Source organism: Companilactobacillus versmoldensis DSM 14857 = KCTC 3814 (assembly GCF_001434295.1).
Taxonomy (GTDB): Bacteria; Bacillota; Bacilli; order Lactobacillales; family Lactobacillaceae; genus Companilactobacillus; species Companilactobacillus versmoldensis.
In genome coordinates, this window is the sequence record NZ_AZFA01000006.1 from 1 (window position 1) to 57,671 (window position 57,671).

Here is a 57,671-nt window from a genome sequence, read left to right on the forward strand (position 1 = left end):
ATTTGACTTAGAGCCTTTTTTTCTTGGGTGACTGCCCTGTTTTTTTGTTTTTGAATTAAGTTAAATGATATTGGCGTGGTACTTATTTTCTATTGCAACTGAGAATTTTACTTCTTTTTTTGAAGCCTGTTATTGAAATTCGTTTGGTTCAGTTCAGTTTTAATGGTGGCTTTTGTAGTTGCGTGTGAAGAATGCGCGTCCTACTTTTATAGTGGAAACGTGCAAGAATAGGCAGTTTGCGAGCATTAACCTGAAATTAGCCCTTATTCCAAAATCGGGAATAAGTTCCGATTTCCTGTTAATGCTCGCAAACTAACCGCCTATTCTTGCAGTCTTGTTTAATTTATTTTCCGTTTTGGATTGAGGATATTCATTGGGTCGAAGAGGTCTTTGATTTGGTGCTGGATTTGTTCGACGTCTTCTCCTAATTCTGCGTTGTTCCACTGATTTTTCATCATGCCGACGGCGTGTTCTCCTGAAATTGTTCCGCCTAACTCTAATGCTTTCTTGAACATTTTTTGTAAGGCAATAATAACGTTCTCAGGTACTTCGGTATCTTCATCTGGCCAGATGATTGATGGATGAACGTTGCCATCACCAGCGTGTCCGGCTGTGAAAATTTTGAGATCTAGTTCTTGACCTAGTTTTTGGATGTAATCCATCAATGGTGCAAGTTGGGATAGTGGGACTGCCATATCTTCCATGATATGATTTTTTCCAGTAAAGATGGCTGGCAACATATCCTGACGAAGTTTCTCGAGTTGTGCTTGCTCAGACACTACAGCAGTTACCTGAACATGAGAGGCGTTGTGAACGGCCAATAATTTATTAACGATGTCCATACTTTCCTTCGTGCCATTGTCCATTTTAAAAATTAGCATGGCACCGTTATCGTTGGCATAGTTGGTACCTTCATATTTGTCTAAAGCTTCAACAGTGTTGGCGTCTAAGGCTTCAAGCATAGTGGGATAAACTCCGGATAGGCGGATTGCGGTAACTGCTTTAGATAATTCGCTCATATTTTCAAAGAAAGCTAAGCCCATGGCTGGTGTGCCCAAAGGAATCGGCATTAATTTGACTGTTATTTCGGTCACGATACCTAAGGTCCCTTCAGAGCCAACAAATAGTTGTGTTAGGTCATATCCAAAGGCTTGTTTGATGGTCCGACCACCGAGCTTGATTTCTCGACCGTCGGCTAGGACGACTTTTAAACCGAGAACGTTGTCTTTTGTTGCACCATATTTAACAGTACTCATACCACCGGCGTTAGTCGATACATTGCCACCAATACCAGAGAGAAGCTTGGAAGCAGGATCTGGAGCATAGAAAAAGCCTTGTTTTCTAGCAGCCTTATCTAGGTCACCATTGATTACACCAGGTTCAACCACGGCTACTGAATCAGCTGGGCTGATTTCTTTGATGTGATTCATCTTGGCGGTTGAGAGAATAAATCCGCCGGCAATACCGTCAGATCCAATCACGGTACTTGTTGCTTGATCTTGTGGGATGACTGCGATGTGGAACTTGCGAGCGGTTTTTAAAGTTCCTTGAATATCTTTGATCGAGGCAGCTTCAATTACTGCTAAAGCCAGACCACTATCGTCATCAGTCATGTTTTTGCTGAAAGAAAATTTATTTAAATTAGTTGGATCAGTCAAAATTTGACCATCAGTAACATTTTTTTGTAGATCATCTAAAACGTCTTGATCTGAAAAAGCTCTAAATACTGTCATTTGCGTATCCTTCTTTATTAATAAAATTGTCTACGATTATATTAAGGTTAATAAAATAATTAATAAAGAAATCTTTCTCGAAAAAAAACAATCAGTTCAAAATGAACTGATTGCGATTGATTTTTGTAGTTAATGAATGATTATCGTAACTAAGATCGAAAATATTGAAACAATTAGTAAAAATAGATTCGTTGAATAGTGCGGGTGCGGGTGACTTTTCATCTAATCTCTCCAATTTATTTATTTTCATTCTATCAGAATTATATCTGAATTTTCCTAATTATGATATCCAATATTTATAATTCATATTTAATTTTTTTGTATTAGAAATCATTCAGAAACAACGACCATTGATTTGATAACTTTTCTGTCCACCATTTCTTGGTAGGCGTCATTGATTTGATCAAGGGTGAAATTCTTTGTGAAGACTAGTCCGGGATTGATCTTGCCATCAAGAACTGACTTTAATAATAATTGTTTGTCATAAGTAGTTACTGAAGCAGGACCCCCAGCCAAAATAATGTTGCTTTGGAATGAGGCAGCAACATCCTGTTTAGCATCTTGAGGTAGACCAACTCGACCAACAACTGAACCTGGACGGCCAACTTGCAAGGCAGTTTGGACTGATAATTCCGTACCAACACACTCAAGTACTGCATCAGCACCTGTACCATTTGTTAAGGCTAACATCTTCTTAACGCCGTCTTCTCCACGATCAACTACATTGTCAGTTGCACCAAAAGCTACAGCTAATTTCTGACGATCCTCGTGACGACTAGTTGAGATGATCTTTTTAGCTCCTAATAATTTTGCTGAGATGATTCCACATAGACCAACTGCACCGTCACCCATAACGATGACAGTATCGCCAGTTTTAACGTTGGCAACGCGAGCAGCATGGAATCCGGTAGCCATAACGTCAGCTAGGGTAAATAGTGATTTAAGCATTCCCTCACTGTAATCACTAGGTTGACCTGGGATCTTAACTAGAGCCCATTGACCATGTTGGAAACGGATATATTCAGCTTGATTACCATCACTAAAGTTATCAGAGTGAGATTGGCAGTCACCGTCAAATCCAGCTAGGCAGGCAGGACAATGTCCGCATCCATGGGTGAATGGAGCAATCACAAAGTCTCCTGGCTTAACAGTCGTGATATCAGAGCCGACTTCCTCGACGATTCCAATTGCTTCATGACCATTATTGGTCGAATTTGCTTCTTTATCATTTAACCCTCGATAGGCCCACAGGTCTGAACCACAAACACAGGCGCGAACGACACGGATGATAACGTCATCTGAAACTTGAATAGTTGGTTTTTCGACGTCCTTGATCGTCATTTGGCCAGCCTTTTCAAAAATAGCTGATTTCATGTGTATTTCCTCTTTTCGTTTGATATCACTTAAATTATAACTACAAATATTGTGGCGGTGCGATAAAAATCATCGATCATGCTAATGAAAAATATTTTCGTACTAATGATAAGTAATTATTTTTACGTTTTTATATAACAATAATCTTATGAAAATTTGGGTTGAAAATCTCTTTTATTAGCGTTGTAATATATGCGTACAACGCAACAAGTCCCGTGGGAATGGATTTTACAATAAATATATTTATTACACGATACAATGATTTATTAGAATTTACTTATCAAAGTATTTCAAAATTAAGATTTGTAGGAGAGGAAAATGCGTGCAAAATGGTCAAAGCGTGAACTGTATGAAGATAAGTATTTTAATCCAGGAAATGGCTTTTTAAAATTTAAAGAATTGATGATCACTATTGCTGGATGGATTTTTGTTTTAAGCTTAATGACTTTTGTTTTGATTTCAATTGGTTCCAATAATATTCCAAGTTTGATTCCGCATTCTAAAGGCTTGTATGCGGTCAACCACCTTGCCATAATCTTGATTTCATTATCAATTATTTCATTTTTGATCTGTATATTTTTGACAATCATGAACAATTACCGCAACAACAGTTTCTTTGATACAAATAGTGTTTTAGAGGTCGATCGCCAGAAGAAACGCGAGAAGATTTACGAAAAATTCGTCACGAAGCGTTTTGGTAATCAGGAGTATCGACAAAATATCAAAATTTGTAATATTAAACCTGAACAAAATTTGCCAGTCGATTGTTACCTGAATTTATACAATCAAAATGATTTAAATGATGTGGATTAGGAGAGGGTCATGAATAATTTGTTGGATATTCAATATTGGTTGAAATTTCTGCGAGCTATATTTGATTTAGCATTATTTATTTTAAGTATTTATCCGATTCTAGGCTCATTTTTCTGGCTTTCAGGATCAATTTGCTATCGGTTCTTGAAAAAGAATTTGCATGATTACGATTGGGATATTATCCCTAAGTCTAAGCAGCCGTTCATCACCATTATGGTCCCAGTTCATAATGAACAGTTGGTTCTCGAAGGGACGATTGATTATTTATACAATAATCTAAATTATTCAAACTACGAGATCTTAGCTGTCAATGATGGTTCAACTGACGATTCTCAGAAGATCTTGAATCGCTTAGTTAAAATATATCCGAATCTTCGGGTGATCAATGTTAAGAAAAACTGTGGTAAGGCGCATGCTTTTAATGTGGGAATGAATTTTGCACGTGGGGAATATATCTTAAGTAACGATGCTGATACGATTCCTGAGCCGAATGCATTGATGAAATATATGAATTACTTCAGTCAAAACAATCCTAATATCTGTGCCGTCACTGCAAATGCAGATGTAAGAAATCGAAGTTCTCTATTAGGAAAGTCGCAGACAATCGAGTTCTCGAGTATTATCGGAATCATCAAGCGGAGTCAATCAGCTATTTATGACTCGCTTTATGCCTATAGTGGTGCCAATACGATGTATAAAAAAGGATTTCTGATTGCGGTTGGTGGATTTAGACAGAATCGAGTCACTGAAGATATCAGTATTGCCTGGGATCATAGTTCAGTTGGTGGTATTCCTACGTTTGCACCAAATATTATTTCGCATTTGATTGTTCCTAATAACTTCAGGGATCTATACAAGCAACGGAAACGTTGGGCTCAAGGTGGGACCGAAGTATGGTTCTCAAATATCAAGAAGGTTGTTTTGCATCCTTTGAAACGCTATACCTTATTACCATTATTGGCTGATGCTTCATTTTCAATTTTATGGTCTTTCTTTTTTGTGATCACGACCTTTTTCTTTTGGTTGATGGTCGTAGTTTCATTGATCACGGCTAACTACCCAGCGGTCAACATGTATTTCTTTCAAGCAATCGTCTCGATCTCGTTTGAGTTGATTGCTGGTGTCATCCAATTGAGTGCTGCCTTGGTCATTGATAGTCGAGTTCAAAAGATGCGTTATTTTGCCTTTGCTCCACTTTACATTCTATTTTATTGGATCGTTGGTCCGATAACTGTAGTTCATACATTCATCCCAGCCATCAAGTCAGTTTTGGGATCAGGTAGTGGTATTTGGGTCAGTCCCCAAAGAAAGAAAGCGGATTTGGAAGATTAATATTAGAACAGTAAAAAAGTAGTAGAAAATTAACTTTCTACTACTTTTTTGTTACTTATCTTAAAATTCAAAAAACATATTTATTTTCTCCACCTTGGAAATGTGCTATTGTTGGTACCTGCATTTGCTCAATGAAAATTTCAATTTGTTAAAGCAAGTTTAAATTTGAGTTACGGATTGTTCATAACCATTCAAATAAGACTACAATAATTTTAAGCACAAAAAAACCGATGACCTAAATCATCGGTTAAGCGTTTATCTGATGGGTGGTCAGGGGATCGAACCCTGGACCCACGGATTAAGAGTCCGTTGCTCTGCCAGCTGAGCTAACCACCCAAGTTGTGATGTGACTTCGTAATCAATCAACGAGATATATAGTACCATAGAACGCAAATCGTGAGCAAGACTTTTTTTACGCAAATTGAAATTTTTTAAGATTAAATTTAGTTGGTTTTGTTTTACTATTACAAAGCTAGTATAATTACTTAAGTCAAGGAGAGGTAAATATGGCTAAAAAGATTCTAGTAGTGGACGATGAAAAACCTATTTCAGATATTGTTAAATACAATTTAGAAAATGAGGGGTACGAAGTTGTTACAGCTTTTGATGGCCAAGAGGCCCTTGATAAAGTTGATTCTGAAGATCCCGATTTGATTTTACTTGATTTGATGTTACCAGTGATCGATGGATTGGAAGTTGCCAGAACAGTTAGAAAAACTAAAGATACGCCAATTATCATGTTGACGGCTAAAGATACTGAGATCGATAAAGTTATTGGTCTTGAATTAGGCGCTGATGATTATGTCACAAAACCTTTCTCTAATCGTGAGTTAGTTGCCCGTGTAAAGGCACGTTTAAGAACTCAACGAGAAACTCCATCCGAAGAAAGTAAAAACAGTGAGATAAAGATCGGTGATCTAACGATTTTGCCTGAGGCATACACTGTTACTAAAAATGGCAAGGGAATCGAATTGACTCACCGTGAATTCGAACTATTATATTACCTTGCTCAACATATCGGTCAAGTTATGAAACGTGAACATTTGCTGCAAACTGTTTGGGGCTATGATTACTTTGGGGATGTCAGAACTGTTGATGTTACCGTTAGACGTTTACGTGAAAAAATTGAAAATAATCCGAGTCAACCAGAATGGTTAATGACTAGACGTGGTGTTGGTTATTACCTAAGGAACCCTGACTCAGATAGTAATTTATAAACAATATACAAATAATAGGTAGTTTTAATTAATCAATCGGATCATCTCAATTTTTTGAGAGTCCGATTTTTTGTTACAATTAGGGGCGTTAAAAGTATAATAGGAATTAGTTTGTATCATTGTAAATGAAAAACATTTAATGAAAGGTTGAAAACTTGATTTTAAGGGAGTTTTCGACTTTAGGTGGAAGCAATTTGAAAAGACGATTAGCTTTTTTACATTCAATCAATTTTAAAATTGGATTGTCATTTATTTTGATCTTGATTTTTACGATCGAGATCATTGGGGCATACTTCGTTCGTCAATTGGAGCAACAAAATATTGCTCAATTCGAAGATTCAGTTAGTGTCAAAGTTTATGTGCTCAATCAAATATCAGAAAACTTAACTGATAACGATTCGCATACTCGGGCAAATATCAATAATACGATCCAAGATTTCTCGCGGAACAACTCAGATATTACTGATATTCAAGTTATCGACCGTAATGGTATCGTGGTCGGTACTAAAGATGCTGATAAGGCGTCTTTGATTGGTCGAAAAACTTTGAAAGACCAAGTTCGACGAAGTATCAATAACAATAAAAAAATCACCCAGATTTATTACGATAAATCTTTAGGGAGTTCGTATGAATCAATAACACCGGTCTCGTCACCGGATAATAGTAATGTTGTCGGGGCTATCTATGTTCGAGCCAGCATGGAGTCTGTTTATACTGGTATCAATAATATTATCGTTATCTTCCTGACGGCCTCACTTGTGGCGGGACTTCTAGGTGCTATCATTGCGATTTTTATTTCTCGAGCGATCACGCGACCGATCGGTGAAATGAAGCAGCAGGCTGTACGAATGGCTGAAGGTGACTACTCTGGACAAGTTAGAGTTTATTCTCCTGATGAGTTGGGGCAGTTAGCAATGGCTGTCAATGATCTGTCAGTCAGGGTTGAAGAGGCGACGGAGAACTCGGAGTCTGAGCGAAGGCGACTCGATAGCGTACTGACGCAAATGTCTGACGGTGTTATTGCTACCAATCGACTCGGGAATATTACTGTCATTAATGAAATGGCACGCGAATTCCTAAATAAGACTGAGGATGAAGCAAATGGTGCTCAGCTGGTCGATGTACTCGGGATTGCTGATAATGTCAGCTTTGATGAATTGTTGGAGAGCCCTGAACCGATGATCATCGAAACAACGGACTTTATGGACGATGACCTTGAAGAAGGCGACGATAACTCACTGATCTTGAATGCAGACTTTTCTTTGATCCAAAGAAATAGTGGCTTCATCAGTGGTATGGTCTGCGTTCTACACGATGTTACTGAACAACAAAAGATCGATGCTGAACGTCGCCAATTCGTTTCCAACGTTTCGCATGAATTGCGGACTCCATTGACTAGTATCAGTAGTTATATTGATGCCTTGAATAATGGTGCTTGGAAAGATCAAAAATTAGCACCACAATTTTTGAATGTCACTGCTGAAGAAACTGATCGAATGATCAGAATGATCCAAGATTTACTCAACTTATCGAGAATGGATCAAGGGCGTTCGAAGTTAGAGAAAGAATTAGTCAACTTTAACGAATTCTTTGCCTATATCCTCGATCGATTCGACATGATGTTGAAAAAGGAAAAAGCTGACGCTAAAGACACCGATGGAAAAGTTGTTAAAAACTATCGGATCAAGCGGATCTTTACTCAAAAAGATCTCTGGGTCGAGATCGATACCGATAAGATGACTCAAGTGATCGATAACATCGTCAATAATGCCATCAAGTATTCACCTGATGGTGGTGTGATAACTTGTCGCTTGTTAGAGACCAATAAACATATTATTATTAGTATCTCTGATGAAGGATTAGGTATCCCCAGAAAAGATATCAAGAAAGTCTTTGACCGATTCTACCGGGTTGATAAAGCTCGTTCCAGAAAACAAGGTGGTACAGGTCTAGGGTTATCTATTTCTAAAGAGATCGTTGAGCAACATAAAGGTAGGATCTGGGTAAACAGTGCTGAAGGTCGTGGCTCGACTTTCTACATTTCCTTACCATTTGATCCAAACGAAACAGGAGGAGAATGGGATGAAATTTAGTCGACTAGTTGTTCAAATACTCTTAGTCGTTGCAGTCGTCACGAGTTTTATTTTGTCCTTCTTCATCTGGACTAACACCGCTCGCTATCAACGTGGGCGGAACATCGACGTTTCGACTAGTGACGTTGATAAGAATAAGACGCCGATCAACCAGATCATCAGTCCTACACAAGTGATTTGGCAAGATGGCAAAGAACAGCGTTTGATCTATAACAACAAAGATAATATCTCCGTAAGTATGCAAAAAATCATCAAAAACTGGAAGGTTGGTGCTTTCAGCCAGGAGTTCTCTAAAGATGGTGCCAAGTATCAAAAAATGATCCAGCGTAAAAATATGATCCAATTAGTATATCCAACGAATATCTCGATCCGGACATTGGGATATTTGATGAATAATACTACTTTACAAAAAGCGACTGATCACCAGTTCAACCGGATATTGTTTTCTGTAAATGATAAAGATGATGACAATATCTACTTGGCCAACGACAAGACTTATACAGTCTACAAGGCATCGGTCAAGGATGCTTCATCCAAACCAATTATTAAGCTGGCGAAGAAAGCCAACATTGACCTGAAGATCAAGTTAAACTTGATGAAGCACGGTGTAGTCACTTTTTACACTGAACCAGTCACGCTGAAAAGCTACTCATATGTATTGAGCACCAAGGCTGATTCGGAATATACTACTAATTTATTTGATTCCAATACTGACGATATCAACAGCAGTACCAATGGCAATGTCTACACTTATAATGTTGGCGAGTCCAAGCGGCTAGTTTCCGACCATGAGAAAAATGAACTGACTTTCTCGGATTATACTGATACGTCGGTCCCTAAAGACATGTTGTCATTCTTCCAAAGAGGATATAAGCAGGCAACTAATATTCAGAATTCAGTTTCGAATTTGCGGTTGTATGAAGCTAGCTGGAAGAATAAATCTCTAGTTTATCGTGAGTATGTTGAAGGGTTCCCGATTTTCAAGAAGAGTGAATTTGGCTCGATCAAGATCTCCTTCAGCCGTAACGGCTCGACCGAATCCTTCTTGAGCAAGGTCTTAGAGGTTCCGGTGCCATCTGATATGAGAAATGCTACTTTGAAACCAACGACTGAGATCGTCAAGGAATTGAATAACATCGGCTATTCACCTAGTGAGATCCAAAAATTGGAAGTTGGATATCAATGGACGAATGAAGAGGATAACTCAGATGTGATCGACCTTGAACCAACTTACTATATCAAGATCGATGATCACTGGCGCTCATTTGAAAGCTGGAGCAATATGTCAGCTGAAACGAGCTCGTCGCAAAATAATTCGAGCTCTTCCAGTTCATCAACTAGCCAATCTAGTAACTACGCAACGCAAAGTTCATCTTCAGAGGGGGAATAATAAATGGATTTTAGAAGAATTGAAATTATCTTCCTAGTGGTCTTCTTGTCACTAGACGTCTTTTTATTGGTTTCCTTTCATAATAGTCAGGAAGTTATTTCTAACTCAACTTCCGGCGTAAGTTCAACTTTGTCAGATATGAAGAAACGTAATATCTCGTTTGGTAAATTGGACAAGAAGACGGGGACAGCGTATTATTTAGGCTCGTCACCGGATAATACTTTGATCAGTAATGCTTCAAAATTACGTCATCAAGAATATGAATATAACCAAACTTCATATAAGTTGATCAGTAACCTGGGCGAACCTATCAAAGTTACTTCCAGTAATCGAAAAGATAAATTGGACGATTTCCTGAAGAAGGAATCTAATATTTTATTTGGTTCTGAATATTCTTATGCTCCACAACTTTCGACAAGTACGGAAGTCGTTTATGCAGAAACTGGTCCGTTGGGACCAATGTATGATAAAACAGGTCAGATTGTTTTTACTGTTACTGATGGTAAAGTAGTCAGCTATACGCAAACTTACATGAAGCAACTTGATATCTTGCAAGAAAAGCAAGCTACTAAGAGTGAGCGTGATGTGATAACTGATCTGTATTCAAGTTCAGAGATACCAAACAATTCCAAAATCACTTATGCGAATTTGGCCTATACTAAACTCTTGGAAGCTAAAGGTAGTACAATTTATATACCAGTATGGTTTATTAGTATTCACAATAAAGACAGCAAAGTAGATACAGTTAAAAAGGTCAATGCCTTCACTGGTAATTTACTTAAAACCTCATCTAATGGAGACGAATATAGTAATGAGTGAAGATAGTTTAAAAGTCAGTGTTTTGGCAAGTAGCAGTTCAGGCAATGTTACTTATATCGAGACACCAGAGCATCATGTCCTTGTCGATGCAGGAATGTCAGGTAAAAAAATCAAAGAATCATTGGAGAGTATTGGCAAAGATATCAATACGATCGATTCATTGTTCGTAACCCATGAACATACTGACCATTGTAAAGGTGTCGGCATTTTAGCACGTCGTTACGGATTAAATGTTTATGCCAATGAAAAAACATGGGCAGCAATGGCTCATAAGATTGGTAAAGTACCAGATGATCAGATCAATATTTTCCAACATAATAAAGTCCTTTCGTTGGATGATCTAGATATTGAAAGCTTTGCCGTGTCGCACGACGCAGCGGACCCACAATTTTACAAGTTTCATCACAATGGCAAAGATTTCGTTATTTTGACCGATACAGGTTATGTTTCTGACCGAGTTGAACAAACAATCAAAAATGCCGATGGCTATCTATTTGAATGTAACCACGACACAGAAATGTTACGGAATGGTTTCTATCCTTGGCCACTCAAACAACGTATTTTGAGTGAAAAAGGTCATCTTTCCAATGAAGATGGCGCACATGCTTTGATGGATGTCTTAGGCAACCGGACTAAGCAAATTTATCTAGGGCACTTGAGTCCAGAGAACAACACTAAGACCGTCGCCCATACCGCTGTTGAAAACATTCTCGAGAATCACGATTTTGGAGTCGGTGATGATTTCTTGATTCATGACACTGATCCCCAAGTTGCGGACCCATTGATTTCGCTGTAAAGTAAAGTTAAATAGTTTTATAAAAGGTGATTTTTGCAACGCAAATTTTGCCTTTTTATTTTAAGAAAATATCGAACAAGTTTCACAGTTTTTTCAAAGTTTATTTGTAAGATGGAATTACAATACTAATGGGAAGTGAGCATTGGTTATGGATGAAAACAATAATAATCAACAAAAAAAGCGTAAGGAGAAAAAATCTCCTCGGCGCTCATTGTGGAAAACGGCAATAGTTGCCTTTGTTTCAGCTATTTTAGGTGTCGGGATCGCATATGCTGGTTTTACGCATATGGGCAGCACGGTTCCTGATACGGCTTCAAAGAGTGGCCCGGGTACGACTGAAGTAAGCAATTCAAAGGTCAATACTTCAAGTACGATGTCGAAGGCTTATAACAAGGTCGATAATTCGGTCGTGTCAGTTGTCAACTTGCAAAAACAAAAGCAAAGTTCTTCTGATGGTGATTTGTCTTCTATTTTCGGTGATTTGTTCGGCGACAGTGGTTCAAGTTCCGATGGATCTAGTTCTGACGGATCTAGCTCTGATGGTTCAAATGATTCACAAGGTACCGACGGTACTGGTGGTGCTACTGATGGTTCAGATTCCAATGGTTCTAGTTCGTCTGGTTCCTCGTCATCATCCTCAAATAACAGTAATTTGGAAGAGTACAGTGAAGGTTCTGGTGTCATCTATGCTAAACAGAATGGCAAAGGTTATATCGTAACTAATAATCACGTTGTTTCTGGTTCTGATTCACTTGAGATCATCTTAAAAGATGGTACTAAGTTGACTGGTAAATTGGTCGGTAGCGATGCTACAACTGATTTGGCTGTGATCGAGATTGATGGAAACAAAGTTCCTGCTACCGCAACATTCGGTAATTCTGATAATCTAACACCTGGTGATTCAGTGATTGCTATTGGTTCTCCACTTGGTAGTCAATATGCAACGTCAGTAACACAAGGTATTATCTCTGCTACAAATAGAACAGTTGAAACTCAAGACCAAACAACTGCCCAGACGACTGGTGAAGCTACAGTCTTACAGACTGATGCAGCTATCAACCCTGGTAATTCTGGTGGTCCACTAGTTGATTCAGCAGGCCAAGTCATCGGTATCAACTCGATGAAATTGGCATCAAATACCGATGGTACTTCAGTTGAAGGTATGGGATTCGCTATTCCAAGTAATGAAGTTGTTAGAATTATCAATGAATTAGTCAAGAATGGTAAAGTATCTCGTCCGTCCCTAGGGATCAAAGTTTTGGATCTTAATCAAGTTTCCGATGAATCACAAAAAACTTTGAAATTACCTGATAAGGTCACTCAAGGTGTAGTCGTTTATAGTGCTGAAAGTGGTTCAGTTGCTAAAAAGGCTGGATTACAAAAAAATGACGTTATCGTCAAACTTGATAACAAGAAGGTAAGTTCGGTTGCTGACTTACATAACGCTCTGTACTCGCATTCAGTAGGCGATACGGCAACGTTGCAATATTACCGTAATGGTAAATTACAAAGTACGAAAGTACATTTAACACAAAAAACAACTGAATAATTTAGCTACGTGAAACTGTTGCATAACAGTTTCATGTTTTTTTTTGAACAATTAAGTCTGATTTAAGTATAAATTTTCGGATTTTCAAGAAGTGAATTAAAAGCAATTATCAACAGCTGTGTATAACTTGTGGATAAGTGGATAAATTAACGAAAGACCGCTGTAGAAAAAGTTATCCACAATTAACAAGTCAACTGTTGATAACTTTTTGACTAATAAAAACAATCGATTACAAACACCAATATATCAAGGGTTTGAATGTTACACAGAAATACACAAACTTTTTTTAAGGGTGTGGATAAGTTGATAATTAAAATTTTCGTCTTTTCTTGATTTGGAATACGGTGGATAGTTCTATATCATAAGAATGAAGGAGTAGATTATGAACATTAAATTTGTCACAGTTGGTAAGTTAAAAGAGAAATATTTAAAGGCTGGCATTGCCGAGTACGCTAAGCGCTTGGGTGCTTTTTGTAAATTCCAGATCATCGAATGTCCAGATGAAAAAGCCCCAGAAAATTTGTCAGAGGCTCAAGATCAGCATGTTAAAGAAGTTGAAGGAGAAAGGATCCTCGACAAGATCAAGGATAAGGAATACGTCATCTTACTAGATTTGAAGGGGAAAGAACTGACCTCAGAAGAATTAGCCAAAAAGATCGACGACTTATCCACCTATGGAACTAGCGATATCACTTTAGTAATTGGAGGATCGCTAGGTGTTAGTCCTGAAGTAAAAAAAAGAGCCGACTACAGTATTTGCTTTGGCAAGTTTACCTTGCCACATCAATTAATGCGTTTGGTATTGACAGAACAGATATATCGTTCATTTATGATTATTAATCATCGTACTTACCACAAATAGGGGGTAAACATGGGAACGAAAAAACATTTAGCAGTAACATTAAAAGAATTAATGCAAACTGAACCTGTGGATAAAATTACTATCAATCAGTTGACCAGTGCTGCAAATGTGGCTCGAAATACTTTTTATTACCATTTTGAAGATATTAATAGTTTGTTGGAATATATTTATGCACAGGAGATCGTCATTCAGTTGCATGCCTATAAACAGGAACAAAATTGGCAGGATGGATTAAAAGTATTACTCGATTATATTAGTAATAATCGTAAATTCTGTTTGAATACTTTCCGTTCAGTCAATCGTGGATTATTGGAACATTTCCTCTATCGCGTTGCTTTTGATATGGTGACCGGAGTCGTTGAAGACCTACATCCGCATTGTCCAGATAAACTACATGACGAGATCGGGAACTTTTATGGACTAGCTCTCAGTAATCAGGTCATTCAGTGGCTGACGACTGATCTGCAAGAATCGAAAAATGAATTTTGCCAAAGGATGAACCGGATGCTCTGTGGATCAATCAATAATGTTGTCGAGCATAATCAGGAATAATTTGGATAAAGCCAATGTTTTGACCATATTAATATATTTATTAAGCGGTTACAATTAAGCTGTAAAAACCTAAAAAACCTTTCTGGAGGTGTTGATGATGTTCTTATTTCAAAACATTTCAGGGGCAGATTGGTTAATGTGGATCGCAGTCATTGCAGCCTTAATGCTCTTAAATGAGGCTGCCCGAGCCAATAAATGGGTCGCATTAGCTTTGTTCCTGGTTGTTCCTGGTTGTTCCGATTTTGTTGACGATCTTTGTTTGGCCCACAACCGCAGGTGCTGGAAGCAGTACGGGTACCTGGTTCCATTGGGCAAAAGTTTATTCTGCATTAGCAGGATGTTTAGGTTTCATGGCTTTAAGATTCATCAAGAAGTTGAGTACTAATAAGTGGGCCCTGTTATTCCCGCCGATTATTTTAGCTATCAATATTCTTGAGGCCGTAACCCGTGATTTCCAAGTCTACGGAATGCACGGAATGGTCGATGGAGTCTTCATGAATGGTGGTTCCTGGAATATTATGAACGGGATTGCCGGAATCATTACTATCACTGGTTGGATGGGGATCATTATTAGTCGTGATCGCCAAAAAGATATGATTTGGCCTGACCAAATTTGGCCTTGGATCATTGCTTATGATTTATGGAATTTCGCTTATGTTTACAATTGTGTTGGTGACCATTCATTCTATGCTGGAGCTGCATTATTGCTTTCCTGTACGTTTGCAGCTTTCTTCATCAAAAAAGGTTCTTGGCTACAAGCTCGTGCTCAGACTTTAGCTTTCTGGATGATGTTCACAATGAGTGTGCCTGCCTTTGTCACTAATTCACAATTTGCTGTTCAGAGTAGCCATTCAAATGCAGCCTTGTTCACAGTTAGTTTCGTGGCGTTAATAGCCAATGTGGCGGTTCTAGTACTGCATGTTTATCGGATCGTTAAGTATCGTCGCAATGCTCTGAAAGATGATATTTACGCCGGAATGAAAGCACATGATCAAGTATTAGCCGATAATGCACCAGAAGATGATTTACCAGACGATTTGAATTTGAAGGACCACGGTAATGATTCCTCAACACATACAGTTTAATAAATCAGCAATCAAATGGTGGTCACAGTGTGACCACCATTTTTTGACGAAAAAAGTCCTGATCATTTAAGATCAGGACTTTTATAGTTTTGATTAGCCATTACGTTTTTTTGCGATCCAGTAAACTGGGAGTCCTATTAAGGTAATGCCTAATCCTATTAGAGCTAAACCAGTTTGAGTGAACAAAGTTGAAACAACGATGAAAATACCACCGATGATAGCGATGATAGGTGTGACTGGATAGAATAACGTCTTATATGGACGTTTCATATCAGGTTCACGTTTTCTTAAGATAATCGTTGCAGCAAAGGTCATTGTGTAGAAGATCCAAATAACGAAGACTAACAAATCAGTTAAGGTGTTGAATCCACCAACAAAGATCATCACGATAGCAATTGCAAGCTGGACGAGGGTTGCAGCCACCGGAATTCCTTGTTTGGATAGATGAGACAATTGCTTGCTGAAAGGAATCGTCTTATCTAAGGCCATGGCGTAAGGGACACGGAGTCCGGTCATCGCATAACCATTGATCGCACCATAAACTGAAACTAAGATACCAATGGTAACTAAACGACCACCGAAGTCACCGAAGATAACTTTAGCAGCTTCCGCAGCAGTACTGTCGTTACCCATGATTTGGCCAATAGGTAAGGTCTTTAAGAAGACGAAGTTGATCAATAGGTAAATCACAGTAATACCAAGAAGACCAATGATGATAGCTTTTGGTAAATCTTCCTTAGGTTTTTTCAATTCTCCGGCGATGTTACCAACTTGGATCCAACCATCATAGGCAAACATTGTTGCTAGAAGGCCTTGTCCTAAGCCACTGAAAAAGTTGATGTTATGTCCGGCCTGGATTGGAAACAATGGTACTGGTGCGCCTTGTTTTGCAAACAAACCGAAAATGATAATTATAGCAATTGGGATCAATTTGAAAATCGTTGCGAAAGTTTGAAAATGACCGGCAGCTTTCGACCCCAATAAATTAATAAAAGTAATTGAGAATGCTACTAGAAGTGCGATTGGGATGGAATATTTCTGGTTGATATTAAATAATGAGGAAAATTGCGTACTGAAAATAATTGAGAGTGCGGCGATATTTGCCGGAAAGTAAATCACCATTTCAGCCCATCCTAGCATGAAGGACGGCGTTTTTCCGTAAGTATGGTGAATATATTCAACCATACCTCCCGTTTCAGGTATCGCTGCTGACAGTTCAGCAGTTGTTAGACCCGCACAGATCGTGACTAATCCACCAATTAGCCAGGCAAGAAGCGTCATATTTGCGGATCCAGTTACCTGAGTGACGACCGGCGTTTTGAAGAACACCCCTCCACCGATCGCGGTACCTATAACTGTTGATAAAGCAGCCCAAAAGCCGATATTCTTTTTGAGCTGTGCATCTTTTCCCATTTTTTATTCTCCTTTATTTTTATCAAAGAACATTGCTAATGTTTTCACAATCATTCTAACAAAAATCAAGATATTTAAAAGAGATAAAATCGAAAATTTTTACTTATTTATAATTTAAATTTTGAAATGACTTTTTCCCCATGAGCTTAATTCCAATGATACCAGGCAATTTTGACATAATTCATGCCAAAAATATGATTGTCAATTTTTCAAAAAATACATAGAAACGATAAAAAAAATATAAATGATTTGTTAAATACATCACATATCGTGGTAATATATATTACGGGAAAGCAATTAATAAAAATATAAATTTTGGGGAATGAGGGTATCATGCGACGAAAATCAGTTGATGATTTAATATGTGTTTCAAACGATAAGCCCAAAACCTTAGGGCTTTTCGATCTTACTATCATGGGGATTGGAGCCATTATTGGTACCGGTATTTTGGTATTGACCGGGATTGTGGCAGCTACGGATGCCGGTCCGGGTGTAATATATTCGTTTTTAATTGCCGCCTTAGCAAGTTGCTTGATTGGACTGTGCTATTCAGAATTGACAACGACCATTCCTAGTTCAGGAAGTGCTTACGTTTACTCATGGATCACTATGGGTGAGCAAGTAGCCTTTCTCTCGGGCTGGACGTTACTCGGAGTCTATATCACTACAACGGCAACAGTTGCTACTGGGTGGACCGGATACTTTACCTCTTTTTTGCGTGGGGTAGGGATCAATCTACCAGATAGTTTGACCTTGTCACCATTTAACGGTGGGGTGATCAATTTACCCGCTGTCATTATTGTTTTATTGATTACTTTATTGTTGACCCACGGTATGAGCGACAGTAAAAATGTTAACAATTTTTTGGTTCTAGTAAAAATCGGAATAATTGTTTTGTTTGTTATTGTCGGTGCATTCCATGTAAATACTGCTAATTGGCATCCATTTTTGCCATACGGAGTCCGGGGCATATTTACTGGTTCAGCAACAGTTTTCTTTTCGTTTTTAGGTTTTGATGCCTTAGCTACTTCAGCTGAGGATTGTAAACACGTTCAAAAGAACTTACCAATAGCGATCATTGCTTCACTAACGATTTCGACTATTTTGTATATCATCGTTAGTCTAGTTATGACTGGGGATGTTAAATATAACTTATTGAATGTTCCTGAAGCTATGTCATTTACTTTGAACGAGATCAATCAACCATTGGTTGCCCAGATTGTTTCGGTTGGTGCAATTTTAGGTATTCTAGCGGTTATCTTGGCATTCATTTATGCAGCATCTAATATTGCAATGTCAATGAGCCGTGGTGGGTTTTTGCCAAAGATGTTCAGCCATCTGAATCCAAATACTCACACACCTAATGGGTCTCTTTGGTTAATTGGCTTAATTACTGCAGTTTGTGCTGGTCTGTTGAATTTAAAAAATTTGGCGACCTTCGCTAATGCAGGATCGTTATGTATTTTCTTCATCATCTCAGTAGCGGTTTTACTGCTGAGAAAACAAAGACCAGATTTAGAGCGTCCTTTCAAAGTGCCATTTGGCAAAGTTATCCCGGTCGCATCAGCTATTGTTTGTGTTGTTTTACTGATGAACTTGCCATTGTCAGCTTGGATGAATTACATTGGTTGGTTATTCATTGGTGTTTTGTTGTATCTAGGATACTCAAAGAAACATGTTACGTATTAAATTTTTTTGCTCATTGTTGTGAGATGCTTCACGACAATGTAAAAACAGTTTTTGCAACAATAAAATGACAAATTATCCAATTTATTAAAATAATGTTGTTTTTTTTAAATAACAGAATAATGATTAGTTATTTTTTAATAAAATAAGTGATATTTCATCTGAAACCGTTTGCAAAGGCTAATTTAGTACGATATATTCGAAGTAGAAGGATAACGTGAAATTGATAACAAGGAGGTCATATTTGAATGAGTAATTTTTATATTTTGACGAATAATCCGATGGTTCAAGAAAAATATCCAAAAATTACTGAATTAGACGACAATTTTTCAGTTGGCGATATTTTCGCCGGCGGTCGTAATGCCATTCATTTAGGAGCTCACTTGATCAATCATCCACTGGCGGGCAGTATCAAGCCGAATCAAAGTCCTTATAAGAGCTTAGTTTTAAGTGATGATAAAGGAGAACTCGACTTGTTCTCGCTCAAACTGATCGAAGGTGCCATTCAGGTACTCAGAAAGTTTCCTTCTCGGAGTCGTCCATACGATGAAAGTATTTTAGAGGATTTTCAAGTAGTTGACCTAGATCTATTGGATTCAGCAATAGATAGTTTGCCTTATGAATATCATGAATAAATAGACTTGTAAATGTCTTGTATGGGAGGAATAGTTTTATGTCTGAGTTATATGATCTTTTAATTATTGGAGCCGGGCCCGGTGGATTATCAGCTGGTATCTATGGGAGCCGTGCCAAATTAAAGACAGCAATTTTGGATAAAAATGCTGAACCAGGTGGACAAGCTACCACGACTGAAGAGTTGGAAAATTATCCAGGCTTTTTCAATGGTTCGACAGGACCAGGTATCATGAAGAAATTCGCAGAACATGCTAAAACATTTGGAACAGAATTCTTGCGGGGCACAGTTGACGAAGTCGACTTTTCAGGACCAGTTAAGAAAGTTCACACACAACAAGGTGACACTTACGAATCCAAAGTCGTCATCCTTTCACCAGGGGCCAATCCTCGAAAAATCAATGTTAAAGGTGAAGCCGAATTAAGAGGTAAAGGAGTTAGCTATTGTGCCACATGTGATGCTGATTTCTTCGTTGACCTCGATGTCGTTGTTGTTGGTAATGGGGATGCTGCAATCGAAGAAGCAATGTACTTAACCAAGTTTGCTGCCACAGTAACCGTCATCGTAATCCACGAAAAAGGTAATCTTGATTGCAACAAAGCCTCTGCTGAAAAAGCCATGAAAAATCCTAAACTCAAATGGGTTTGGAACTCGACCGTCGAAGAAATCGCTGGCGACGAGTTAGTTGAGAAGGTTGTCTTGAAGAATATCGATACTGGCGAATTAAGTGATCTCGAAACTAATGGTGTCTTCGTATTTATCGGAACAGTGCCACATACCGATTTTCTGAAAGGGAAAGTCGACTTAGATGATCGTGGCTACATCATCACAAATGACATGATGGAAACTAATGTACCTGGTGTCTATGGTGTTGGTGATGCTCGGGTCAAATACTTACGGCAAGTTGTTACAGCTGCTTCTGATGGTGCGATTGCTTCATCTGCCGCTGAAAAATACTTGTCAGAACTCGAGACACTTCAAAATGATGTCTTAGATGTAAGTAAGGAAAAGCCAGTGCTCTTAGCATTCTGGGCACCGCAAATTCAAGAAAGTATTGATTCAATTGCCGCTGTCGATAAAGTCGTTGAAGGCAAGAATGATCAAGTTGGTTTGGTAAAACTTGATACTTATCGGGCTAAGAAGACAGCAACACAATATAAAGTTGATCAAATTCCTACAGTTGTCTTATTCAAAGATGATAAAGACGTTGGCCGGATCTCCGGCGCTGATAATATCACTCCTGAAGCAGTCGAAGCACTCTTGAAATAGACAGCTGATAAAAAGTTTAGAGAGATCTAAATTTTTTATCTTTGAGATTTAGTTGTCAGATTAAATCTCAAAGATAAGAAACAGAAAGGGGGCGAAAAATTATGATGGAGCATTTAACAAAGGAAAATTTTGATGAGAAGGTTCTCAATTCTAAAGGCGTAGTAATGGTCGATTTCTTTAGTCCAAAATGCGTACCTTGCATGGCACTAATGCCTGATGTCGAGAAACTAGCAGATGAAAAATCTGACGTTGCAACATTCTTTGCTTTTGATACAACAGGTAACATGAGAATGGCTATGAAACAAAAGGTCATGGGCATCCCTGCATACTTGTTCTACAAAGATGGCGAAAAAGTTGCTAGTCTTGACAAAGACATTCTGGAAGAAAAAGGAATGGCTGCTGTTACAGATAAACTCGAAGAATTGACAGTATAGTTTCATCATTTTGCGATCATAAAAAAACTTTCTAGAAATGGGGGGATAGTATGCGATTAGAGATAGGTAATATCTTTATCAAAGACGTCGCTTTCGGTGAAAAAACCGAAGTTAAAGATGGAACGTTGTTCGTCAATAAAGACGAATTGATCAAAGCGGCTACTGGTGATGATGACCGGATTGCTTCCATAGATGTTTATATTACTAAACCTGGAGACAATACCCGGATCATCCCCGTTAAAGATGTTATTGAACCACGTGTCAAAGTTGAAGGAAAGGGCGGCATCTTCCCGGGTGTCGTCAGCGGTGTTGAACAAGTTGGCTCAGGAAAGACACATGTCTTAAAGGGTGCAGCTGTTGTCACAACCGGAAAAGTCGTTGGATTCCAAGAAGGTATCATCGATATGAGTGGTGAAGGTGCTAAATATACACCTTTCTCCAAGACAAATAATATCGTGGTCAAATTGGAACCAATCGATAATGTCAAACAACATGAACACGAAGAGGTCATACGTCTAGCTGGCTTTAGAGCATCAAATTATATTGGGGAGGCTGCTAAGGATGTTGAACCTGATGAAACAAAAGTTTATGAAACAAAACCTTTGCTCGAACAAGTTAAAGAACATCCTGACCTACCAAAAGTAGTTTATGTATATGCTCTACAAACACAAGGATTGATGCATAATACCTTCTTCTATGGCGCAGATGCCAAGAAGATCGTGCCAACATTTATGTATCCAACCGAAGCATTTGACGGGGCTATTGCAAGTGGTAACTGTGTTTCTGCCTGTGATAAGAACCCATCATATGTACATTTGAACAGTCCGATCATTGATGACTTGTATGAAAAAGATGGCAAGGACATCAACTTTCTCGGATGCGTCATTACCAATGAGAACGTAACATTGCAAGATAAGAAACGTTCTGCAAATATGACAGCAAAATTAGTTGAGTTATTAGGTGCAGACGCAGCAATCATCTCAGAAGAAGGATTTGGTAATCCGGATGCTGACTTAGTTATGAACTGCAACAACCTTGAAGAAAAAGGTATCAAGACAGTTCTTGTAACTGATGAATATGCTGGTCAAGATGGTGCTAGTCAATCATTAGCCGATTCAACACCTAAGGGTGATGCTGTTGTCACAGCTGGGAATGCTAACCAATTGATTACATTACCAGTTATGAAGACAGTTATTGGTCATCCAGAAGCTGCAAACATTATTGCCGGTGCTTGGGATGGTAGTCTTCATGACGATGGATCGATTGAAGCTGAAATTCAAGTAATCACTGGAGCAACTAATGAATTAGGTTTCCACACCTTATCAGCTGAAACTGTTTAGTAAAAAGGGAGAGATCAATAGATCGATTAGTAAACATTATTTAATAAAAAATTGAAGGAGAGAGCGTTATGGATATTCTAAAGAACAAAAAAGTCGCTATCTTAGGCGACCGTGACGGAATTCCTGGTATGGCTATCGAAGCTTGTGTAAAATCAGCAGGCGCAGAAGTTGTATTCTCAACGACTGAATGCTTCGTTTGAACAAGCGCAGGAGCTATGGACCTGGAAAACCAACAAAGAATTAAAGATCTCGCAGAAAAATACGGAAAAGACGACCTAGTTGTAGTACTAGGCGGTGGTGAAGCCGAAGCTTGTGGTTTAGCTGCTGAAACCGTATCAACTGGTGATCCTACATTCGCAGGCCCATTGGCAGGAGTTCAGTTAGGACTCAGTGCTTATCATATGTTTGAACTAAAGGACGAAGTAGATCCCGCAGTTTATGAAGAACAAATATCAATGATGGAAATGGTACTAGACAAAGACGCAATTATCAAAGAAGTTCAGGAATATCGGGCTTAGTAATAAATCTCGATTGAACTTTTCAAAGGGGGAAATAAAATGAGCAAAAAAAGAATTGTTCATTATATAAACCAGTTCTTTGCCGGTATCGGTGGTGAAGAAAAGGCCGACGTTGAACCTGAAAAACGTGATGGTATCGTCGGACCTGGTATGGCTTTTAATGCACAATTAAAAGACGTAGCTGAAATCGTTGGTACAGTTATCTGTGGGGACAGTTACTTTAGTGAACATGAAGCAGATGCTTCAGATGCTGTTCTGGAAATGATTAAAAGCTACGATCCAGATATTGTGATCGTAGGACCTAGTTTTAATGCTGGGCGCTATGGTGTTGCCGCTGGTGCAGTTGCCAAACTGGTAGATGAGAATTTACACATCCCAGTCGTTGGTGGTATGTATCCAGAAAACCCTGGTTTTGAATTATACAAACAACACGGATATTTTGTAGAGGTCGGTAACAGTGCCGCTACAATGAGAAAGGCTATTCCGGCAATGTCAGATGTCGTTAAGCAAATTATTGACGGCAAAGACAAGATCACCGGTTATATGCCAAAAGGCCTTCGTGTAAATGTATTCAAGAAAGAACGTGGCTCGAAGCGTGCCGTTGAAATGCTTTTAGATAAAATAAATGGCAAAGAGTATGATACTGAATACCCAATGCCTACCTTCGACCGTGTCGACCCTGCTCCGGCTGTCAAAGATATTACAAAAGCTAGAATTGCTTTGGTATCCTCAGGTGGTCCGGTTCCAAAAGGGAACCCAGACCATATCGAGTCATCAAGTGCTTCCAAGTATGGTAAATACAGCTTGAAAGACATCGATGATTTGACACCTGAAAACAGTCAGACAGCGCATGGTGGTTATGATCCTGTCTATGCAAATGAAGACTTGGATCGTGTCCTACCAGTCGATGTGATTAAAGAAATGCTTGCTAACGGTGAGATCGGATCCTTACACGATTATTGGTACGCTACCGTTGGTAATGGTACATCTGTAGCCAATGCGAAGAAATTTGGTACAGAGATCGCCAAGCAATTAAAAGAAGACGGCGTCGATGCTGTTATTCTTACATCCACTTGAGGAACATGTACTCGTTGCGGTGCAACGATGGTTAAAGCTATTGAAGCTACTGGACTACCAATTGTCCATATGTGTACGATTGTTCCTATTTCTAAGACCGTTGGAGCTAATCGGATTGTTCCAACAGTTGCAATTCCTTATCCTTTGGGTAACCCAGAATTGGATCCTAAAGATGAAAAAGAATTACGTAGAAAATTAGTTAGAAAAGCTCTTAAAGCTCTTGAAACACCTGTTACTGAGCAAACTGTCTTTTAGACAAGTGGGGAGCTCAAGAGTATAAATCAGGAGCCGATAATCAACTTCGACTCTTTTTTTATTTAGATTATTATTGATTTCATTTAATTATTTTGGAGGTGCATCGTATGACTTTTCCAGTGCTTAGAGGGACCGCTTATACATTAGTTCATACGCCGGATATCTTAGTTCACGAGGGGAAATTACAGGAAGAAGAAATGAGAAACAGCCCAGATTCAGATTATTTAAAGGCAATTCCTGACCACCTGCGGACTTTCAAAGATGTTGTCGGTTATGGACCTAATCAAGCTTATATAGGTAATATTCATCCTCGCGATTTAAACGATGTTGAAAAACCTTGGTATGAACATCCACTAAAAGATGCTTCGACAGAAGGCAAATTCGGTTCGATCATGGATGAAGACATGTTCTTCGGCTGCATGAAAGCCGTTGACATGTTTGACCTAGTCGTTTTGGAAAAAAGTTTTCAGGATAAAATTGCTAAAAAGATGAATGATGATCCAGTTATCGGAAAATATTGGGTAACTTTGGACAAGGTCACTGACAATCCCGGTAAAATGGATGACATCAAATCGCTGATTGCTGACAAAGCTGCTAAGCCTTTGTATTTACATGGGGAATTAGTTGGTTGTGTTAAGAGAGCTCATGAATTTGATGCCGCTTTGACAGCTGACGTCATGTTTGAAAACTTAGTAAGTAAAGCTTCAGCCGCTTATGTTTTGGCTGAATTATTCGCTAAAACTGAATTAACACCTGAAGGCGTTGACTACTTGATCGAATGTAGTGAAGAAGGCTGTGGTGATATGTTCCAACGTGCTGGTGGGAATTTTGCTAAGTCGATTGGTGAGATCTGTGGCTGTGTCAATGCCACTGGCTCAGATACCCGTAGTTTCTGTGCCGGACCTGCTCACTCAATGGTCGAGGCTTCTGCCTTAGTACAGGCTGGAGTATATTCCAATGTCGTTGTTTTGGCTGGTGGATCATCAGCTAAATTAGGTATGAACGGAAAAGATCATGTTAAAAAAGATCAACCATTGCTCGAAGATTGTTTAGGAGCATTCGCCATACATGTTGGTGAAAACGATGGTAAATCGCCAGTGATCAGAACAGATATCGTTGGTAAACATAAAATCGGTAGTGGTGCTGCACCACAAGCCATTATGCAAGCCATCGTAGCTGATCCGCTCGAAAGCGCTGGTATGACGATCAAAGATGTCGATGTATTCTCTGCTGAAATGCAAAATCCAGAAATCACTGTTCCTGCAGGAGCAGGTGATATTCCAACTGCCAATTACAAAATGATTGCTGCTTTGGGTATTATGAAAAAAGTATTTGCTCGAGACGAATTGAACCAAGTAGTAGAAAAAATTGGGATGCCCGGATTTGTGCCTACACAAGGTCACATTCCATCCGGTGTTCCATTCTTAGGACATGCCCTTGAAATGATCGAGAATGGCGACATTCATCGGACGATGATCATTGGTAAAGGTAGTTTGTTCTTAGGAAGATTGACTAACCTCTTTGATGGTATTTCATTTATTGTTGAAGCAAATGATGGTCATGTCGGTGATGATTCAATTGATAAAGATACAGTTCGTCAAATGATTGCCGAATCAATGAGAAAATTTGCTGATTCATTAAAATAACGAAAAATCATCCTTAAGGAGGGATAACACAATGGAGAATAACGTACAAAAAACAATTGCTAATGTTTTTGACGAAATTGCTCAAGGTCTTGAAGACGGCAATTTCGGTTCTCGACCTCGGGTCGGTGTGACTTTGCTGAACAGTGAACACGGCGAAGAGGAAGTTCTTCGTGGCGCCGAACTAGCTCAAGCAAATGATCCCTCGATTCAGGTGGTAGTAATAGGTACTTTGACCGACACTAAATTAGATCATGTCGCTGCTAAAGATCCCGAAGAAGCACACGATAAAATGGATCAATTGTTACAAGAAGGTGACTTGGATGCCGCAGTCACAATGCATTATGCTTTCCCAATTGGTGTCTCGACAGTCGGTCACTCAGTAACACCCGGTACTGGTAAATCCATGTTTTTAGCGAATACAACCGGAACCTCTGATATGGAACGAATCAGTGCTATGGTTAAAAATGCTATCTCAGGTATTGCGGTAGCGAAAGCTAATGGTGTCAAAGAACCAACCGTTGGTATTTTGAATATCGACGGAGCACGTCAGGTTGAAAAAGCCTTGAACAAATTAAAAGACGGTGGATATGATATCCACTTTACCCAAAGCCATCGTGCTGATGGTGGGGTCGTGATGCGTGGGAATGACCTTTTGCAAGGGATCCCCGATATCATGATCATGGATAGTTTAACTGGAAATATCATTACGAAAGTAATGAGCGCTTATCTGACTGGTGGAAGTTATGAATCAGTCGGTGAAGGATATGGTCCTGGTGTTGGTAAGGGATACGACAAGGTGATCAATATCATCAGTCGTGCGTCTGGAGCCAATGTAATTGCCGGAGCATTAAGTTATTCTGGAAGATGTGTCAAAGGTGGGTTGCCCAAGATAGTCGATGCTGAATACCAAGCCGCTGAAAAAGCTGGTCTGGACGACATTTTGAACAACCTCCAAGCCCCAGCAAAATCTGAAGCTTCAACTGAAGAAGTTAAGGAACCTGCTAAGAAAGCAGTATCCGAGGCGATTCTAGGAATCGATATACTTGTTTTGGAAGATGCTGTTACCGAATTGTGGAAGTCAGACATCTACGCAACTAGTGGTATGGGCTGTACTGGTCCCGTGGTAATGGTAGCTCCTGAAGATGAATCAAAAGCACGGAAAGTTTTACAGACTGCTGATTATTTGTAAAGAATAGTTCAGTAGTGCGATGAATAGTTAACAAAACTCCTCTGAAAGAAATTCATAGATGCCAATCTGCCAGCATTTATGGATGACTCCGTTTCAATGAAAGATCCCACAGGGATGTGGGGTCTTTTTTTAGTTGGTTTGAAAATGAAAAAAGTGTTACAAAATGATTAACAGGTCCAATATGACCTAGATTTTCGGTAGAATGATTATATCTAGATTTAGGTTTTAAGGAGTATATTTTGGGAAAAAAGCGTTTGGTTTATATTGATTACCTGAAGATCACTGCCATGCTTGGCGTGGTAATGTCACATTCCTTAGTAGAGGCATTAAACAAAGATAAGCTGTCGGCTACTTGGCAGATATCAAATGTTATCTTAGGTTTTATTTCACCCGCAGTTGGGGTATTTTTCTTAGTCAGTGGAGCGTTGCTTTTATCCAGCCCACATACTAGGGATTTGAAATATTTGTTCAAACATCGGCTAGTCAAAGTCGGAGTGCCTTTCTTGTTTTGGTCTGCTATTTCTATAGCAGTTTTGATGCAGATTGATCATCAATTTTCTTGGGGAGGTTGGGCACATAGGATGCTACTGATGTATCATCAGTTCCCAATCATGCCATATTGGTTCTTGTATCCCTTGATTGGCTTTTATTTATTGTCACCAATGATGAAAGCTTTCGTCGATAAAGCTGATAACAAAACTATCGACTATATCATCGTCTTATGGTTCGTGACGAATATCTTATTACCATTTATTGCTAAGGCTGTCCCGAATGCTTATGCAGATTATTTCAGTTACGTTCCTAGTAGCAATTTGATCTTGTTAGGTCAGTCATTTGGTTATTTTTTGATTGGTTATCGATTAGCAAATGCTGAAATCAAACCTAAGACGCTTTGGGTGAATGTTACTTCAGCGATTTTGCTAGTCTTGATCACTATCGTCTTGAATCTGGAAGATGCCATTTTTAACATGAACATCAAGGTGATCAGCTTCGATTCGATCACCGGATTACTGGCAGCAATCGAAATTTTCTTGGCCATGAAAAAATGGGCTCATCGTCATCCGGGGACACGAGTTTGGCGGCGTTATATGGCGACATTATCTGGTCTGACCTATGGCGTTTATTTGATCCATGGAATGGTTATCCAAATCTTGTTAGAAATTTATAAAGTAAATAATTTCTTCATAGTCTTTCTGGTCACGACAGTAGTTGCCTTACTGGTCGCATTCATAATAAGCTTGATACCTAAAGTGCGATATTATGTTTTAGGGATTCAGTAAAAAATATTAATTAAGCAAAGTAAAAGCAGGAAACCTTGAATTTAAATTTCAAGGTTTCCTGCTTTAATTTTGTCTAAAACTATTTGTAATACAAATTGATGGCCGCAATATCTTTTGCAGTGATATCTGTTTGTGGTGTCCGATACCACATGATCGAGCCTGTTTGATCAGTTTTAGTATCCTTAAGGCCTAAGGCATGTCCTAATTCATGTTCGGCAACTCGTCTTCCCATGACCGATAAAGAGTTCTGAGGGATGGTATTCTTTGATAAATCGATTGAAGAAGAGACTACTTCTTTGTAACCTTTTGAACGATTGATGGTATTGCTAGTTAAACCGTTCTCTGATGAATCAGTACCTTTGTTAGTGAAAACAATAGCTGCTTGAGACTTGTTAGTTGTTTCATACAAATTGACCTTAGTATTGATATTCCACTCTAGTGCAGCTGCCCTGATGTCTTTCTGAACGCCACTGGCGATACCAGGAGTGATGTAATAGGCAATCGTGTTGTTAGCAAAGTGTTCGTTTTGAGTGATATCAGATGTTGAGATGTTAGTTGAATTATAATTTTTTTGAGTTTGAGTAGTTCGGGAAACTTCCAGCGGAAATTCATCTTCTACCGTTGCTTGAGCATTTGTAACAGAAACTAACGGAGTTAGTATTAATCCAGCCATAGTTAATAAAACAATGTTTTTAAATTTCTTCATCGAATATGTTCCCCCTTGTTCTTATTAATTTAATTATAATACTTATTCAATCAAAAAAATCATAAAAAGCGAGTTATTGGACATAATAAAAGACAAGTGCTTCAGGATTATCATTCTGAAATACTTGTCTTTTAGATTTTTGCTGAGTACACGTGTTTTATTTTTATAGGGGGAACTGCGCAAACTAACTGCCTATTATTGCACTCCTATTTTTCGTAGCTTTTGATTGAGTTTAGTAGATAGTCAACGAAGGCTGAACGGTCAACATCTTCGAGAACTTTCACTTGGTTCTTTTCTTCGGCATAGACACGACGATCTGGGTAAGTCATGCCACGGAATTGATCATTTGTCATTGAAACGTCGATTGAATAATTTTCGCTCTTGGTAAACAATTCAGGGGCTAACATACTAATCACAGCACAGGCATCATGGATTGGAATCTTAGTCATGCCCTTTTCGATTTCGGCACTAGCATAAAAGTCCAAGATTGAACTTGCCATGACGCCGACTTCGCCTAAATCTTTGATTGATTTAATCTCATCCATGGTCATATAAGCCTTATTTTCAGTTAAATTCAAGCCAGATAGTGTGATATCTACGCCTGAATCAAAGACGATTTGGGCTGCTTCTGGATCAACGTACGCATTGAATTCCGAAGCCAAAGTGATATTACCCTGTAAAGTCGATCCACCCATAATATAAATATGTTCGATTTTGTCTTTGACGTCAGGGAAAGTTTTCAACAAGAGGGCAATATTAGTTAATGGAGCTGTGGCCACGATGCTGATTGGATCAGAACTATTAACCAATTTGTCGTGAATGAACGTGATAGCATTATCACTAGCTAGAGGATACTTAGCACTGTCCTTAGGGAAATCATAGCCTTCCATACCAGTTTTTCCGTGGATCTCACCGGCAGTTTCAATTTCTTTGACTAAAGGTTCAGCTTGACCAGAAGCTAATGGTGCTTTTGAACCCAAAAATGTTAATAGTTTCTTGGCATTCTCGGTCACATAATTTAGTTTTACATTACCACCGACCGTTGTAACGCCGATAACTTCAGCGATTTCTGGATGTGCTAATAAGACCGTTAAAGCGATGGCATCATCAATACCAGGATCACAATCCATGATTACTTTTTTCATTGTTTCTTGACCTCACTTTGCTCGATTGTTTGTAGTTTTTCAGGTAACTTCTGTAAAGCATGCAAAAATGCTCGACGTTCAAAAGTCCCCAGACTAGAAAGAATCCGTTGATCGTTTTGTTTCATAAAGTCATCAATGTTAGTTTGCAGTTTTTGAGCTTTATCTAAAATGATGATTTTTTTGAGGCGTGAGTCATATTGAACTGATTCACGTTTGATCAACTCTTTTTTCTCCATGATTTTAAGAATGTTTGTTGCAGTTGAACGACGGATATTAAATTCCGCCTCGATATCCTTCTGAAAGACGTCCTCGCTAACTGGTCGGCTAGTCAAAAAATCGATGATTTGGACTTGTGTTCCGGTTAGATCGTAATCAGAAGCGAAATCGTTGATGCGGCGAGAAATCTCATTCGAAGTCACTTTGATCAAATGAGCGATATTACTCGACATAGGTATCCTCCCTTGATGCCCCAATATATTTCCTTCTTAAATTATATCATGCTAGTATGAAAATATGTGAAAGGATGGTTGAAATGCTTATTGATAAGGATTGGTATCAGGAATTAAAACTCGGAAATGTAAAAAATATTGCTTCAGTAAGTGGTGGTGATATCAACGAGGCTTTCAAAGTTGAGACTGATCAGGGAGATTATTTTTTAAAAGTCCAACCAAACAATGACGCAAGCTTTTTTGATCATGAAGTTGAGGGCTTGAATCTCATCAATTCAGTTGCGACTGCTCCCAAAGTCATCCGCTCGGGAACTTTCAATGGAAATGGCTATTTGATTCTCGAATATAAAGAATTTGGTAATGGTAGTCAGTATGATCTGGGGAAATTAGTCGCTAAGCTCCATTCAAAGCACAATGATAAGTTCGGCTTGGATCACAATATTTTGAATGCTAAAAATCCTAAAATCAACGATTGGTCTGATGATTGGGCAGATTTTTATGTTCACCAACGCTTAGAAGTCCTGGAAAAAGAAGTCCAGAAAAAAGGTTATTGGAATGATTATCGCAATAATTTGTTAGAACAATTAAAGACCTTGATTTTTGAATATTATCGAGATCATCCAGTCGAGCCAAGCTTGTTGCATGGGGATCTGTGGAATGGTAATGCCGGATTTACTAGTGACCACCAACCGATTTTATTTGATCCTGATGTGTTTTTTGGTAATCGGGAAATGGATATTGCTATGACCTTGTTATTTGGAGGTTTCAGTCAAGAGTTTTACCAAGGATACGACAGCGTTTATCCATTTGCGGACGGCTGGAAAAAGAGAGTTCCGTGGTATCAGACGTATTATTTATTAGCTCACGTTAACTTGTTTGGTGAAACTTACGGTAGTAGCTTAGAAAACTCACTTGAACAAAGTATTGATTTCTAATATGTTGTTACCGCCTACATTTGTTTTATAATTATATGTGTATTCTGGTATAAATGTGGGCCTTTTTTTGAATTTATCAACAAGCTCCTTTATATTTGAAGTAGACATAAAAGACGGGAGATTCTGAATATGGCAAATATTTTGGTTTTAGGTGCAAACGGACAAATTGCACGATTAAGTGAAAATATCTTTTTAGACTCAACAGGGGACAATTTGAAATTGTACCTGAGACGATCTGATCGCCTTCAAGATAAGGCAGCAGCCTTTGAGGACAGAATTGAACTAATTGACGGAGATACCACAGATACCGCTAAGTTGGTTGATTCAATGAAAGACATCGACATGGTCTATGCAAACCTTGCCGGTGGCAACATCGAGGAACAAGCACACAGCGTGGTCGATGCAATGCATCAAGCTGGAAAAAATAGATTAGTTTGGATTTCAACACTGGGGATTTACGATGAAGTTCCTGGTAAATTTGGAGATTGGAATAAGAGCACTCTTGGAAGCTATATTACAAATTACGCAGCCGCAGCCAAAGTAATCGAAGATTCTGATTTGGATTACACAATTATTCGTCCAGCTTGGTTAACAAATAAAGACGAAGTTGACTACGAAACAACTCAAAAGGGTGAAGCATTCAAGGGAACTGAAGTTTCACGTAAATCAATCGCCCAGATCGTGGTCGATATTGCTCAAGTTCCAGATAAATTTAGCAAGGAATCAATTGGTGTTAATAAACCTAATACTGATGGTGATAAACCTAGTTGGTATTAGAAATTTACTTTTTTGGCTCGACCATTTTGGTCGGGCTTTTTTATTTTGAACTCCAATATTAAGGTAGAAATTGAAAAATTGTAATTTTCTGAAAATATTTTTTTATGTTGTATTTTGTTGATTTACGGAATGTTTTTTTTTACAGATCCCACATCGCTTTTATATAGAAATGGTATAAAAATAAACAGAAAACTACTATATATGACCTCAAACTCCATATGTCGGAAGGTGAGCGCATGTTAAGTCTTAGATGTCGTTTTTAGTATGCTTGTTTGAGACCCTTATTTTGACAGTCTTTTTCATTATTTCCAAAAGTTGCACTTACACAATGAAATTTTTTCTGTTATATTAATCTTCCGTTGTCACAATACGGAGGTATTTTATGAGTTCTACCAAAAAAATTAATATTCAGACAAAACTAGCACATCCTTATCTAGCTTTAATGGGTGTACTTATTGGTGGATTTGTCGGTATGCTTAGTGAAACTTCACTAAATATTGCTTTGCCATCAATCATGAAAGCTTTCTCAATCGAAACTGGTACAGCTCAATGGCTTGTTACTGGCTATATGCTAGTTATTGCTATTGTTTTGCCACTTTCTTCGTTATTGACTAAACACTTTTCTACTCGGGGACTAGTTCGCTTTGGTTTGTTGATCTTTGTTGTTGGATCGATTATTTCGGCCTTAGCTTTGGACTTTGCGATGTTACTTACTGGACGGATGATACAGGGTATCGGGACAGGTATTATTTTGCCACTGATGTTCTCGATTGCGATGCGGATCTTCCCACCTAACAAGCTGGGGGCTGCCTTAGGTGTTGCCGCATTAGTTATCATGTTTGCACCAGCAATTGGACCTACACTTGCTGGTATCATCTTGGGCGTTTTATCCTGGAGATGGATTTTCTGGTCATTCATTATTTTCCTAGTGATCGCACTTGCTTTCATGGAAAAGAATTTGACGAATGTTTTCGAAGTTACTAAACCAAAAGTTGACTGGTTGGCTATTTGCTTATCAACTGTTAGTTTTGGCTTGATCGTCTTCGGAATCAGTTTCTTAAGTAAAAATATGTTGATTGCTGTTATCGCTTTGATCATTGGTTTGATCTTCTTAGTAATTTATATCAGACAACAATTGCATGCTGATACACCAACACTAGACTTTGGTGTATTGAAGACATCCAGATTCGTAGTTGGCTCGTTGCTAGTTATGATCGACTTTGGTATCACTTTGTCAGCTATGTATTTGTTACCAATGTACTTACAAAGTGGTTTAGGTGTCGCAGTTGCTCTAACTGGTGTCATTATGCTACCAGGTGGTGTTGTTAATGCCTTAACCTCATTCTTTGCTGGTCGTGCTTACGATAAAATCGGTGCTAAGATTATGTCTCGTTTAGGATTTTTGATCTCAGCTATCGGTTCGCTAATGTTTATTTTTAGTGGAGCTAATAGCTCACTAGGCTACATTATTGCTGCTCACATTATCTTGATGATCGGTGTGCCAATGGCGATGTCACCGTCACAAACATACGGCTTGAATTCACTTGATGAATATCAATCAGCCGATGGTTCAGCTATCATCAATACGTTCCAACAAGTTATTGGTGCCGTAGCAACAGGTATCGCAACTATTTTATTGAGTACAGGACAAGCTAGTTACATGGCCAATGGTGGGCATTCAGAAGCTCTAGCATTCACACAAGGTGCACACTACGGCTTCACCTTCACACTAGTCTTGGCAATCTTAGGCTTTATCATCGCCTTTGCAGTGCATGATAAAGGTTCTGATCAGATCAAAAAATAAAAGAGTGTAAAAACAGGCACTTAGTTTATTCTTACACTTTTCCGCTATAATTATGTATCTTACAAAAAATGCATTTCAAAAGGCAGTAATCCTAAAATAAAAATTTTAGAATTACTGCCTTTTTTTATTTAATTTCCGAAAATTCTTGACTTCGAGCTCACTAGAACGACTATGATGGTTTTAAAAGATAGTAGGGGAGATCAAGATATTATGGCAAAAAAGGTTTTAGTCGCATATTACTCATGGTCAGGGACCACAAAAAGGCTGGCTCAACAGATAAACTCGCAAGTTCCTGGTAGTACCATTTTTGAAATAAAAGTACCTGATAACACGTTCTCGAATGATATGAACAAGACTTCAGATATTTCTAAACGACAACTGGCTAATAATGATTTACCTGAGGTGGTTGAACAAGTTGAGAAGTTGAATGACTACGATTTAGTTCTTGTGGGTGGACCAGTCTGGAGTGGAGCTATTTCTACACCGGTGATGAGTTTTTTGAACGATATCCAAGGATTTTCTGGTCAAGTAGCACCAGTTTATACCGATGCTGGTTCCTACGATGGTTATGAAGCTAGTTTCAAAAAATCTGCTGGCAAATTAGATGTTATCAAGGGATTTGAGGGCCATCAAGATTTGAACGCTTGGTTGGAACAAGTGACTAGATAAATTTACCTTCAAAAAATTCTATGTTAAAATAATTTGAAATCAGCAATGTTATTGATATTTGGGACCGAATCTCTTTGGTAATGGTTACAATTGACTAACCTTAAAAAATTGGTTGAATAATCTGGTCAATCCATTTATAATGGTATGGTTGATATTAAAAAAAAAGAAAGGGAGGAGGGATTTCAGATGTCACAAAATACACATAAAGGTATGACAGGTCACCGCCGTCCCGTTAATGCCACTAACACAGAAACTCGTAAGGCACAAACACAAAAAGTTATCGACTTTTTGAAGAGCCGTGACGAAAAAGCTGCTAAATAATTTGGAATTTAAAATGCTAAAATTAAATAATTTTAGATCAGAAGTCATCTCTTTGTGAGATGGCTTTTTTTGATACCAAAATAAATACCCCGTCGATCGTTAGGGATGAATCTAATGATCGGCGGGGATGTTTTATTCAGATTGTAATTTGCTAAAAGCTTTTTTGGGCATATTATTTTTGAAGGCTTCTTCATAAGAATATACATAGGCGCCTTTAGTATCTAATTTTAAGTAATGGTCTTGTTTCAATTTCCCCATCCCGGTAAATTTAGCTTGGTGGGGATGACCGTCAGCGTCATAACTAGTCAAAGTATATTCGTAATTTCCAAAGCCGGCTTCATCTTGGCCTTTACTGTTATCTATTTTAACGTATCGTGGTTCACGTTTGACTAAGAAATTATATTGACCTAGTGCTTGTGAGAACTGGTCAGTCCGGTCCTTTGTGTATAAGCAAGCCCCCAAATATGAACCCCCTATAATTAATGCTGAAATCAATAAAAACTTTAGTAGACTTTTCATTTGATAGCTACCTCCTGAAAAATATACTAAAGTTTTTTAATTTGGTTCTACATCTATTCTGCTTACATTTGTCTTACGGATTTGTAAGTTACTTGTGTTCGTCATCATCGCGAAATCCCCAATCAAACTTGATCGTGTAATCTACAATACCGTTAAAGATATCTGCTATTAAGTTCCACATAATTGGCACCTCCAGACATAGACAACGTATTCTGTTCCCTATCTCCTTTATAGCACATTATGTAAACGTTTTCAATAATTAAGGACCCCAAATTTCGTCGATGATCGACTTAACTAATTTTAGTTTTTTCCATTGTTGTTCTTCGGTCAAAATATTGCCTTCTTCAGTTGAAGCAAAGCCACATTGAGTCGATAGCCACAGCCTATCTAGAGGGATATATTGACTAGCTTCATTGACACGATCAATAATATCTTGTCGATTTTCCAATTTGCCTGATTTAGTCGTCAATAATCCTAAAACAACATTTTTGTCACCAGATACCTTGGCTAATGGTTCAAAGCCACCAGCTCGTTTTGAATCATACTCGAGGAAGTAACTATTGACATTTTCTTTAGCGAATAAAGTCTCAGCAACTGGAGCGTAGCCACCAGAAAAAGCAAAATCAGAGTGGTAGTTGCCACGGCAAACGTGAGTGTTGATCGTCAAATCGTCGGGTAATCCACGAATGGCACCGTTATTCAAAGCTAGCAAGGTATCTTGGATGCCAGAATTGAGATAAGCTTGGCCGTCCTCAGTCTTTAAAAAGGCATCATCAAGGAACAATCCCCAAGAACAGTCGTCCAGTTGGATAACACGTGCTCCTTCATCGTATAAAGCGATGATCGCGTCATGATAGGCGCTGACGATGTCATCAAGTAAATCTTGGTGATTAGGATAAAATTCATTGACTGTTTTTAAATTTTCTCCACGGATCAATTCGATATAAAGTTGTGATGGGGCAGGGATAGTTTGTTTGGGCAGGACGCCGCCGACGGAATCGGCCACTGACTTAACGAAATCGAAGTCACGGATGAAGGGATGGGTGATTGGGTTAAAGCTGATTTTACCGGATAATCGAGCGGTGTCGTCGCGGGTCTCCTCGTGAGCAAAATGATAGCCTTCGCCGTAGTGGATATGCTCGACTCCTTCAAAGCCCCAGAAAAAGTCTAGATGCCAGTATGAGCGACGGAACTCGCCGTCAGTGACATACTTTAGACCAACTTCCTTTTCTTTGATGATCAAGTCTTTGATGGCTTCGTCTTCAATCTCAGTTAAGTCTTTTTGAGTGAAAAATCCATCTTCATAAGCCTTGCGAGCTTGTTTCAAGCCATTTGGTCTCAAGAAACTTCCAACGTGTTGGAAGCCGATCTTTTGTTTAGTTAGTGTCATAGTCCGTTCCTCCTTTTCGTTAGCCCCAGACTTCGTCTTGAATTGATTTGACAAGTTTTAATTTGGCCCATTGTTGTTCTTCAGTGATGACGTTGCCTTCTTCTGTTGAGGCGAAGCCACATTGAGTTGATAACCAAAGACGGTCGAGTGGCAAATACTGACTTGCCTCCTTGATGCGGTCGATGATGACGTTTCTATCTTCGAGTTCACCGGTCTTTGAGGTAATCAAACCTAGAACGACACGTTTATCACCAGAAACTTTGGCAAGTGGGGCAAAATTTCCTGAACGGTCGGAATCGTATTCAAGGAAATAAGTATCAACATTTTCTTTACCGAAGAGATTGTCGGCAACGTTGTCGTATCCACCTGAGAATAAGAAAGTGGAGTGGAAGTTGCCCCGACAAACGTGAGTATTGATGATCAAATCATCTGGTAAATCAGTAATAGCACCATTGTTTAATTTGAGATAGATGTCTTGAACATTTTCTGCGACTAGTTTCTTACCTTCGTCTGTTGATAAGAATTTCTGATCTAAAAGTCGTCCCCAAGAACAATCATCCAGCTGGATAACTCGAGCCCCTTCGTTATAGAAGGCTATGATGGCGTCATGATAAGCTTTTTCGACATCTTGATAGAATTCCTCTTTATCGGGATAAATCCGATCAAGAGCTTGTTGATTTTCACCACGTGTCAATTCTCGGTAGAGTTGGGCAGGTGCGGGGATAGTTTGTTTTGGTAAAATGCCACCAATATCGTCTGTGACTGCTTTGGTGAATTTGAAATCTTTGATGAAAGGATGAGTCTCAGGGTCGAAGCGGATCTTATCGTTCAAAACAGCTGTATCATCTCGAGAACGACCTCCGGAAAAGTCGTAACCTTCGCCGATATGGGTGTGTTTTACACCTTCAAAGCCCCAGAAGAAATCAAGATGCCAATATGAACGACGAAATTCTCCATCAGTGGCGTAATCTAATCCAGCTTGCTTTTGTTGCTCGATCAATTTAGTTATCGCTTCATCCTCGACCGTTCTAAGTTGATCATGATCGATTTTGTGGTCTTCATAGTCAGCTCTGGCTTGCTTGAGTTCAGCTGGTCTTAGAAAGCTACCTACATGTTGAAATCCGATTTTTTGTTTTGTGATTGTCATAATGATTCCTCCTGATTGTATTGATAAGTTGTTATAACTTTTTGAATTTTTTTAAAAAAAAATCGTCCCTACTAGACAGAATTTCTCTGCTAGTAGGGACGATTTCACCGTGATACCACCCTAATTCATATTTTGCTTACACAAAATACCTCAACGACACATTTTCATGTCCGGGATGATATCGCATCCTTGCGTACTTTTGGCTTGCACCTAAGTAAGACTCCGAGCTCATGTTCGGATCATCGTTCGTTCCGTCCTTTCACTGTCTGACGGTCGCTAAAAAACTAGTAAATAATCCTACTCTTCTCTTCAGCGTCTAATAAAGTTAAACAACTTTTAATTGATTGCTGATAAATATACGACCAAAAAAACTATTTGTCAAATAACTTTTGAAAATAATTTTAATTTTCGGAAATATCAACGGGATATTTTGGAGCTTTTCCTTCAAGCATTTTTAAGTTGTCATTTAGTGAATCAAAAATCATATTATGGACAGCAGTAGTTGTATAGAAAGCTGTATGTGGCGTTATGATAACGTTGTCGCGGTTGATCAGAGCTTGGAACTGTGGGTCCTTGACGTCTTTGATACTATCGAACTTCTTCTGAAAAACATCATTCTCACTCTCTAGAACATCGAGGCCTGCACCGCCGACTTTTCCGCTGTCTAAGGCTGTAATCAAGGCATCTGTGTCTACCAAGCCTCCACGAGCGGCGTTAATGAATATTACACCTTTTTTCATCTTGTCAAAAGCTGTTTGGTCGATCATATGGATATCTTTTTTGGCCAAAGGGGTATGGATGGTAATGATGTCAGATTGTTCGAGCAATTCATCAAGTGTTTCGACATAAATACCAAGATTTTCTAAGGCTGGGTTAGGGGCGATATCGTAGGCAACGACTTTTGCACCCATGGCCATCATGATCCTGACGACGACTGAACCAATGTGGCCTGTTCCGATGACACCAACGGTTTTACCGTGGATCTCTTCACCAATGGTTGGGAACCAACGAAAATCTGCGTTAGCAAATTTTTTGTCGAATTCTGGTACTCGTCTTAAAAGGCGTAAGATCAAGCCGGTTGTGTGTTCTGCGATAGCATTTGGTGAATAAACGGGGACATATGTCAGTGAGAAATTGAAGTCGCGTAAGTCTTGAAAGTCAAAACCATCTAGGCCAACGTTACGAACGGATATCTTGCTGATACCAAGGTCGTGGAGTTTCTTTAAAGCTTCACGTTGGTAGGGCTGTGTTTGAACCATGACGACTCCGTCTGATCCCTTAGCTAGTTGAGCTGTTTCTGAGGTGAAAATATCATCTGTATAGTTGATCTCGACACCAGGATGAGCTTGATCCCACTCATTTAAATAACTTTTTTCATCCTCACGAATGCCGTATAGGAAAATCTTCATTGTGATCCCTCTTTCATAGATAAATATATTAGATTAATTAATTTTTTCTAATAATTAATTGTTTTAAGTTTAACGCAATTTGGTAAATTTGTAAGCGGTCAAAAAAAGTCTCGATAATTCATAATTGAATTACCGGGACTTTTTTGACTTGAAAATAAAATTAGACAGTGACCTTTTCGGTTAAAGTCTTTGGATCGAAATCACGAGCAAATTCTGCTAGATAAACTAGATTTCTTAAATAATCATGAGTCGATGCTTCATAATGGTATTTCAGGCCGAGTTCATAGATATAGCCGTTGATGTAGTCGACTTCAGTATTACGTCCTTTGGACATATCTTGATACATAGAAGGATAGTGAAGTGGATTAGTTGTGGTACTGACAAATTTGACCGTTTGCCATTCTTCTTCACGGCTGTTGAGCAATTTGATACCAGCACGTTCACAGACATCAAAAGCTTCGTTGATCAATTGTCGGCTGAGTTTTTCGGCGACTGGTGATTGGATAAATTCTCCCATTTGGATCTCAAACATCGTACAAAGGGTATTAACGACTGAATTGAAGATAACTTTAGCCATTAATGTGCCTAAGAAATTAGTCGTCAAAGTCGGATTCAGATTGGCTTTCGTGAAATCTTCGACGATTTGATTAGTCGTTTCATCAGGTTTTTCAGTTTCATTTGCCATGTTCATACTGCCGGCACCTTTGGCACCGATAAAATCAACATCTCCAGGTCCGTTTAAGACCGTGCCAATCAGTGCAGTCGCACCGATAACTCGTTGTTTATCGAAGTAATTGTTCAATTTTTCGATGTGTCCCATCCCGTTCATTGGTGAGAGAACATATTGATGATCTTTGAATGCATGTGCTGTTCGTTTAAGTGCATCTGCTAATTGCATTTGTTTAGTGAAAACTACCCAAACATCAGGATCTCCTTGATATTCTTCAGGGGTATAAATGTTAATTGGCACTAGATGTTTGTCTTTGTGGTCACGTGAGACATAAACGCCGTTTTGCTCATTGATCTTATCAATCTTTTGCTCATTGATCTTATCAATCTCGGGTTGCCAGATCTCGACAAAGTCGACATCAAAGCCAGCCTCTTGTAATAGAACTCCGTATCGCAGACCCATTGCGCCTGCACCTAGTACTGTATATTTCATAAATACCGCCTCCAAGTTTTGTTGGATGCATTATTAAATTTAAATTATAAAATGTCAAGCTTATAAGCTGACTTATTTTATAAAATTAGAGCACTTTTTAGACCGACATTATTAGTATGTTTTCGGTCATATAAAAAATATTTATTTTTTGAAAAAAGTCTTAATACGTAAAGCAACAGCCGCTAGGCCTTTAATAAAGAATTTAATATTCGAATAAAAAAATGTTGACAATGCAAGGGGGCGGTTATACGATAAATACAACTTAGTTCTAATCTTTCTCTAATCTAAGCTAATTTATGTAGGAGGTAACCAACATGTTCAACTTGTCAATTATTATTATTGTCGTGATTATTTTGCAGATCAACTTGGGCTTTGTTAACCCCCTTCATCAACGATGTTTAGATACTCGAGAAGGTGACTAATAAAGATGGCCAAGTTGATTTATTCAACATGGTCATCTTTTTTGTTTTCTAGAAGTGAGTGAATATTTAGTATCAAGAGGAGATAATCGTATGGCAAAAGCAGATGCATCAAAATTAGATTGGAAAAATTTAGGATTTGAATATATGGACTTACCTTATCGTTTTACAGCCCATTGGAAGGATGGCAAATGGCAAGATGCTGGTTTGACTGAAGATAGTACACTTCATATTAGTGAAGCCTCACCAGTACTCCATTATGGACAAGCAGCTTTTGAAGGTATGAAAGCATATCGGACGCCCGATAATCATATCCAACTGTTCAGACCAGATAGAAATGCTGCTAGATTAAAGGATTCATGTGAAAGACTTTTGATGCCTGTCTTTCCAGAAGACAAATTTGTCGAGGCAGTCAAAGAGGTTGTTAAAGCTAATGCAGACTTTGTTCCCCCATACGGGACAGGTGGTACCTTATATATCAGACCTTTGATCATCGGTACTGGTGGCGTTATCGGTGTTCACGCTGCTCCAGAATATATCTTTACTATCTTTGCTCTACCAGTAGGTAACTACTTCAAAGGTGGTCTAACACCAGTTGACTTTACAACTTCACAATATGACCGTGCCGCTCATAAAGGAACTGGTCAATCGAAAGTTGGTGGTAACTATGCTGCCAGTTTGTTACCTGGAGACCAAGCTCACAAAGATGGTTTCGCCGACTGTGTTTACCTTGACCCAGTTGAACACCGTTATATAGAAGAAGTTGGTTCAGCTAACTTCTTTGGGATCACCAAAGATGACGTCTTCAAGACTCCTAAGTCACCATCAATTTTACCAAGTATCACTAAATATTCCTTACTCTGGCTTGCTAAGAACCGTCTAGGTCTTGGCGCCTCAGAAGAAAAGATCGACGTTAACGATCTCGACCAGTTCAAAGAAGCCGGTGCTTGCGGTACTGCTGCCGTAATTTCACCAATCGGTGGACTAGAACATAATGGTAATCTTCATACTTTCTATAGTGAAACTGAAGTTGGCCCCGTTACTAAGAAACTTTACGATACTTTAACTGGAATCCAATTCGGAACCGAAGAAGCACCAGAAGGTTGGGTTCAACAAGTCGAATAGTAAATATTAGGAGTGAATTATAATGAGAAAATTTGGGATTATTGGTGTTGGTCATGTCGGTGTCACTATTGCTTATACGTTGGTAACTAAAGGAATTGCTGACGAGCTGGTCTTGATTGATTCCAATGAGAAAAAAGCAGTTGCTGAGCAACTTGACCTGGAAGATTGCCAGGCAAGGCTTGATACGACCACACATATCAAAGTTCAAGATTACCAAAAATTAGCTGATGCGGATATATTATTTATTACTTCAGGAAATATTGGTTCCTTACAGCATAATGATGGCAATCGTTGGGCCGAGTTCGAATATACACGTGATATCGTTAAAGATATTGCTCCAAAGATTGCTCAGTCAGGCTTTCATGGAGTATTGATCGATACGATGAATCCTTGTGATGCGATTGCTCATTACTTGCAACGCACGGCTGGAGTAGAAACTTCTAAGTGCATGGCGACAGGGACATTTCTTGATACTGCCAGAATGCAAAGAGTCGTCGCTGAGCAATTTGGTGTTAATTATAAGAATGTTTCTGGTTACGTGATGGGTGAACATGGTGAGTCACAATTTGTTGCTTGGTCGACGGTCAGAGTCAATAATCATCCCTTAGTCGACTTTGCCAAAGCCAATGGCAAAAAACTAGATTACGATGCTTTAGAAGAAGAAATCAGAAAAGGTGGCTGGGCTGTCTTTTCTGGTAAAGGTTATACCAGCTTTGGAATCGCAACTTGTGCCATCAAACTAGCTCAAGCAGTTTTGTCGGATGCTCAACTCGAATGTCCTGTTTCTTCATATAATTCCAAATATGATACTTATTTAGGTCAACCAGCTGTGGTTGGCAAAAATGGTATCGAGTACGTTAATGAAGTGAAATTGACTGACGCTGAAGAAGCTAAGCTAGCCAATTCTGCTAATACTATCAAAGAAAAATTTGCAACAATGTAACATCTCCTCTAGATAAATTATTAAAAAAATAGCACTATCCTTCATTTGAGAAGGATAGTGCTATTTGCATCTATATTTAAATTTTTTTGATCTTACCAACGGCAATCGGCAAGGTGGTATGAGCGTCATAGTCACCGACTGCTCCAGCAACTGAATCCGGCAACTCAAGGCTGTCAGGGACACCGTGGATATAAATCACACGTTTATCCAAATTTAATTTTGAATCACCAAAGGCTTCTTGGAACTTCTTTTCCAAAATATCGAGTGGGACGACGCGTTGATATTCGAAATGGCCATTTTCATCAGAAACGGGATACTTGTCATTAGGCATGTCCATTTCTTCGGGTGCGTCATTGAAAGGTACCATTGTTGTTCCTGAAACTGGTTCGGTTTCTGGTAAGTCAACGAAACCATCGCCGTTTTTGTCTTGTTCTATAGTCGCAATTTGGGCATCTTTGCCATCGGGGAAACCATGGAAATGTTCCCAATGTTGGGTGTTTTCAGGTGTGTCATTCATTTCGATCTTGATATCTAAGTTGTTGCCAGTAACAGTAAATGTAGCTGTGCCATGCGGCTTTTTACCGATTTTTGCTTCATTTAAAGGAACTATTTCTGCTTTGTATTTTTCAACCATATCTAAACCTCCACGATTATTTAAGACAATTATAATCTTTCATAACTATTTTGGACAATTGACAATAAAAAAACTCCAAGAAATTATTTCTTGGAGTAAACGAGGGTATCAGGAATCTTACCTTCAATTAAATCTTTATTTGAATCGAAAGAAACTTCGATCATATTCCAGATAGCTGTTTCAGTATAAAAAGCGTTGTGGGGAGTAATGATGACGTTTTGTCTTTCAGCCAAATTTTTAATGGTTGGATCAGGCAAGTTGTTGATACTACCCCATTTTTTACCAAAAACATTGTTTTCATGATCTAAAACGTCGAGTCCGGCACCAGCAATTTTGCCACTGTCGAGTCCCTTGATCAAAGCATCATTACTGATCAATTCACCACGAGCGCAATTGATCAAGTAAACTCCATCTTTCATTTGTTCGATAGCTTTTTCATCAATCATATAGGCATTATCAGAAGTCAATGGTACATGCAAGGTGATGACGTCAGCTTGTTGATATAGTTCTTCAAGAGTGTCGACATAGAGACCTTGCTTTTCGATTGCTTCATTATGATAAACATCATAAGCGATGACCTTCGCCCCAAAGCCCTGTAGCATTTGAATAGCTACGCGGCCAATGTGACCAGTTCCGATCACACCAACGGTTTGTTCACGATATTCTTTACCGATAGTTGGGGCCCAAGTGAAATCGCCATTGTCGAATTTAGTATCGACTTCAGGTATCCGTCTGAGCAATCTACCAATCAATAAGACAGCATGTTCAGCGATGGCGTTGGGTGAATATACTGGAACATTTGATAATTTAAAATTAAATTCTTTCAAGTCATCAAAGTTAAAATTGTCATATCCGACGTTACGGATGGAAATGTTACTGATTCCTTCGTCCTTAAGGATCTTGAGAGATTCGCGTTCATAAGGAGTTGTCTGAAGTGTAACTATCCCAGAAGCTCCCTTAGCCAAAGTGGCAGTTTCGGGAGTCAAGGTTTGATCAGTATAGTCAACTTCGACATCGGGATTCGCGCTTTTCCAATTTTCAATCGATGATTTTTCATCTTCACGAATTCCATAAGCAAAAATTTTCATAAATATTAGAAATCTCCTTTGCTACTTAGTATTGGTATCAAAGCGGTTCAATACGTAGATTGCTACCACAACTATAACAGCACCAGCGATTTCTGCAAAGTTTACTGCTAAAGATAGGAAGAGAACACTCAAAACAAGTGTCGTGAATGGTTGAACTGCATCTGTGATACTGATGGTTGCAGCGGTTGTGTACTTCGTACTGAAGACCATTAATAGGAAGGCAATGACATTACTCAATAAAATAACCCCGATGACACCCAACAAACCTTTGGTCGATAGGTGAGGTACATTGACCCAAACTGGGTGGAAAAAGTTCGAGAAGATACCAGCGATGAACATACCCCAACCAGTAACTAATAGTCCATTATGATTAGCAATCAGTCTTTGCGGGATAACGACATACAAAGCAGCCGTGATACCACTACCAATTCCCCATAAAACAGCTGAGAAAGGAATAGCTAAGTGGGAGAAGTCGCCACGAGTGATCAACAATGCTACACCGACAAGTGCTAATGCAAAAGAAATCACGTCAACTCTGAGAACTTTTTTATGGAAAAAGACAATCGAGCCTAGCATGATGAATAGCGGTGACAAGTACTGCAAAATAGTTGCAGTCGATGAATTACCACCTTGGATGGCGTAGAAGAAAGTGTACATATTTAAAAACAATCCAAAAATTGAAAAAGCAATCAAGGTTAAAGTGTCTTTCCAAGATTTAAAGATTGAAAAGAATTCTTTTTTTGGTCGAACGAAAAATGCAATTACTAATAAAATAACTCCGGCGGCGAGGGTTCTAACTCCTACAAACCACATAGCAGGGATTGCCATATCCTTCGCTACGATTTGTTGAACAGCCCCAGAAATACCCCAGGTGATAGATGCGATTAACGCAAGAAAGAAACCTTTGTTCAAGGTTTTCTTGACCTTTTTTGTCTCGTCCATAAAACTCCTCCATGTTATATAAAAAACCAATATGCCTATTATACAGTTTCATAAGCAAATGTGGTTAAAAATTGCCAAAAAAATTAATCGGTATATCTAATAATACCAGTTTGACGTCAACAAGTCATATTTGTGAAGTTTTTAATATGTTGTGGTCGTGATTTTTACCTGATAAATCAATATGATTATTGTTATAACAATAATAAATTTAAATTATTTCATATTTGACCGTAAAAATATATTGTGAAAGTTATAAAATCTTGCTATACTCTATTTGCACTTAGAAAGCGATTTCATAATTTAAGGGGGCTCTATCATGATAATTGGTATACCTAGAGAAATTAAGAATCACGAAGAACGTGTAGGGATGACCCCTGCGGGTGTTGCAAATTTGGTTCAGGCAGGTCACAAGGTAGTTGTTGAGACAAATGCCGGATTAGGATCAGGCTATCCAGATTCACAGTATCAAGAAATGGGTGCTACTATCGGAACTGCTCAAGATGCTTGGGACAGTAACATGGTCATCAAGGTCAAAGAACCGCTTGATACTGAATACAAATATTTCCGCGATGATTTAATTATTTATACTTATCTTCATTTAGCTGCCAACAAACCTTTGACAGAGGAATTGTTGAAAGCTAAGACGACTTCGATTGGTTATGAAACAATGGTCGGACCACGTGGTGGCTTGCCATTACTAGTTCCAATGAGTGAAATTGCTGGACGAATGTCAGTCCAAGTGGGAGCCCACTTCCTTGAACAAATTAACGGTGGAAAAGGTCTATTATTGGCTGGTGTACCAGGTGTTAGACGTGGTGAGGTTACTGTTATTGGTGCCGGAACAGTTGGATTCAACGCTGCTAAGATTGCGATTGGATTAGGTGCTAATGTAACGATTCTCGATATAAATGCTGCTCGTTTAGCTGAGATCGAAAACATTTTTGACGGTAAAATCCAAACGATGATCTCAAATTCTCATAATATTGCCCAAGCATTTAAAAAATCAGATTTAGTTATCGGAGCTGTTTTGATCCCCGGTGCTGCAGCTCCAAAATTAGTTAGTGAAAAAATGATCGAAAGCATGGAGGCTGGTTCAGTTATCGTTGATATTCCGATCGATCAAGGTGGTATCTTTGAAACTAGTACTAAAGCTACTACTCACGATGACCCAGTCTTCGTATCACATGACGTGATCCATTACACAGTTGCTAACATTCCTGGTGCTGTTCCAAAGACAGCTACATAAGCTCTATCAAGTGCCACATTGCCATATGCTCTCCAAATTGCTAGTCAAGGGTTAGCTTACGCATCAAAGAATAATACAGTCTTTACAGGAATCAATACATTCGATGGTAAATTGACAGAAAAAGCCGTAGCTGAGAGCTTGAAAATGCCATATGCACCATTCTCCTCATCTACACCGTCAATGTCATGACCCAAAAAAGCAACAAGATAGATATTGATGTCTTACTAGCCAATGCTAGTAAAGACAATCGTAAGAAAACCCTTGGCTTGTTTGATTTATCGATCTTAGGTATTGGTGCCATTATCGGTACCGGGATTTTAGTCCTCACTGGGATAGTTGCTGCAACAGATGCTGGTCCCGGTGTTGTGTATTCCTTTTTGATCGCCGCACTTGCCAGTGGTTTGATTGGTCTGTGTTATTCGGAATTAACGACTAGTATCCCTAATTCCGGAAGTGCCTATGTCTATGCATGGGCGTCGATCGGTCAAACTGTCGCCTTTTTTGCAGGGTGGACGTTATTAGGTGTTTATATCACGACCACTGCTACAGTTGCCAATGGTTGGTCAGGCTACGTGCATTCGTTCCTTGCTGAGTTTGGCTGGAACATCCCCCAAGCACTGCTGACTTCACCGTTCAATGGTGGGATTATTAATCTGCCCGCTGTCATCATGATTTTCTTAGTTACCTTGATCTTGACCAGAGGGACTAGTGAAAGTAAACAGCTTAATAATGTCTTAGTACTCGTCAAAATTGCCATAATCGTTCTCTTTGTTATTGTTGGATTCTCTGATATTGATCAAAGCAATTGGAAACCATTCTTACCATTTGGAATGTCCGGAGTATTTGCGGGTGCCTCGACCGTCTTCTTTGCCTTCCTCGGGTTTGATCCCTTAGCAACCTCTGCTGAAGAAGTAAAAAATGTCCAAAAAACTCTCCCTAGAGCAATCATGATTTCTTTAGTAGTCGCAACTTTAATGTATGTTTTAGTTAGTTTAGTTATGACCGGATTCATCCCTTATGGCAGGTTGAATGTTTCCGAAGCAATGTCCTTTGTTCTGCTAGAAAAAGGACATAATATAGCCGCTCAATTTGTTTCTGCCGGAGCAATCTTAGGTATCGTCGCCGTGGTTTTAGCCTTCATATATGCCTCTTCAAACGTAATGATGTCAATGAGCCGTGGCGGTTTCTTACCTAAAGAGTTAGCAGTTTTGAATAATAAAACAGGTAGTCCCAATAAAGCACTTTGGTTGATCGGTCTGATCACCGCTATTTGTGCGGGATTATTGGATATCAAAAATCTGGCCACTTTTGCCAACGTCGGATCACTTTGCGTCTTCTTCCTTATCTCCTTGATGGTAATTCTCTTAAGACGTCAGCGCCCAGATTTGAAACGGCCATTCAGAGTACCGTTTGGCTACACGATCCCGATCCTTTCGATGATCGTTTGTGCATTCTTATTATTCAATTTACCGCTGAGTGCTTACTTGAATTACGCCGGCTGGTTAGTCATTGGTTTACTGATCTACATGTTCTACTCAGTCAAACACGTTGACCTCGAACAATCGATTGAACCGAGTGAACCAGTAGATAATGACTTAGAAGCAGATCCAGAGTAATAGAAAAGACACTTTAGATTTATTCTAAAGTGTCTTTTCGTATGCTCAGTACCATTTGGAAAAATGATCCTAGCAGTAAATTATTTTATTGACGTCATAATCACAAGTTTTGCGATTATAAATTTTTATCCATGTCGAAGGTCAACTTAGATAAACGGATGCCTTGAATGAACAAGTCGTCCATTAATTTATGTGCTTTATCGGTCATTTGGTCGACCAATTGATCGTTTTGCTTAGTTAAGAAAGCACTGAGTTCGTCACCGGAATAATTTTTGGCAGCTTGATCAGTTTTTTCAATAGCCATGCGGAGATCTTGACGACATTCAGTTATATAGTCAGTGTTTGCTTGAATGAATTCAGTGTAATGCGATTCAACTAGCATTGATAGGGCATTATACATCCAGTAGGCATCCTTGATCTCAAATTTTTCTGAAACGTCGTGATATGATTCAGGAGTTTCGTCCATATTTGTATAGAACGGGATGTAAGGTGAGAAGGCTGGAAAGCCGACGCAGAGCCACATAATTGCAGCGTATTCTTTAGGAACGTCATTTCTGATTTGAAGAACGTGTGAATTTTGTGTCCGGTTCAAGCCGATTGGACGATAACGGTATTTGTCATCGTCAGAAGCGTCGGGACTGTACGGATCGTAAGAAGTTTCGTTGTAGTGTGAGCCTAAGATATATTCGATATCTTCGACATTGATCTTATGGTCAGTCTTCATGATGAATGGTAAATCGCCGTCTTCTGGGTCTTCGTCAATTTCTGGGTTGAAATATTTGTGACCATACCAAACACGTGAAGTGTTGTAGTGACGGTCTTTTAAATTGGTTGTCCCGAAAATGTGACGGAAGTCGAAGCCGGTTTTATCAATATTCAAATGATGTTCTTCAACGAATTCTTGGATTCCTTCAGACCACATGAATTGGCTAGGATCATTAAAATCAACTTGTTGAATCGAAACGCGATTAGCAGCGATGGCATAACTGTCATCAGGGATGCGTTGGGCAACCCAGTGATGACCTGTCACAATTTCCATGTACCAGATGTCGTCCTTATCACTGAATAACAACGAGTTTCCTGCTGGTGAACCGAATTGCTTGATCAATTCTCCAGTTCTTGAAACAGCTGCTTTGGCTGAGTCAACGAAGGGTAGTACCATACGGACGATAACATCTTCGTCCATGCCATCTTTGATCAAGGGATCATAGGCTAAGGCACGTTCGTTACCATAAGTACTTTCAGTAGCTGACATGGCTACGTTGACGCCATTGATACCACTTTCGTCGTAGTAACCCAATGTTTTATAGTCAACGTTAGGAACGGCTGGCCATTTGTAATTATCCTCTGGTAGTTCAGCTTCAAACTTGTTGAGATATGATTTGACCTTACGGCCTTTTTCACCTTTAACAGCTTGATGCATGACAAAATTTTGGGGATTGATTGGATCGAAAGTGTCATCGTTTCTTGCAATCATTGTAGAACCATCGATGCTGGCATTTTTACCAACAAGAATGGAGGTACAGGCATCCTCTAAATGATTTCTTTTCATTTTTGTGGAATCCTCCTAAATAAATATAATTTCATTTTAGCATAGACATCAGAAATTTTATTGTCACGTACTTTTATATTTACTAAAAAAGATGATATAATTCTTGAAATTAATAGGGGGCAATTATGGATTTAAAAATGGATAAAAATGAGGATGGCTTTTTTAAGAACCTGATCCTCGGTTTCCAACATTTGTTGGCAATGTACTCAGGTGATATTTTGGTGCCCATTTTAATTGGTGGGGCCTTAGGTTTCACTGCGACTCAAATGACTTACTTGATCTCAGTGGATATTTTCATGTGTGGGGTCGCCACATTACTGCAGATCAAACGAACACCATTGACTGGTATTGGTTTGCCAGTTGTTTTAGGCTCAGCTGTTGAGTATGTAACGCCTCTACAAAACGTTGGACATCACTTCGGAGTGGCATATATGTACGGTGCGATCATCATCGCCGGGATTTTTATTTTATTGATTTCGAAATTATTCGCGAATTTACAAAGATTTTTCCCACCCGTTGTAACGGGTTCGTTGATCACACTAATTGGTTTTACTTTGATCCCAACTGCTTTTCAAAATATCGGTGGTGGAGATGCCACAGCCAAGAACTTTGGTAGTCCTCAAGATTTGATCTTAGGTTTCGCTACTGCGTTGATTATCATCGTCTTCACGATTTGGGGACGCGGTTTCATTCAGCAGATAGCGGTTCTGATCGGTATCGTAGCTGGTTATATCATCGCATTCTTCATGGGACAGATTGGCTTTCAAACTGTCAGCAGTGCCCACTGGTTCCAAGTGCCAATTCCGTTTTATTTTTCAACACCAAAATTTGAATGGTCATCGATCGTCATCATGCTATTGGCAGCTTTGACCTGTATGATCGAATCGACTGGTGTTTATTATGCATTAGCACAAGTAACTAAACGTGACCTATCGAAAAATGACATGCAACGTGGTTATGCTTCCGAAGGTATCGCAGCTATCTTAGGTGGGGTTTTCAATACATTCCCATATTCAACATTTTCGCAAAACGTTGCTATCGTGCAATTGTCAGGTATCAAAAAGAATCGTCCGGTATACTTTTCAGCTTTTCTATTAATAATATTAGGATTAGTACCAAAGGTCGGAGCAATCGCTACCTTGATCCCTAATTCAGTCCTTGGTGGAGCAATGTTGATCATGTTTGGTATGGTCGGTGCTCAGGGAATCAAGATGCTGTCACAGGTGAAGATGACGAACAGTAATTTGCTGATCATGGCGATCGCAATTGGATTAGGATTGGGCGTCACAGTCCAACCGGATCTCTTACATTTCTTGCCTTCAACACTTCAAACAATCTTGAACAACGGATTAGTTGTCGGAAGTTTTTCAGCGATTATTTTAAATATGATCTTGAATCCAAAAAGTTTACGCAAAGAATAATTTTTCCTAAAGGCGCTTAATAGCGCCTTTTTTGTTGTCCAAAATTCATATTTTTTATGACAATCTTTATGAACAATTTGCTAGCACAATAGCTCTAAAGCATGCTAAATTACAGTGTTAGATATTGATTATTGGGATATTTAGGGGTGATTAGGAAGGATTTATTTATGAAAAAAATTTTTGCATGGTTGCTGGCCACGTTAGCTGCCTTGACACTGGTATTAGTGGGGACAACTTCTGTCAGTCAAGCTCGGGAACTTCCAGGCGTCAGAGGTCTCAATCGAGCAAGTGCGGTTATTCATGATTCGAGTAATAATATTATGTCGCAAGCGACTGAACTGCCGGATGATCAAGATTACACAGTTGATTATAACTGGACCATCTCCAATTTAACCATCGTTAAAGCAGGGGATACGATGACATTCCAGATTCCGATGAATGTCCAAGTCCCTGAAGATGAAACCTTTACGATGTATAGTCCTGAAAATGAAGATATCGGATCTGCGACCGTCCTTGCAGGTGCACACACAGGATTAGTAACCCTTAATAAGGTTTTACAAATAAATAATCTTAACCGTAATGGTTATATTCATTTATCAGTAAAGGGTGCTACACCGGTGCACAATGAACCCTTGGCACCAGTTATCCTGAGCAAGACAGGTGTTTGGGAAGAAGGCAGTGATAATACGATTATTAATTGGACAGTTCAAATTTTATCAAATGGGAACTCGCTTAATAATCCAGTTTTGACTGATACGTTGAGCCCAAATCAGTCATATGTGCCTAAGAGTGCTAGAATGTACGATGCTAAAGGCTTTGCCATTCCAATCACCGAATCAGTAGGCGTTCGTTCCTTTACTATCAAAGCTGATGGTGGATTTGTTGGTGACTTATCATTGACGTATTCAACAAAAACTAATGATCCGACCGGGGCGGATACTTTCGATAACTTGATTCAATATAGTGACGATACTGGAAATACCGGCGAGGCTGAAGCCTCAGTCGAACGTGATGGAGGAGCACCACCAGTCGTTACCCCGGAGCAACCAACGAATCCGGAGCAACCAACGAATCCGGAACAACCAGCTAATCCAGAGCAACCGGCCAATCCGGAACAACCGGTAAAACCAGAGAACCCTGATAACGGTAATGAAGGTACTCAAGAACCAAACAAACCAGATGAAAACAAACCTGATGAGAATGGTAATGGGGAAACTCAAGAACCAAACAAACCAGACGAAAACAAACCTGATGAGAATGGTAATGAAGGTACTCAAGAACCAAACAAACCAGATGAGAACAAACCTGATGAGAATGGTAATGAAGGTACTCAAGAACCAAACAAACCAGATGAGAATGGTAATTGGGAAACTCAAGAGCCAAACAAACCAGATGAAAACAAACCTGATGAGAATGGTAATGGAAAAACTCAAGAGCCAAACAAACCAGACGAAAACAAACCTGATGAGAATGGTAATGAGGAAACTCAAGAGCCAAACAAACAAGATGAGAACAAACCTGGTGAAGATGAGGGTACTGCTACAGAACCCAACAAACCAGAAACAAATGAATCCAACAAGCCAAATACTAATGAATCAAATGAATCCAACAAACCAAATGCTTCAAATCCTGGAACACAAGGTTCAAACCAAGGTGCACCAGTTCCTTCTGAATCAGAAAAGGAACCTAGTGGATCTGGTCTAATCTCTAATCCTGTAAGCAATGGTAAAGCACCAGTTACAGCTGGCACACAAACTGTTCTACCTGAAGAATTAACAAACAACAGTTTTAGTGCTATTAGTAAGACACCAGCTAAGACAACTGCTAAATTGCCACAAACAGGTGAACGTTCCAATAGTTCTACTATTTGGGCTGGAATCGCAATATTTATTGCTTCTGTATCAAGCCTAGCTTTTATTCCTCGTCGGAAGAAAAATTAGACTGAATGGTTAACTTAGATTCAAAAAGGGATACGTCATTTGACGTATCCCTTTATTTGTCTATTTTATTTGTCTATTTTATTTGTCTATTTTATTTTCTATTTAACAAAATCCTTTGTGTCATCCCATTCTTCGACGCCGTCTTTATAGCCGGTAGGATTGCCATGCCAGAAGAAACCACCGTACCAAAGGCTGCGGTCATCATTATCGTAACCATTGATTTCAGCAACGTCATCGTCACTTAATTCAAAGTCGAAAATATCAGCATTTTGAACGATTCTTTCTTCGTGAACTGACTTAGGGATAGTGATAACACCGCGTTGTAAGTCCCAACGTAAAATTATTTGAGCGACGCTCTTATTATATTTGTCAGCAAGCTTTTGTAATCTTTCATCCTTCAAGACACGTCCGCCACCTAGTGGTGACCAAGCTTCCAAGTGAATATTATTTTTATCGCAAAATTCTTTGATATCTTCATCTTGGCAAACGGGGTTGAACTCCATTTGATCGACCACTGGTTTAATAGAAGAGATCGACATGATGTCTTCAAGTTTTGAGACGTTGAAATTTGATACTCCAATGGCTCTAGCCTTACCATCACGATAAATTTTCTCTAAAGCTTTCCAAGTATCAATGTATGAACCGTCGACTGGCCAATGGATCAGCAACATATCGACGTAATTCGTTTGTAGTTGTTTCAATTGGTTCTCGAAGTTATCGAGAGTTGATTGATAGCCTTGATCACCATTAAAAATCTTTGTGGTTAAGAATATATCTTCACGATTCAAACTGTTTTCGGCGAGAGCTTTGGTCAATCCATCACCGACACCAGCCTCATTTCCGTATTGCTTGGCTGTATCAATTGCACGGTACCCATGCTTGATTGCCCATTGAACAGATTGAGAGGCACCAGCATTATTAACTTTCCAAACACCTAATCCAAGTTGTGGCATCTTGACACCATTATTAAGAGTTACAGTTGAATTCAAAGAATAATTCATATAAACACCCCCATGCAATTATTGTAACTCAAAAAATATTGTGATACTAAGAATTCAATTATCATTGGTATATGCTTGAGTGGTACAATTAGTTAAGCGTTTACAATAATCTTGCTAAAGAGAGGTCTAGGTTTGGATATGAAGAAAAATTTCACAAACGATAATGAAATCAAATCTGAAATTATCAATCTTTCCGCGATTCTTAATTTGCCAAAGGGGACTGAAGCGTTCGTGAGTGACATCCATGGTGAATACGATGAATTTGCCCATATATTGAGGAATGGCTCCGGAAATACTCGTCAAAAAATTGCTGAGTTGTTTACCGGCCGCCTTACCGAGGATCGTCAGAAAAAATTTGCTTTTTTAATTTATTATCCATCTGAAATTTTAAGTCAGATCAAGCAACAATTTACCAATGAAGCCGATTTGAATCAATGGTATTTCGATGTTTTTAATGAGTTGATCGATATGCTGCGTTACACCTCGATCAAATATACACGCTCGAAAGTCAGAAAGGCAATCAAGAGTGATTTCGTCTATGTCACTGAGGAATTACTTTATTCTGACCAAAATGATTTCACCAAGCGTAGTTACTATCAAGAAGTCATGGATAACATTATTAAGTTAGATATGGCTGACCAATTTATCATTTCGACTTGTCATACGATTCAGCGTTTGGTGGTCGATCATCTGCATATTATTGGTGATGTTTACGACCGTGGTCCGCATCCTGATCTGATCATGGACCATTTGATGAATCGCTGGGGTAGCCTGGATTTTCAGTGGGGCAATCATGATATCCTCTGGATCGGTAGTACAGCTGGATCCAAATTGTGTATGGCTAATCTGATCCGGATCAGTGCCCGCTACAATAATCTGCGTCTGCTGACTGACACATATGGTATCGACCTTTCAGACCTGAAGGAATTCGCCGCTAACAATTATCAACCGCAGCCTGCCTTCACACCTAGATCTGATACGGGTGATAACATCCCTAGCGACGATTCCTTGTACGACAATACGGTCCAACAAGCGATGGCCATCATGCAGTTCAAAATGGAAGGCCAGACGATCAAGAATCGGCCTGAGTTTGACATGGAAAATCGCATGTTATTACATCGACTTTCCAAAGACCGCAAGACCATTGAGATTAATGGCCAAAGTTATCCAGTCACTAATGGCTGCTTCCAGCTGGTCGATCCAGATGATCCGTACAAGCTGACGGGTAAGGAGCAAAATATTCTCGATGAGTTGATAAGGCAGTTTATCGACTCCCCAAAGTTGCGTTATCATATGTCGTTCATGATGAATTACGGTTCCATGTATCTCAAATATAATGGCAATTTGTTACTTCACGGCTGTGTTCCCGTCAATGAAGATGGTAGTATGCAAAGCTGGACTGTTGATGGCAAGACTTATTCAGGAAAATCATTGTTTGATTTCTTTGAGAAAACTTTGAAAGAAGACTTCCAAAATCCAACGACAGAGGAAAGTCTTGATTCAGATATCATCTGGTATTTGTGGACTGGTAAGATGTCACCATTGTTTGGTAAGGAATCGATGACGACCTTTGAACGTTATTTCGTCGAAAACAAAGAACTTCATAAAGAACCGAAGAATGCATACTATTCATTAAGAAAAGAAGAATGGTTTGCGGATGAATTATTGAAGGAATTCGGCCTCGACCCTGATGATGGCCACATTATTAATGGTCATACTCCAGTTAAACTAGGTCATTCGCCTATCATGGCCAATCGAAAGATCTTCGTTATCGATGGTGGAATGTCAAAGCCTTATCACAAAGCGACCGGTATCGGTGGCTACACTTTGTTGTCAAATTCTTATGGGTTCCAATTAGTTACTCATGAACCATTCACGACACGTGCTAAAGCTATTGCAGATTTAACAGACGTTGTCTCTACTAAACGAGTCATTGAACAATCAGCTAAGCGTAAGACTGTTGCTGACACTGACAACGGAGTAAAAATTAGAAAACAGATTGCAAGCTTACAAGCTAGATTAAATAAATGATTATTAAACCATTTTGCAAAAAAGGCAAAATGGTTTTTTGCTTTTTAAATTAAGGTGGCTCGATTATATGTTTGAAAAGGTTTAGAATTAAACTGAGACTAACAGAAAGGGGTAAGGGAAATGAACAATCAAGCACCTTTAGATGACAAAAGTAAATTAGATACCATCATCACTGATGTTTCTGAGGGGATCAATGATGCGGGGAATACTTTCCCAGCTCCGTCAGATCCCGTCGAAGAAAGCAATCCGAAACAAGTTGTTCGTTACTTACTGTGGGGATTGATTTCTGTCGTCGTCAATTTAGGAACATTTTTCATTTTGTATCGATTAATGAGTTTAAATTATCAATTGGCCAATATCGTCGCTTGGTTTCTCGGTGTCCAAGTCGGATTTTGGGTCGACCGTGTGATTGTTTTCCGGCATAAATCAAATACAGCTTTTCAAGAAATGCTTGCTTTTTATGGCACACGGATCTTAACTTATTTGATCGAAGCTGCCACTTTGTGGGTTGGTATTTCCTTATTAGCCGCCAACGGAACTGGTAGTAAGATCGTTGGTCAAATTTTGGCGATCATTGGAAACTTCATCTTTTCAAAATCCTTTATTTTTAAGAATAGAGCAAAATAACATCAACTCAAATTAAGTGTGATAGAAAAACTAGTTGTTTTTATAAGGTCTAATAAGAAATGGATTGTTCCTGTGTTGTTTCAGTTGACGATCCATTTTTTTGATTTATAAAGATATTTTGCATTTGATTTGTTCTAGACTGTAAAAGGCCGAGTGCTATACTTAACTTTAAGTAGATAACATTTTACTGAGGGGGATTATTTTAAAATGAAAAAGAATCGGATTTTGTTAGCTTTAGCATTAACTGCCTTGATTGCACCTAGTATTTTAGGCGGTGTTGCCAATGATTTTGAACCT

General features: G+C 38.9%; 50 protein-coding genes, 1 tRNA gene and 1 pseudogene (1 of these 52 running past the window's edge). 35 read left to right on the forward strand and 17 right to left on the reverse strand.

Annotation, left to right across the window (positions count from 1 at the left end; all coding sequences use genetic code 11):
* Nucleotides 1-338: 338 nt before the first annotated feature.
* Nucleotides 339-1,733 carry an FAD-binding oxidoreductase gene (locus FC27_RS04325; RefSeq protein WP_010625325.1) on the reverse strand — a complete coding sequence of 465 codons (1,395 nt, stop codon included), beginning with the start codon at nt 1,731-1,733 and terminating at the stop codon, nt 339-341.
* A 330-nt stretch (nt 1,734-2,063) separates the two neighbouring features.
* Complete coding sequence (locus FC27_RS04330; protein ID WP_010625324.1) at nt 2,064-3,107, reverse strand: alcohol dehydrogenase catalytic domain-containing protein; 1,044 nt, start codon at nt 3,105-3,107, stop codon at nt 2,064-2,066.
* Between the two features lie 318 nt (nt 3,108-3,425).
* On the opposite strand from FC27_RS04330, the gene FC27_RS04335 reads away from it, so the two are divergent.
* Nucleotides 3,426-3,920, forward strand: a complete 495-nt coding sequence (locus FC27_RS04335) for a hypothetical protein (RefSeq protein ID WP_010625323.1) — start codon at nt 3,426-3,428, stop codon at nt 3,918-3,920.
* Nucleotides 3,921-3,929: 9 nt separating this feature from the next.
* Nucleotides 3,930-5,252: a glycosyltransferase family 2 protein gene (locus tag FC27_RS04340; RefSeq protein ID WP_010625322.1), complete on the forward strand. Its 1,323-nt coding sequence runs from the start codon at nt 3,930-3,932 to the stop codon at nt 5,250-5,252.
* A 263-nt stretch (nt 5,253-5,515) separates the two neighbouring features.
* Here FC27_RS04340 and FC27_RS04345 read toward each other — a convergent pair.
* Nucleotides 5,516-5,588 (reverse strand) — tRNA-Lys (locus FC27_RS04345).
* Between the two features lie 170 nt (nt 5,589-5,758).
* Here FC27_RS04345 and yycF point away from each other — a divergent pair.
* The 9 genes from yycF to FC27_RS11995 all read left to right on the forward strand — a co-directional run bounded on the left by yycF (nt 5,759) and on the right by FC27_RS11995 (nt 15,615).
* Nucleotides 5,759-6,469, forward strand: a complete 711-nt coding sequence (yycF, locus tag FC27_RS04350) for a response regulator YycF (protein WP_010625321.1) — start codon at nt 5,759-5,761, stop codon at nt 6,467-6,469.
* Nucleotides 6,470-6,663: 194 nt separating this feature from the next.
* Nucleotides 6,664-8,562 (forward strand): cell wall metabolism sensor histidine kinase WalK, encoded by a 1,899-nt coding sequence (gene walK / locus FC27_RS04355; protein WP_010625320.1) that lies wholly within the window; start codon nt 6,664-6,666, stop codon nt 8,560-8,562.
* Nucleotides 8,552-9,952: a YycH family regulatory protein gene (locus FC27_RS04360; RefSeq protein WP_010625319.1), complete on the forward strand. Its 1,401-nt coding sequence runs from the start codon at nt 8,552-8,554 to the stop codon at nt 9,950-9,952. Before walK ends, FC27_RS04360 begins: the two co-directional genes overlap by 11 nt.
* A 3-nt stretch (nt 9,953-9,955) precedes the next feature.
* A complete protein-coding gene (locus tag FC27_RS04365; protein WP_010625318.1) occupies nt 9,956-10,771 on the forward strand; it encodes a two-component system regulatory protein YycI in 816 nt (271 codons plus the stop codon).
* On the forward strand, nt 10,764-11,567 hold the full coding sequence (locus FC27_RS04370) for an MBL fold metallo-hydrolase (RefSeq protein ID WP_010625317.1): 804 nt from the start codon (nt 10,764-10,766) through the stop codon (nt 11,565-11,567). Before FC27_RS04365 ends, FC27_RS04370 begins: the two co-directional genes overlap by 8 nt.
* A gap of 148 nt (nt 11,568-11,715) precedes the next feature.
* Nucleotides 11,716-13,116, forward strand: a complete 1,401-nt coding sequence (locus FC27_RS04375; RefSeq protein WP_010625316.1) for a S1C family serine protease — start codon at nt 11,716-11,718, stop codon at nt 13,114-13,116.
* Between the two features lie 382 nt (nt 13,117-13,498).
* Nucleotides 13,499-13,978, forward strand: coding sequence for a 23S rRNA (pseudouridine(1915)-N(3))-methyltransferase RlmH (gene rlmH / locus FC27_RS04380; RefSeq protein ID WP_010625315.1), 480 nt, complete (start codon nt 13,499-13,501; stop codon nt 13,976-13,978).
* Nucleotides 13,979-13,987: 9 nt separating this feature from the next.
* A complete protein-coding gene (locus FC27_RS04385; RefSeq protein WP_010625314.1) occupies nt 13,988-14,530 on the forward strand; it encodes a TetR/AcrR family transcriptional regulator in 543 nt (180 codons plus the stop codon).
* A gap of 242 nt (nt 14,531-14,772) precedes the next feature.
* Nucleotides 14,773-15,615, forward strand: coding sequence for a DUF5692 family protein (locus tag FC27_RS11995; protein WP_235699667.1), 843 nt, complete (start codon nt 14,773-14,775; stop codon nt 15,613-15,615).
* A 93-nt stretch (nt 15,616-15,708) separates the two neighbouring features.
* On the opposite strand, the gene FC27_RS04395 is transcribed toward FC27_RS11995, so the two are convergent.
* Nucleotides 15,709-17,028 carry an APC family permease gene (locus FC27_RS04395; RefSeq protein ID WP_010625311.1) on the reverse strand — a complete coding sequence of 440 codons (1,320 nt, stop codon included), beginning with the start codon at nt 17,026-17,028 and terminating at the stop codon, nt 15,709-15,711.
* Nucleotides 17,029-17,361: 333 nt separating this feature from the next.
* Between FC27_RS04395 and FC27_RS04400 the strand changes: the two genes are divergently transcribed.
* The 10 genes from FC27_RS04400 (at nt 17,362) to FC27_RS04455 (ending at nt 28,356) form a co-directional block, all read left to right on the forward strand.
* Nucleotides 17,362-18,717 carry an APC family permease gene (locus FC27_RS04400; RefSeq protein ID WP_010625310.1) on the forward strand — a complete coding sequence of 452 codons (1,356 nt, stop codon included), beginning with the start codon at nt 17,362-17,364 and terminating at the stop codon, nt 18,715-18,717.
* Between the two features lie 245 nt (nt 18,718-18,962).
* Entirely contained in the window at nt 18,963-19,349 is a 387-nt protein-coding gene (locus FC27_RS04405) for a GrdX family protein (RefSeq protein WP_010625309.1), read from the forward strand.
* Nucleotides 19,350-19,387: 38 nt separating this feature from the next.
* Nucleotides 19,388-20,617 carry a thioredoxin-disulfide reductase gene (trxB, locus tag FC27_RS04410; protein WP_010625308.1) on the forward strand — a complete coding sequence of 410 codons (1,230 nt, stop codon included), beginning with the start codon at nt 19,388-19,390 and terminating at the stop codon, nt 20,615-20,617.
* 101 nt (nt 20,618-20,718) lie between these two features.
* Complete coding sequence (locus FC27_RS04415) at nt 20,719-21,051, forward strand: thioredoxin family protein (RefSeq protein ID WP_010625307.1); 333 nt, start codon at nt 20,719-20,721, stop codon at nt 21,049-21,051.
* Nucleotides 21,052-21,101: 50 nt separating this feature from the next.
* Complete coding sequence (locus FC27_RS04420; RefSeq protein WP_010625306.1) at nt 21,102-22,391, forward strand: glycine/sarcosine/betaine reductase component B subunit; 1,290 nt, start codon at nt 21,102-21,104, stop codon at nt 22,389-22,391.
* A 68-nt stretch (nt 22,392-22,459) separates the two neighbouring features.
* Complete coding sequence (grdA, locus tag FC27_RS04430) at nt 22,460-22,909, forward strand: glycine/sarcosine/betaine reductase complex selenoprotein A (RefSeq protein ID WP_081483572.1); 450 nt, start codon at nt 22,460-22,462, stop codon at nt 22,907-22,909.
* 39 nt (nt 22,910-22,948) lie between these two features.
* Nucleotides 22,949-24,241, forward strand: a complete 1,293-nt coding sequence (gene grdB / locus FC27_RS04435; protein ID WP_081483571.1) for a glycine reductase complex selenoprotein B — start codon at nt 22,949-22,951, stop codon at nt 24,239-24,241.
* Between the two features lie 107 nt (nt 24,242-24,348).
* Nucleotides 24,349-25,887, forward strand: coding sequence for a glycine/sarcosine/betaine reductase complex component C subunit beta (gene grdC, locus FC27_RS04445; protein ID WP_010625301.1), 1,539 nt, complete (start codon nt 24,349-24,351; stop codon nt 25,885-25,887).
* A 31-nt stretch (nt 25,888-25,918) separates the two neighbouring features.
* Nucleotides 25,919-27,076: a glycine/sarcosine/betaine reductase complex component C subunit alpha gene (grdD, locus tag FC27_RS04450; RefSeq protein WP_010625300.1), complete on the forward strand. Its 1,158-nt coding sequence runs from the start codon at nt 25,919-25,921 to the stop codon at nt 27,074-27,076.
* Between the two features lie 239 nt (nt 27,077-27,315).
* Nucleotides 27,316-28,356: an acyltransferase gene (locus FC27_RS04455; RefSeq protein ID WP_010625299.1), complete on the forward strand. Its 1,041-nt coding sequence runs from the start codon at nt 27,316-27,318 to the stop codon at nt 28,354-28,356.
* A gap of 79 nt (nt 28,357-28,435) precedes the next feature.
* Here FC27_RS04455 and FC27_RS04460 read toward each other — a convergent pair whose 3' ends face one another.
* The 3 genes from FC27_RS04460 to FC27_RS04470 all read right to left on the reverse strand — a co-directional run bounded on the left by FC27_RS04460 (nt 28,436) and on the right by FC27_RS04470 (nt 30,656).
* The gene (locus tag FC27_RS04460; RefSeq protein ID WP_010625298.1) at nt 28,436-29,062 is read right to left on the reverse strand and encodes a matrixin family metalloprotease; all 627 of its coding nucleotides are present in this window, start codon (nt 29,060-29,062) and stop codon (nt 28,436-28,438) included.
* 206 nt (nt 29,063-29,268) lie between these two features.
* The gene (locus FC27_RS04465) at nt 29,269-30,207 is read right to left on the reverse strand and encodes a nucleoside hydrolase (RefSeq protein ID WP_010625297.1); all 939 of its coding nucleotides are present in this window, start codon (nt 30,205-30,207) and stop codon (nt 29,269-29,271) included.
* Nucleotides 30,204-30,656: a MarR family winged helix-turn-helix transcriptional regulator gene (locus FC27_RS04470; protein WP_010625296.1), complete on the reverse strand. Its 453-nt coding sequence runs from the start codon at nt 30,654-30,656 to the stop codon at nt 30,204-30,206. Before FC27_RS04470 ends, FC27_RS04465 begins: the two co-directional genes overlap by 4 nt.
* A gap of 83 nt (nt 30,657-30,739) precedes the next feature.
* Between FC27_RS04470 and FC27_RS04475 the strand changes: the two genes are divergently transcribed.
* From FC27_RS04475 to FC27_RS12140, 5 genes are all read left to right on the forward strand, one after another.
* Entirely contained in the window at nt 30,740-31,591 is an 852-nt protein-coding gene (locus FC27_RS04475) for a fructosamine kinase family protein (protein ID WP_010625295.1), read from the forward strand.
* A gap of 129 nt (nt 31,592-31,720) precedes the next feature.
* Nucleotides 31,721-32,368: an SDR family oxidoreductase gene (locus FC27_RS04480; RefSeq protein WP_010625294.1), complete on the forward strand. Its 648-nt coding sequence runs from the start codon at nt 31,721-31,723 to the stop codon at nt 32,366-32,368.
* 382 nt (nt 32,369-32,750) lie between these two features.
* Entirely contained in the window at nt 32,751-34,172 is a 1,422-nt protein-coding gene (locus FC27_RS04485; protein ID WP_010625293.1) for a DHA2 family efflux MFS transporter permease subunit, read from the forward strand.
* A gap of 210 nt (nt 34,173-34,382) precedes the next feature.
* Nucleotides 34,383-34,841 (forward strand): flavodoxin, encoded by a 459-nt coding sequence (locus FC27_RS04490; protein ID WP_010625292.1) that lies wholly within the window; start codon nt 34,383-34,385, stop codon nt 34,839-34,841.
* A gap of 186 nt (nt 34,842-35,027) precedes the next feature.
* Nucleotides 35,028-35,162 (forward strand): hypothetical protein, encoded by a 135-nt coding sequence (locus tag FC27_RS12140; RefSeq protein WP_010625291.1) that lies wholly within the window; start codon nt 35,028-35,030, stop codon nt 35,160-35,162.
* 132 nt (nt 35,163-35,294) lie between these two features.
* Here FC27_RS12140 and FC27_RS04495 read toward each other — a convergent pair whose 3' ends face one another.
* The 5 genes from FC27_RS04495 to FC27_RS04515 form a co-directional block, all read right to left on the reverse strand.
* A complete protein-coding gene (locus FC27_RS04495) occupies nt 35,295-35,624 on the reverse strand; it encodes a YxeA family protein (protein WP_235699666.1) in 330 nt (109 codons plus the stop codon).
* A gap of 316 nt (nt 35,625-35,940) precedes the next feature.
* Entirely contained in the window at nt 35,941-37,071 is a 1,131-nt protein-coding gene (locus tag FC27_RS04500; protein WP_010625289.1) for a 5-methyltetrahydropteroyltriglutamate--homocysteine S-methyltransferase, read from the reverse strand.
* 19 nt (nt 37,072-37,090) lie between these two features.
* Nucleotides 37,091-38,218 carry a 5-methyltetrahydropteroyltriglutamate--homocysteine S-methyltransferase gene (locus tag FC27_RS04505; RefSeq protein ID WP_010625288.1) on the reverse strand — a complete coding sequence of 376 codons (1,128 nt, stop codon included), beginning with the start codon at nt 38,216-38,218 and terminating at the stop codon, nt 37,091-37,093.
* Between the two features lie 401 nt (nt 38,219-38,619).
* Complete coding sequence (locus tag FC27_RS04510; RefSeq protein ID WP_010625287.1) at nt 38,620-39,627, reverse strand: D-2-hydroxyacid dehydrogenase; 1,008 nt, start codon at nt 39,625-39,627, stop codon at nt 38,620-38,622.
* Nucleotides 39,628-39,787: 160 nt separating this feature from the next.
* Entirely contained in the window at nt 39,788-40,789 is a 1,002-nt protein-coding gene (locus FC27_RS04515; protein WP_010625286.1) for a ketopantoate reductase family protein, read from the reverse strand.
* 512 nt (nt 40,790-41,301) lie between these two features.
* On the opposite strand from FC27_RS04515, the gene FC27_RS04520 reads away from it, so the two are divergent.
* Together FC27_RS04520 and FC27_RS04525 are read left to right on the forward strand one after the other, a co-directional pair.
* Nucleotides 41,302-42,333 carry a branched-chain amino acid aminotransferase gene (locus FC27_RS04520; RefSeq protein ID WP_010625285.1) on the forward strand — a complete coding sequence of 344 codons (1,032 nt, stop codon included), beginning with the start codon at nt 41,302-41,304 and terminating at the stop codon, nt 42,331-42,333.
* A 22-nt stretch (nt 42,334-42,355) separates the two neighbouring features.
* Entirely contained in the window at nt 42,356-43,276 is a 921-nt protein-coding gene (locus FC27_RS04525) for an L-lactate dehydrogenase (RefSeq protein WP_010625284.1), read from the forward strand.
* Between the two features lie 76 nt (nt 43,277-43,352).
* Here the strand turns inward: FC27_RS04525 and FC27_RS04530 are convergent, their stop codons facing one another.
* The 3 genes from FC27_RS04530 to FC27_RS04540 all read right to left on the reverse strand — a co-directional run bounded on the left by FC27_RS04530 (nt 43,353) and on the right by FC27_RS04540 (nt 45,940).
* On the reverse strand, nt 43,353-43,910 hold the full coding sequence (locus FC27_RS04530) for a hypothetical protein (protein ID WP_010625283.1): 558 nt from the start codon (nt 43,908-43,910) through the stop codon (nt 43,353-43,355).
* Nucleotides 43,911-43,993: 83 nt separating this feature from the next.
* Nucleotides 43,994-44,998 carry a D-2-hydroxyacid dehydrogenase gene (locus tag FC27_RS04535; RefSeq protein ID WP_010625282.1) on the reverse strand — a complete coding sequence of 335 codons (1,005 nt, stop codon included), beginning with the start codon at nt 44,996-44,998 and terminating at the stop codon, nt 43,994-43,996.
* 21 nt (nt 44,999-45,019) lie between these two features.
* A complete protein-coding gene (locus tag FC27_RS04540; RefSeq protein WP_010625281.1) occupies nt 45,020-45,940 on the reverse strand; it encodes a DMT family transporter in 921 nt (306 codons plus the stop codon).
* Nucleotides 45,941-46,256: 316 nt separating this feature from the next.
* On the opposite strand from FC27_RS04540, the pseudogene ald reads away from it, so the two are divergent.
* Both ald and FC27_RS04550 read left to right on the forward strand, forming a co-directional pair.
* Nucleotides 46,257-47,375 (forward strand): annotated as a pseudogene (gene ald / locus FC27_RS04545) (alanine dehydrogenase).
* Nucleotides 47,372-48,802 carry an APC family permease gene (locus FC27_RS04550; protein ID WP_010625280.1) on the forward strand — a complete coding sequence of 477 codons (1,431 nt, stop codon included), beginning with the start codon at nt 47,372-47,374 and terminating at the stop codon, nt 48,800-48,802. The pseudogene ald and the gene FC27_RS04550 overlap by 4 nt, the downstream one beginning before the upstream one ends.
* Nucleotides 48,803-48,917: 115 nt before the next feature.
* Here the strand turns inward: FC27_RS04550 and FC27_RS04555 are convergent, their stop codons facing one another.
* Nucleotides 48,918-50,354, reverse strand: coding sequence for a C69 family dipeptidase (locus tag FC27_RS04555; protein WP_010625279.1), 1,437 nt, complete (start codon nt 50,352-50,354; stop codon nt 48,918-48,920).
* 125 nt (nt 50,355-50,479) lie between these two features.
* Between FC27_RS04555 and FC27_RS04560 the strand changes: the two genes are divergently transcribed.
* A complete protein-coding gene (locus tag FC27_RS04560) occupies nt 50,480-51,775 on the forward strand; it encodes a nucleobase:cation symporter-2 family protein (RefSeq protein WP_010625278.1) in 1,296 nt (431 codons plus the stop codon).
* A gap of 167 nt (nt 51,776-51,942) precedes the next feature.
* Nucleotides 51,943-53,715, forward strand: coding sequence for an Ig-like domain-containing protein (locus tag FC27_RS04565; protein ID WP_056938073.1), 1,773 nt, complete (start codon nt 51,943-51,945; stop codon nt 53,713-53,715).
* A gap of 98 nt (nt 53,716-53,813) precedes the next feature.
* Here the strand turns inward: FC27_RS04565 and FC27_RS04570 are convergent, their stop codons facing one another.
* Nucleotides 53,814-54,716, reverse strand: coding sequence for an aldo/keto reductase (locus FC27_RS04570; RefSeq protein ID WP_010625275.1), 903 nt, complete (start codon nt 54,714-54,716; stop codon nt 53,814-53,816).
* A gap of 138 nt (nt 54,717-54,854) precedes the next feature.
* On the opposite strand from FC27_RS04570, the gene FC27_RS04575 reads away from it, so the two are divergent.
* The 3 genes from FC27_RS04575 to FC27_RS04585 all read left to right on the forward strand — a co-directional run.
* Nucleotides 54,855-56,747: a fructose-bisphosphatase class III gene (locus FC27_RS04575; RefSeq protein WP_029508235.1), complete on the forward strand. Its 1,893-nt coding sequence runs from the start codon at nt 54,855-54,857 to the stop codon at nt 56,745-56,747.
* 120 nt (nt 56,748-56,867) lie between these two features.
* Entirely contained in the window at nt 56,868-57,374 is a 507-nt protein-coding gene (locus FC27_RS04580; protein ID WP_010625273.1) for a GtrA family protein, read from the forward strand.
* Between the two features lie 207 nt (nt 57,375-57,581).
* Nucleotides 57,582-57,671, forward strand: the beginning of a protein-coding gene (locus tag FC27_RS04585; RefSeq protein ID WP_010625272.1) for an SLAP domain-containing protein. The gene runs 912 nt beyond the window's last position; only the first 90 of its 1,002 coding nucleotides appear in the window; it begins with the start codon at nt 57,582-57,584; its stop codon lies off the right edge, out of view.

What these genes read in the sequence shown, in the direction of transcription:
- FC27_RS04325 (WP_010625325.1), bottom strand. Translation starts at nt 1,733, where the DNA reads ATGACAGTATTTAGAGCTTTTTCAGATCAAGACGTTTTAGATGATCTA.
- FC27_RS04330 (WP_010625324.1), bottom strand. Translation starts at nt 3,107, where the DNA reads ATGAAATCAGCTATTTTTGAAAAGGCTGGCCAAATGACGATCAAGGAC.
- FC27_RS04335 (WP_010625323.1), top strand. Translation starts at nt 3,426, where the DNA reads ATGCGTGCAAAATGGTCAAAGCGTGAACTGTATGAAGATAAGTATTTT.
- FC27_RS04340 (WP_010625322.1), top strand. Translation starts at nt 3,930, where the DNA reads ATGAATAATTTGTTGGATATTCAATATTGGTTGAAATTTCTGCGAGCT.
- yycF (WP_010625321.1), top strand. Translation starts at nt 5,759, where the DNA reads ATGGCTAAAAAGATTCTAGTAGTGGACGATGAAAAACCTATTTCAGAT.
- FC27_RS04360 (WP_010625319.1), top strand. Translation starts at nt 8,552, where the DNA reads ATGAAATTTAGTCGACTAGTTGTTCAAATACTCTTAGTCGTTGCAGTC.
- FC27_RS04365 (WP_010625318.1), top strand. Translation starts at nt 9,956, where the DNA reads ATGGATTTTAGAAGAATTGAAATTATCTTCCTAGTGGTCTTCTTGTCA.
- FC27_RS04370 (WP_010625317.1), top strand. Translation starts at nt 10,764, where the DNA reads ATGAGTGAAGATAGTTTAAAAGTCAGTGTTTTGGCAAGTAGCAGTTCA.
- FC27_RS04375 (WP_010625316.1), top strand. Translation starts at nt 11,716, where the DNA reads ATGGATGAAAACAATAATAATCAACAAAAAAAGCGTAAGGAGAAAAAA.
- rlmH (WP_010625315.1), top strand. Translation starts at nt 13,499, where the DNA reads ATGAACATTAAATTTGTCACAGTTGGTAAGTTAAAAGAGAAATATTTA.
- FC27_RS04385 (WP_010625314.1), top strand. Translation starts at nt 13,988, where the DNA reads ATGGGAACGAAAAAACATTTAGCAGTAACATTAAAAGAATTAATGCAA.
- FC27_RS04395 (WP_010625311.1), bottom strand. Translation starts at nt 17,028, where the DNA reads ATGGGAAAAGATGCACAGCTCAAAAAGAATATCGGCTTTTGGGCTGCT.
- FC27_RS04400 (WP_010625310.1), top strand. Translation starts at nt 17,362, where the DNA reads ATGCGACGAAAATCAGTTGATGATTTAATATGTGTTTCAAACGATAAG.
- FC27_RS04405 (WP_010625309.1), top strand. Translation starts at nt 18,963, where the DNA reads ATGAGTAATTTTTATATTTTGACGAATAATCCGATGGTTCAAGAAAAA.
- trxB (WP_010625308.1), top strand. Translation starts at nt 19,388, where the DNA reads ATGTCTGAGTTATATGATCTTTTAATTATTGGAGCCGGGCCCGGTGGA.
- FC27_RS04415 (WP_010625307.1), top strand. Translation starts at nt 20,719, where the DNA reads ATGATGGAGCATTTAACAAAGGAAAATTTTGATGAGAAGGTTCTCAAT.
- FC27_RS04420 (WP_010625306.1), top strand. Translation starts at nt 21,102, where the DNA reads ATGCGATTAGAGATAGGTAATATCTTTATCAAAGACGTCGCTTTCGGT.
- grdC (WP_010625301.1), top strand. Translation starts at nt 24,349, where the DNA reads ATGACTTTTCCAGTGCTTAGAGGGACCGCTTATACATTAGTTCATACG.
- grdD (WP_010625300.1), top strand. Translation starts at nt 25,919, where the DNA reads ATGGAGAATAACGTACAAAAAACAATTGCTAATGTTTTTGACGAAATT.
- FC27_RS04460 (WP_010625298.1), bottom strand. Translation starts at nt 29,062, where the DNA reads ATGAAGAAATTTAAAAACATTGTTTTATTAACTATGGCTGGATTAATA.
- FC27_RS04465 (WP_010625297.1), bottom strand. Translation starts at nt 30,207, where the DNA reads ATGAAAAAAGTAATCATGGATTGTGATCCTGGTATTGATGATGCCATC.
- FC27_RS04470 (WP_010625296.1), bottom strand. Translation starts at nt 30,656, where the DNA reads ATGTCGAGTAATATCGCTCATTTGATCAAAGTGACTTCGAATGAGATT.
- FC27_RS04475 (WP_010625295.1), top strand. Translation starts at nt 30,740, where the DNA reads ATGCTTATTGATAAGGATTGGTATCAGGAATTAAAACTCGGAAATGTA.
- FC27_RS04480 (WP_010625294.1), top strand. Translation starts at nt 31,721, where the DNA reads ATGGCAAATATTTTGGTTTTAGGTGCAAACGGACAAATTGCACGATTA.
- FC27_RS04485 (WP_010625293.1), top strand. Translation starts at nt 32,751, where the DNA reads ATGAGTTCTACCAAAAAAATTAATATTCAGACAAAACTAGCACATCCT.
- FC27_RS04490 (WP_010625292.1), top strand. Translation starts at nt 34,383, where the DNA reads ATGGCAAAAAAGGTTTTAGTCGCATATTACTCATGGTCAGGGACCACA.
- FC27_RS12140 (WP_010625291.1), top strand. Translation starts at nt 35,028, where the DNA reads ATGTCACAAAATACACATAAAGGTATGACAGGTCACCGCCGTCCCGTT.
- FC27_RS04500 (WP_010625289.1), bottom strand. Translation starts at nt 37,071, where the DNA reads ATGACACTAACTAAACAAAAGATCGGCTTCCAACACGTTGGAAGTTTC.
- FC27_RS04505 (WP_010625288.1), bottom strand. Translation starts at nt 38,218, where the DNA reads ATGACAATCACAAAACAAAAAATCGGATTTCAACATGTAGGTAGCTTT.
- FC27_RS04510 (WP_010625287.1), bottom strand. Translation starts at nt 39,627, where the DNA reads ATGAAGATTTTCCTATACGGCATTCGTGAGGATGAAAAAAGTTATTTA.
- FC27_RS04515 (WP_010625286.1), bottom strand. Translation starts at nt 40,789, where the DNA reads ATGAAATATACAGTACTAGGTGCAGGCGCAATGGGTCTGCGATACGGA.
- FC27_RS04520 (WP_010625285.1), top strand. Translation starts at nt 41,302, where the DNA reads ATGGCAAAAGCAGATGCATCAAAATTAGATTGGAAAAATTTAGGATTT.
- FC27_RS04525 (WP_010625284.1), top strand. Translation starts at nt 42,356, where the DNA reads ATGAGAAAATTTGGGATTATTGGTGTTGGTCATGTCGGTGTCACTATT.
- FC27_RS04530 (WP_010625283.1), bottom strand. Translation starts at nt 43,910, where the DNA reads ATGGTTGAAAAATACAAAGCAGAAATAGTTCCTTTAAATGAAGCAAAA.
- FC27_RS04535 (WP_010625282.1), bottom strand. Translation starts at nt 44,998, where the DNA reads ATGAAAATTTTTGCTTATGGAATTCGTGAAGATGAAAAATCATCGATT.
- FC27_RS04540 (WP_010625281.1), bottom strand. Translation starts at nt 45,940, where the DNA reads ATGGACGAGACAAAAAAGGTCAAGAAAACCTTGAACAAAGGTTTCTTT.
- FC27_RS04550 (WP_010625280.1), top strand. Translation starts at nt 47,372, where the DNA reads ATGACCCAAAAAAGCAACAAGATAGATATTGATGTCTTACTAGCCAAT.
- FC27_RS04555 (WP_010625279.1), bottom strand. Translation starts at nt 50,354, where the DNA reads ATGAAAAGAAATCATTTAGAGGATGCCTGTACCTCCATTCTTGTTGGT.
- FC27_RS04560 (WP_010625278.1), top strand. Translation starts at nt 50,480, where the DNA reads ATGGATTTAAAAATGGATAAAAATGAGGATGGCTTTTTTAAGAACCTG.
- FC27_RS04565 (WP_056938073.1), top strand. Translation starts at nt 51,943, where the DNA reads ATGAAAAAAATTTTTGCATGGTTGCTGGCCACGTTAGCTGCCTTGACA.
- FC27_RS04570 (WP_010625275.1), bottom strand. Translation starts at nt 54,716, where the DNA reads ATGAATTATTCTTTGAATTCAACTGTAACTCTTAATAATGGTGTCAAG.
- FC27_RS04575 (WP_029508235.1), top strand. Translation starts at nt 54,855, where the DNA reads ATGAAGAAAAATTTCACAAACGATAATGAAATCAAATCTGAAATTATC.
- FC27_RS04580 (WP_010625273.1), top strand. Translation starts at nt 56,868, where the DNA reads ATGAACAATCAAGCACCTTTAGATGACAAAAGTAAATTAGATACCATC.